This is a genomic window from Arthrobacter sp. SAFR-179 (assembly GCF_059414945.1).
In genome coordinates, this window is the sequence record NZ_JBPFDM010000003.1 from 372330 (window position 1) to 419758 (window position 47429).

Here is a 47429-nt window from a genome sequence, read left to right on the forward strand (position 1 = left end):
TCCCGGGTACGACGGCGACGTCCCCGGCTTCGGCGGCGGGCTCGGCCACTGCGTAGTCGATGGCGATCTTCGGCAGCGTTGGCCAGACGCGCCCGGTGACCTCGTCGCGCTGGGGGGTGTCCCACGCGCGGGCGATTTCCTGCAGGCCCTGGAACAGTTCGGGCTGGTTCGCCTCAAGGTGCTTGAGCATCAGCGCCACCGGCGCCACGAACATACCGGCGTTCCACACGTAGTTACCGCTGTCGACGTACTGCTGGGCCACTTCCTCGTCGGGCTTCTCGACGAACTCCACCACATCCTGGGCGCTGGGCGCGCCCTCGATGTGCAGGTCCTGCCCGGAACGGATGTAGCCGAACCCGGTGGACGGGTGCGTGGGCTTGATGCCAATGGTGACGATCTTGCCGGCAGCGGCAGTAAAGATGGCCTCACGGACGGCCTGCTGGAACAGATCGTCAGGGCTGATGACCTGGTCTGCGGCGAAGGAACCCATGATGGTGTCAGGATCGCGCTCGTGCAGGATGGCAGCGGCAAGGCCGATGGCCGCACCGGAGTCCTTGGGCTCCGACTCGAGGACCAGGTCCGAATCGTGCAGCTCGGGCAACTGCCGGCACACGGCATCGCGGTGCGCCTTGCCAGTGACGACCAGCATCCGGCTGCCTGCCAGCGGATGCAGCCGGTCGTAGGTGGCGCGCAGCAAGGTGCTGCCCGATCCCGTGAGATCGTGAAGGAACTTGGGAGCTGCGGCACGTGACAGGGGCCAGAGGCGGGTCCCCACTCCGCCTGCCGGAATCACCGCAATAAAGCGGTCAAGGGGTGAAGCCGGGCTTGTCACTTTGTCTGTACTCATCAGGGCTACTTTAGCGGAACGGCCGCAACCGGTCCCTTGCAGACCCACCGGACCCGCATTTTCCGGTACCGTCCCGGCCAAAAGCCGGAACAGATGTGGCGTTCGTCTCATTTCACCGGAAAATCCGCTCCAGTACTGGGCACCAAGAAACTCCTAAATTGAATAAGCTGTTAGCGGAGCCTAGATTTAGGCCTGAGCTACGAGTGCTCTCGCAGCAGGCGTTCCCCCCGCATGGATCTCATGCCAGCGCCGCTGTGTTGCAGGGAGGTTTATCAGTGCCGACAAAACCAGCTGGCACCTTGTACCGCGGCCGTGAAGGCATGTGGTCCTGGGTAGGACACCGCATTACCGGTGTAGTGATCTTTTTCTTCTTGTTGGTCCACGTCCTGGACACCTCCTTGGTGCGTGTGTCACCGGAGGCCTACACCGCTGTGATCGGCGCCTACAAGAACCCCCTGATGGCGCTGGGCGAGACCGGCCTTGTTGCCGCCATCGTGTTCCACGCCTTCAACGGCCTGCGGATCATTGCGGTCGACTTCTGGAAGAAGGGCGCCAAGTACCAGCGGCAGATGCTGTGGGCAGTCCTGGCCCTGTGGGTCGTGACCATGGTCGCTTTCTCCATCCGCCACCTGTCCCTCGCCCTCGGAGGTCACTAAGCCATGACTGCAACGATCGAGAGCCCCCGCAGCGGGCGGATCGCCCCCCAGTACCGCCGCAGCGGCGGCTCCCGGGGCAACTTCGAGATGATCGCCTGGCTGTTCATGCGCCTCTCCGGCGTGGTGCTGGTGGTCCTCATTTTCGGCCACCTGTTCGTGAACCTCATGGTGGGCGAAGGCATCCACGCCATCGACTTCGGTTTCGTCGCCGGCAAGTGGGCAGACCCCTTCTGGCAGTTCTGGGATCTCGCCATGCTCTGGCTGGCCATGCTGCATGGCACCAACGGCGTGCGGACCATCATCAATGACTACGCCGAGAAGACCTCCACCCGCCGGTGGCTGAAGACCGTCCTGTACGCGGCGGCCGTCGTCATCATCCTCCTGGGCACGCTGGTCATCTTCACCTTCAACCCGTGCCCTGTGGTGAACGGTGTTGCCCTTCCTGGTGGATTCTGCCCTGCCTAGCACTGGCACAACCCCGGGCCCGCGGGCTTTTCCGCGGGCCCTGTTTTGCGGAGCAGGCGAAGCCGCCCCGTTGTTTTATAGCGAATTTTGAGAGAAAGAGCATCTGGTATGCAGGTCCATAAGTACGACGTCGTCATCGTCGGTGCCGGTGGCGCTGGCATGCGCGCCGCGATCGAATCCGGTCAGCGTGCGCGCACAGCAGTACTGACCAAGCTCTACCCCACCCGCTCGCACACTGGTGCGGCACAGGGTGGCATGTGCGCAGCCCTTGCCAATGTCGAGGAAGACAACTGGGAATGGCACACGTTCGACACCGTCAAGGGCGGCGACTACCTGGTTGACCAGGACGCCGCCGAGGTCATGGCCAAGGAAGCCATCGACGCCGTGCTGGACCTGGAAAAGATGGGCCTGCCCTTCAACCGCACGCCCGAAGGCCGCATTGACCAGCGCCGTTTCGGCGGCCACACCCGCGACCACGGCAAGGCTCCGGTCCGCCGCGCATGCTACGCCGCGGACCGCACGGGACACATGATCCTGCAGACCCTGTACCAAAACTGCGTCAAGCACAACGTTGAGTTCTACAACGAGTACTACGTGCTGGACCTGCTGACGGTTGAAGAGGACGCTGTCCGCGCAGACGGCACGCCGTTCAAGCAGAAGCGCGTTGCCGGCGTGGTCTCCTACGACCTCGCGTCCGGCGAGTTGCACGTGTTCCAGGCCAAGTCCGTGGTGTTCGCCTCCGGCGGCGCCGGCAAGGTCTTCAAGACCACGTCCAATGCCCACACCCTCACCGGGGACGGCATGGGCATCGCCTTCCGCCGCGGGATCCCCCTGGAGGACATGGAGTTCTTCCAGTTCCACCCGACAGGCCTGGCCGGCCTGGGCATCCTGCTCTCCGAGGCCGCCCGCGGTGAAGGTGCCATCCTGCGCAACTCCGAGGGTGAGCGCTTCATGGAGCGCTACGCCCCCACCATCAAGGACCTGGCGCCCCGTGACATCGTGGCCCGCTCCATGGCCAACGAGGTCCGCGAAGGCCGCGGCTGCGGTCCGAACAAGGACTACGTCCTCCTGGACCTGACCCACCTTGAGCCGGCGCACATCGACGCGAAGCTGCCGGACATCACCGAGTTCGCCCGCACCTACCTGGGCGTGGAACCGTACACCGAGCCGGTGCCCGTGTTCCCCACAGCGCACTACGCCATGGGCGGCATCCCCACGAACATCACCACAGAGGTCCTCCAGGACAACGACACCGTAGTCCCCGGCCTCTACGCAGCCGGCGAAGTGGCCTGCGTATCCGTCCACGGTTCCAACCGCCTGGGCACCAACTCCCTGCTGGACATCAACGTTTTCGGCAAGCGGGCAGGTATCGCCGCAGCTGAATACGCCAAGACCGCCCAGTTCGTGGAGCTGCCGGAGAACCCGCTGGCCTACACCACCGAACTGCTGGACATTGCCCGCAACGGCACCGGCGATGAAAAGGTGGCGCAGATCCGCAAGGAACTGCAGGACACCATGGACGCCAACATGCAGGTGTTCCGCACGGCGGACACTTTGAACCAGGTGCTGCGGGACATCGCCTCCTTCGAGGAGCGGTACAAGCGCATCAACGTCCAGGACAAGGGCAAGCGCTTTAACCTGGATCTGCTCGAGGCCGTTGAACTCGGCTTCCTGCTGGAGCTGGCCAAGGTCATGACCGTGGCCGCCCTGCACCGCGAGGAATCCCGCGGCGGACACTTCCGCGAGGACTTCCCCGAGCGTGACGACGAGAAATTCATGAAGCACTCCATGGCGTACAAGGATGACCACGCCCCGGCTGACGGATCGGCAGAAGCAATTGCCGGCATCCGACTGGCCACCAAGCCGGTTGTCTTTACCCGCTACGAGCCGATGGTGAGGAAGTACTAGGATGAGCACCGAAATCGCTGAGCCAGCCTCAAAGGTCGAACTTCCTGCCGGCGTTGGCGGGGGCGGGGAAATCCCCACGTTTGACGTCCACATGCGGGTCCGCCGGTACAACCCGGAGGTTTCCGAGGAAGCCACCTGGGATGATTTCCACGTGACCATGTACGGCACGGACCGTGTCCTGGATGCCCTGCACAAGGTCAAGTGGGAGATGGACGGTACGCTGTCCTTCCGCCGCTCCTGCGCCCACGGCGTGTGCGGTTCCGACGCCATGCGCATCAACGGCCGCAACCGCCTTGCCTGCAAGACGCTGCTGAAGGACCTGGACACGTCCAAGCCCATCACGGTGGAGCCCATCAAGGGCCTGCCGGTGGAGAAGGACCTAATCGTGGACATGGAGCCGTTCTTCCAGTCGTACCGCGAGGTCATGCCGTTCCTTATCAACAAGGGCCACGAGCCCACCCGGGAACGCCTTCAGTCCGCCGAGGACCGTGAGCGTTTCGACGACACCACCAAGTGCATCCTGTGCGCCGCGTGCACGTCCTCCTGCCCGGTGTTCTGGACCGATGGGCAGTACTTCGGCCCCGCCGCAATCGTCAACGCGCACCGCTTCATCTTCGACTCGCGTGATGATGCCGGTGACATGCGCCTGGAGATCCTGAACGACAAGGAAGGCGTGTGGCGCTGCCGCACCACTTTCAACTGCTCGGAGGCCTGCCCCCGCGGCATCCAGGTCACGCAGGCCATCGCGGAGGTCAAGCAGGCCATCCTGGCCCGCAAGATCTAGGCACGTTCACCAACAGATATAACGGCCGACGGCGTCGCTCACCACGTGTGGTGGGGGCGCCGTCGGCCGTTTCAGCAGAAAGGGGTCCTCCTTGTCCCGCTCCGAAAAAGTGTCCTTCACCGGGTCCACCGGCGAGACGCTGTCCGGCATCATTGACGTCCCGGAGGGTCCCGTCAAAGGCTGGGGCGTCTTCTCGCACGGTTTCACACTGGGCAAGGACAGCCCCTCCGCGTCCCGCATGTGCAAGGCGCTGGCGGACAGCGGCATCGGCATGCTGCGTTTCGACAACCTGGGCCTGGGCGGCTCGGCAGGGGAATGGTCAGCGGGTTCATTCAGCCACAAGGTGGCCGACACAGTGAAGGCTGCAGAATTCATGGGCAGCCAGGGAAAGGGGATCTCCCTGCTGGTGGGCCACTCGTTCGGCGGCGCCGCGGTCCTTGCCGCCGCGCGGGAAATTCCTGAGCTGGACGCCGTTGCCACCGTCGGAGCGCCCTTCTCCCCCAAGCACGTTGCCCACGTCTTCGATGCGGCGCTGGACAGGATCCTGAGCGAGGGCAGCGCCGAAGTGGACCTGGGCGGCAAGCGGGTGGAGATCCGCCGGCACTTCGTGGAGGACCTGGAGAACGCGGACCTGACGGACTGCATCAAACAGCTGCACAAGCCGTTGATGGTGCTGCACTCCCCCACCGACAACACCGTGGGGATCGAAAATGCCAGCACCATCTTCCAGACGGCACGGCATCCGCGGAACTTCGTCTCCCTTGAGGGCAGCGACCACCTCCTGACCGGCAAGGGCCAGGCCGCCCGGGCAGCAAGGATCATCGCCGCCTGGGCCGACCAGTACCTCGACGCAGCACCCGCCTGAGCGGCTTCCTTGCTGCCTTCCGGATGGATGCCCCGCGCCTTAGCGGAGACACCGCGGCCGCCGGAAGGCTACTTGCCGATGGCCGCCTTGCTCTCGCTGATCCACTGCTCGGCTGCCTTCTCCGGCGTGAGGCGCTTGAACAGGACGTCTGTATTGATTCGGGCAGTAATCTCGGAAACAGCCGTTGATCCGGTGGGGCCAATGTACGTGGGGGCGAAGTCCATCTTGCCGATCTGGTCGATGTACTCCGCTTCCACCTTGCCCTGTGGTGTCAACAGGCCCTGAATGGCTGTCCGCATTTCAGCGTTTCCGGGAATGCCCCTGTCGCTCTGGATGATCTTGGCCGCTGACGGGTTGTTGACCAGGAAGTTCACCAGCTTTGCGGCGGCGTCAGTGTGCTTGCTGCGGGCAGAGATGGTGTAGAACTGCGAGGACTGAAGCCAGATTCCCGGAGTGGGCTTTTCGCCGGGAAGCTTGAGCAGCCTCAGGTCAGCGCCCGAGGCCTTGCTGAGGGCTGTCAGTGAATTGCTCCATGTGAGCATCATTCCGGCCTTCCCCATGCCCATGAGGGTCTGCTCGGTGCTGACGTTGAGCTTTTCGACAGTTTCCGAGGCACTCGGAGCAGCACCGGAACCGCTCAACTCCAGGGAGTAATCAAAGTAGTCCTGAACCGTTTGCTTGCCCAAACCCAGTTGGCCGTCCTGGGTGTAGAGGGATTCCCCGCGCTGGCGGGCAAAGGCGTCCAGGGAGTCGTGGGTGAGGACGGTTGCCGTTCCGTATGTACCCTTCGGGCTCTTGTTGGTGATGTCCGTGGCGATCCTGGCGAAGTCGTCCCAGCTCCAGGTGCTGTCATCCGGAAGGGGAACGCCGGCTGCGGCGAAGACGGCCGGGTTGACCACTATCGCCAGCGCGTTGGCTCCCGTGGAGACGCCGTACTGCTTGCCCTTGACCTGCCCGTTCTCCCGCGCCCCTTGGTCAATCCTGGACAGGTCAAGCGATCCCTCCACCTTCGACAGGTCCAGCAAGGCCCCGCGGTTGGCATACTCGGCTGGATAGGCGCCACCCATGGTGATGACGTCCGGGGCGTCGTTGGCGGCCATCTGGGTGGCGAGCTTATCGAAGTACCCGCTGATGTCGCCGTATTCCGGTTTCACTTTGATATTGGGGTTCGCTGCTTCGAATTCCGCGATCGCCTTGTTGGTCAGGTCCGCGCGGCCTGCGTTGCCCCACCAGGAAAAACGGATTTCGACCGGCCCATCCTCCGCCTTGTTGGAGGAGGGACTCGAGCAGGCGGCAGTAGTGGCCAGCAGGGCTGCGGCCGACAGGACAGCGATCGATTTACGAATACCTCGGATACCTTGACGCGTCATTGGGCAGGCTTCTTCCTCAGTCAGAAGGGGCGGGAAAACGGTTCCTGAAACGTATCAAAGGTGTATGTTGGGGTCAATAGTTTCGACTTTGAACTATTCTTCAAACGTCAACGCGGACACCAACAGGAGGGCGTGCGGAGTGCACAGCCAAAGCACCAGCGAAAGCGGGGTATCCCATGCAGGCATCGACCGCAAGGAACTCGTGCAGCGCCACAACATCCGGCAGCAGCACCTCGACCCGCGAAGCCCGGTCTCGGTGGGAAACGGAGAATTCGCTTACACCGTCGATCTCACAGGCCTCCAGACCCTTCCCGACGAATACCCTGTAGGCGCGCGCGGCGACCTGCCGCCGGGCACGCTGCTGGGCACCCAGGCCCAATGGGGATGGCACTCTGTGCCCGCTCCACACACGTACGACCTGGCCGGCTCGACAGTTCTCTACGATTCGCCCCGCGGCCCGGTGCCCTACGTGGACATGGTGGGCGACATCGTCAACGACCGCGAAACAGATACCTCCGCTGCTGAAACGTGGCTCCGCGCGAACGCCCACCGACTGGACCTGGGACGGATTGGCCTGCGCTGGATGGAGGACGGCTCAGAGCGTGCAATCACAAGAGGTGAGGTGACGGACACCGAACAAACCCTGGATCTGTGGACTGGGGTGGTGACCAGTCACTTCACAGTTGCAGGCCAGCCGGTAAAAGTCACAACTGCCTGCCACCCGGACCGGGACGAACTCGGCTTCCGTGTGGAGTCCCCCGCCCTTGGCTCCGGCCTGGTGGTCGGCGTCAGCTTTCCCTATGGCTCTGAGGCCTGGCACGACGCCGCCGATTGGAACAGCCCGGATGCCCACACAACGTCGCTCACTGAAGCGGTAACCGCAGAAGGCAGTGCCACCAGGATGTGGACCGCCGGCCGGAGGTTGGACAACTCCCGCTATCAGGTGATGATCACTGGGCAGGATTTCACGGTGATGCAGACGGAACAACACCGTCTGCGGATCGTGCCCGGCACTTCGGACGGGCCGTGGGGCGGAGTGTTGGACTTCTCCATTGCCTTCAGCTCCGGGGAGGACGGTGACTGCATTCCACGGGGAAACAACCGGCCGGCTGCCGGGGCACCCAAGGGCAGCAGTCCCGCCCCAGGAGGTTACGGCGTCGGGCTTTCACCGGCGGATAGTGTGGCTTCAGCGTCCGCGGCGTATTGGCAAAGATTCTGGTCTTCGGGCGGCGCTATTGAACTTGCTGCAACGGACGACCCCCGTGCCAGGGAGCTGGAACGCCGCATTGTGCTGTCCCAGTACCTCACGGCGGTCAACTGCTCGGGATCACTGCCGCCGCAGGAAACCGGACTGGTCTGCAATTCCTGGCGGGGCCGCTTCCACCTGGAGATGCACTGGTGGCACGCTGCCCACTTTGCGCACTGGAACCGGCCGGAACTCATCCTGCCGTCCCTCCGCTGGTATTCAACAGTGCTGGAAAGTTCCCGGCAGACGGCCAGGATGCAGGGGTTCGACGGCGTCCGCTGGCCGAAACAGGTAGGTCCGGATGGCAGGGAGAGCCCCAGCCCCATCGGAACCTTCCTGATTTGGCAGCAGCCGCATCCCATCCACTTGGCGGAACTGGTTTACCGCGCCAACCCCAGTCCGGCGGTACTCGAGGAATTCGCGGAGATCGTCTTCGAATCCGCTGCCTTTATGGCCAGTTTCGCCCACCCCACGGCGCGAGGGTTCGAACTGGGGCCGCCGCTCATTCCCGCACAGGAGAGCTATGGGCCGCTCCGTGCCACCGTCACCAATCCGACCTTCGAACTGGCCTACTGGCAGTGGGCTCTCCGGATTGCCGCGGCTTGGCGGGAGCGGCTGGGCCTGGAACCGGTCGAGTCATGGTTGGCGGTGGCCGATGGCCTGGTCCCTCCGCGCGTGATCAATGGCGTGTACGCAGCCATGGATGTGGAACCGTTCACCATCAGGACAGACCACCCCTCGATGCTCTGCGCACTTGGCGTCCTCCCACTGACGGACCTGATCGACGAAACCGTCATGCGGGCCACGCTCGCGGGTGTCCTTGCTGACTGGGACTGGGACAGTACCTGGGGCTGGGACTATCCGGTCATGGCCATGACGGCCGCCCGGCTGGGCGACCCTGAAACGGCTGTGGACGCACTCCTGCAGGAAACGCCCAAGAACACAGTCCTGGTCAACGGGCACAACCGGCAGACGGAGTCCCTGCCGCTGTACCTTCCCGGTAACGGCGGTCTTCTCGCCGCCGTCGCCCTGATGGCTGCCGGATGGGACAACGGCCCGGACCGGCATGCACCCGGCTTTCCATCCGGTTGGACAGTAGCGTGGGAGGGACTGGTGCAGGCTCCATAACTGCAAGGAGTGGAGGACCTCCTCCTGCGCCTCAGGTTTGCGGAGTTGTCCGCCGGGCCCCCAGGATCGTCTTTCGCGGCACGCCGTCCGCCTCCTGGTCTGCCTCACGGACTGCCGCCCAGCCGGCGGAGACAAGGTAGACCTGGCTGACCAGGTTGAACCAGATGAGCAGGCCGATGATGATCGCGAACGGCGCCAGGATGGGGTTGCGGCTGGCACCGCCAAGGAGTTCGGTGCTGAAGATCTGCAAAATTGTGGTCCCCACGGCGGACAGGACAGTGCCTTCGATCAGTGCCCGGCGGGACAGCTTGAGCCCGGCGGCCAGCCGGAACATGATCAGCGCCGTGACCCAGTTCAGGACCAGCGGAACAACGATCTTGACCGACGTCGTCAAGGGGCCGGCCACGGCATCTGTGAGGTGCAGGAAATCCGCTACCCACCCGGCCAGCGTCCCGAACACCAGTGAAGCTCCGGCGCTGATCACCAGGGCCACGCCCAGCAGCAGGAGGGTTCCGGCGTCGCGCAGCTTCATCAGGATGGGATTAACCACGGGCGGAGGCATCCGCAGCACGCCGCGCAGGCCGTCCCTGATGCCGTTGATCCAGCCCAGCGATGTGATGACGGTGACCACGGCGGCAATCACAGCGGTCCACCCAAGGCCGTCCGGGTTCAGGAGGTCTTTCGGGTCCACCAGTCCTTCGCCGCCGTTGACCTTCAGGAGTCCGGGGGCGCTTTGCGCCACCGTGGCAATAATGGTGTCAAGCAGGGCCGGCTGGCTCCTGAGAACAAGCCCGGCCACCGAAAAGCCGGTCGTCAGGAGGCCGGTGATGGAGAAGAACATCCGGAAGCCGATGCCGGCGCTCAGCAAGGGGCCGTGCTGGAGATTGTAGTGCTGGAACGCCCGCATGGGCCGCAGCGTGTTGAGCCTGGCCTGCAGCCATTGGACCGTGGCCATCAGGCTCGGCAACAGCCCGCTCCCGGATCTCCTGGCCTTGCCCCATTCCATCCGCTTCTGGATGACCGCCAGCTTCAGCTGGGCGCGCTCGGTGGGCAGCGGCGGCCGGTCAGCCGCCTTCGGTTGCGGAGTCCGCGGCAGCGTCCGTGAAGCGGGTGCCGGCGTGGTTGTCAGTTTCGGTCCCAAAGTCCAGCTCTTCCCGTAGCTGCCAGATGCCCTCGGCATCATGCTCATAGAGTCCCATGCTAACCACGGGGAAGGTTGCTCTGTAGTTCTTCAGCACCGTTTCGGCCTCATCCAGGCTTTCCGGTGCGACGTCATGGGCGATGGTGACGTGCGGATGGTACGCAAAGGGCAGTTCGCGGTGGAGAGGGCCCTGCTGGAGCCTGCGGTGCAGGTCCACGCACTCATTGAATCCGTCCTCCACATTAATGAAGACCACCGGAGAGACGGGCCGGAATGTTCCGGTCCCGGCGATGGTCACCATGAAGGGACTCTGGCAGCGCGCAACTTCACGGACGTGGCGGCGGGTCGCTTCCCAGTCCTGGGTGGGGGTGGTGGTGACCAGCGTGATGTGGGCCGGAACCACGTCCGCCAGGGGGTCGCCAAAGGACGCCCGCCAGCGCTGCAGTTCCCCGGCGATTTCGGCTGGGAAGCCAAGGATGACGCCGACGCTGATTTCTTCGCTTCCTGTCACGTCACGGTCCGTGGCCGCACTCCGGCCCGACTGGTCTTCGAAGCGGTCGGCCCGGGTCCGCTCCACCTGGCCGGCAGAACAGGCACCTCCCCTGGCGGTGACGTTTCCCGAAGACATGGCGCTAGCGGACCCCTGCGAGGCTGAGGGACGGCAGGAAGCCCATCCGCTGGTACACCTGGCCAAGGGTTGCCGAGGCAATCTCGCGGGCCCGTTCCGCGCCCAGGGCCAACAGCCGGTCAAGCTCGGCGGGATCGGCCATCAGTTCGTTGGTCCGGTTTCGGAGCGGGGTGATGAAGTCCACCACCACTTCGGCCAGGTCAACCTTGAGGTGGCCGTACATCTTGCCCTGGTACTCGGCTTCAAGCTCCGCCACCGACTTGCCCGTCAGGGAGGAGTAGATGGTCAGCAGGTTGGAAACCCCGGGCTTCTCCTCGGCGTCGAAGCGGATGTCCGTCCCGGCGTCGGTCACTGCAGACTTGATGCGCTTGGCCGCGATCTTGGGATCCTCCAGCAGCTGGATGGCACCATTGGGGGACTCCCCCGTCTTGGACATCTTGGCGCTGGGGTTCTGGAGGTCGTAGATCTTGGCGCTTTCCTTGACGATCGTTGCCTCAGGGACCGTGAACGTGTGGCCAAACCGGGTGTTGAACCGCTGCGCCAGGTTCCGCGTGAGTTCCAGGTGCTGCCGCTGGTCCTCGCCAACAGGCACCAGATCGCTTTGGTAGAGGAGGATGTCCGCGGCCATCAGCGTGGGATAGGCGAAAAGGCCCAGCGTGGCGGCGTCTGCGCCGGACTTCTGGGTCTTGTCCTTGAACTGGGTCATCCGGGAGGCCTCGCCAAACCCGGTGATGCAGTTCAGGGCCCAGGCGAGCTGCGCGTGCTCGGGGACATGGGACTGGACGAAGAAGATGCTTTTGTCCGGGTCGATGCCGGCCGCGATGTACTGGGCAGCCACAATGCGGGTCCGCTTGGCCAGTTCCGCGGGGTCGAAGTCCACCGTGATGGCATGCAGGTCCGGGATGAAGAAGACGGCGTCGTACTCCGCCTGCATGTCCACCCAGTTGCGCACGGCACCGATGTAGTTGCCCAGGTGCAGGGAGTCGGCAGTGGGCTTGGCGCCGGAAAGGATGCGCTTCTTGGCAGTGGGGGAAGTCTGGCTGGTCATGGAAAAACTTTCGGGCTTAGAGCTGGTAGTCCACTACCAGCGGGGCGTGATCGGAGAAGCGGGTGTCCCAGGAGGCTGCACGGTCCACCACAGCCGTAACGGCGGACGCCGCCAGTTCGGGAGTGGCCATGTGGTAGTCGATGCGCCAACCGGTGTCATTGTCGAATGCCTTGCCGCGCCAGGACCACCACGTGTACGGCCCGTCGATGTCGCCGGCAAGGGTCCGGTGGACGTCATGCCAGCCGATCTCCTCGCCAAAGAACCGGTCGAAGTAGGCACGTTCTTCCGGCAGGTGCCCGGCCTTCTTCAGGTTGCCCTTGGAGTTCCTGATGTCCCGGGGCGTGTGGGCAACATTCAGGTCTCCCACCACCAATGCATGGTCGCTGTGCTTGGTCAGCTCGGGCAGGCGGGTGCTCATGACGTCCAGGAAGCGGAATTTGTCATCCTGTTTTGGAGTCCCTACTTCACCGGAGTGCACGTAGGCACTGGCAACGGTGAGCTGCACGGGGTTCCCTGCGGAATCGCGGACGCGGAAATCGGCTTCGACCCAGCGTCCGGCGGTGGCGAAGTAGTCGTCCCCGATGCCGTTCCTGGTGTCCAGCGGCTCTTCCCGGGAGGCTATGGCGACGCCGGCACGGCCTTTCGCTTCGGCCTCGGCGTGCAGGATATGCCAGCCCTCCCCCAGCAGCTGCCGGACGATGGCATCAGGTGCGCGGACTTCCTGCAGGCAGAGGATGTCCACTTCGCGCGGCTCCAGCCATGCCGCCATGCCGTTCTTGTAGGCAGCCCGGAGGCCGTTTACGTTAACGGATGCGATGCGAAGGTGGTCCTTCTTCAATGCCGAGCTCACCCGCTCCACTCTAGTCGATGATGGTTCCGGTCACCGGCTCCCCGCTGCCGCCGGCGGACTTGATCATGTCCCTGGCATTCGTGGCTGTGATCTCGATGGTCTCAAGGGCGCGGTTGATGGTGTCCTGGTTGGCGGCGGCGCCCTTGGCGCGCTCCTCCTCCACCACACGGACCTGCACCTGGACGATCTTGAAGGAGTGGTCAAGCTTCAGGTCCCGCACCTCGTCGGCCTCGGAACGTTCGTAGACCACCTGGGTGCCGCCGTGGTCGGCGGACTGGCGCGCCGGTATCCGGCCCGTTGCGGTGTTGAAGGCGCTCTGGGCCTCGGACAGCTTGGCACCGGCCTTCTTGGCGGCACGCTGGATGCTGAAGACAACGAACGCAGCCAGCGCCAGCCAGAAGGCGGCAATGACGGCGACGACCCAGCCCACGACGTCGTTCTGGTTCGCTGCGAAGATGACGGCAACGATGAACGCCGTCACCAGGACCATCAGGCCCGGCCCGCTGATCCGGAACATCGAGAAACCGCCACGGGCGGGTTTGGAGGATGACGAAGAGCTGCCCAAAGTTCGCATGCAGCTATTGTCTCAAACAGCGCACTGTGCTCCCGCAGCCTTCCACCCCCGGCGAACAGGGCTACTTCAGGAACAGGCTTCGCAGGCGCAGGGTGGTCAGCAGCATGCCGGCGGCGGTCATCACCAGGTAGTAGCCAACATGCACCGGCGTGGCAGCCGTAAAACTGCCGACGCTGATCTGCCGCAGCAGTTCCACGCCGTGCCAGAGCGGCATGGCCTGGATGAACCACTGGATGGGCTGCGGGTAGACGCTGAGCGGGTAGAACGTGGCGCTGAAGAGGAACATGGGCAGCAGGATGAAGTTGATCCAGTCCATCTGCTGGAAGGTCTTGAGGAAACTGGTGATGCCCATGCCCAGGCTGGCGAACCCAAAGGCGATCAACACCGACGCAGGAATCATCAGCACCGCCCAGGCCGTGGTGATCAGTCCCATGACGCCCATCACCGCCGTGAAGCCGGTGGCGTAGAGCATTCCCCGCAGCAGGGCCAGGAAGATCTCGCCCAGCGCCACATCCAGCGGCCCCAGCGACGTGTACAGCATCCCCTGGTAGAGCTTGGCAAAGTTCATCTTGAAGAACACGTTCCAGGTGGAGTCATAGACCGCGCCGTTCATCGCGGAGACGGCCAGCAGCGCCGGCGCGATGTAGGCCGCATAGCTGATGGTGGTGCCGTCGGGCCCCTGGACATCGCCCACGAGGCCGCCCAGTCCCACCCCCATGGAAATAAGGAACAGTACCGGTTCGAAGAACCCGGACACCATCACCAGCCAGTTGCTGCTCCGGGTGGCCATCAGGCCGCGGGCAATCACCGCCCCGGCGTTGTGCGAATACAGGGGTCCGAAGGTGCGGCTGCGCGCCTGCTCCGTCACGCTCACTGGCCCATCCTCAGGGCAAACCGCCGCCGCGTCAGGACCCAGCCAATGACTGCCATCCCCGTCAGGACAGCGACGTGCAGGACCGTGAGGAGCGGCGGTTCCCCGTATCCGAAGCTGAGCACCCTTCCCAGTTCCGTGCCATGCCAGATGGGCGAGATCCACCCCACCCAGCGGACGGCCGGCGGCAGGTTGTCCAGCGGAAAGAACGTCCCGGAAAACAGGAAGAGCGGCATTACGATGAACCGCATCACCAGCGCGAACTGGCCCTTGTCCTCGGTGATCGCGGCGGAATAGGCCATCAGCGGCAGCCCGAAGGCCAGTCCCGTCAGGGTGGCCACCAGGATCCCGGCCCAGCCCCAGCCCGAGGGTGAGGCCCCAAACAGCGCCACGGCGGCAAAGTACAGGGCCGACTGCAGCACCAGGCGCAGCGTCACGGCCATGATGTGCCCGGCGGCGATCTGTCCCGGGGTGAGCGGCGAGGCGTGCGGCCCAAAGTACGTGCGGCGCCACTTGAATCCGGCCATCACCGGAAACGTGAACTCGTTGGCCGCAGTCATCACGGCGGCCGACACCAGCAGCGCAGGGGCGATGAAGACCAGGTAGGACACCCCGCCAATGGCCGCGTTGCCGGTGTCCACCAAGCTGGCCAGGCCAACTCCCATCGCGAACAGGTACGCCACCGGCTGGCCCACGCTGTACATGAGGATGGACCAGGTGTAGCCCTTCATCACCCGCAGCACCTGTTCGGCATAGTAGAAGGCGCCCCAGCGCCGGGCCTTCGCAGCCGCGACGGCAGGGCCGTGGGCACGGCGGCCCGCGCCCACCAACGATTCCTCAGTCAACGAGGCTCCTGCCGGTGAGCCGAAGGAACACGTCCTCCAGGGATGACCTGCGGACCAGCGATGTCAGCGGCCTCAGGCCGCGGGCCGATACCTGCTCAAGGGCTGACTCGCCGTCGTGCGCGTAGACAAGCACCCGGTCCGGCAGCACCTCAAGACGCTCCCCGATCCCTTCCAGCTGCGACCCTATAGTGGCGTTCCGTTCGGAACCGAAGCGCAGCTCCACCACCTCCCGGGTGGAATGCTCCCGGATCAGCTGCGCGGGTGAACCCTCAGCCATGATCCGGCCCTTGTCCACCACGATCAGCCGGTCACAGAGCTGCTCTGCCTCGTCCATGTAATGCGTGGTCAGGATCAGGGTGACGCCCTGCTCCTTGAGCCGGAACAGCCGGTCCCACAGGATGTGCCTGGCCTGCGGATCCAGGCCGGTGGTGGGCTCGTCCAGGAGCAGGATCCGCGGCTCGTTGATCAGGGAACGGGCGATGGTGAGCCGGCGCTTCATGCCGCCGGAGAGCGCGTCCACCTTGGACCTGGCCTTGTCCGTCAGCTGGGCGAACTCCAGCAGTTCGTCGGCCTTGGGCTTCAGGTAGCTCATGGGCAGGCCAAAGTAGCGGCCGTAGACCAGCAGGTTGTCGCGGACGCGCAGTTCCTCATCCAGGTTGTCCTGCTGCGGCACCACGCCCAGGTGGGCGCGCACCTCCGGCCCGTGCGTGTCCGGGTCCAGGCCCATGATGCTTAGCTGTCCAGCGGTCCGGCGGGTCACACCGCCGATCATCTTCATGGTGGTGGATTTGCCCGCTCCGTTGGGTCCCAGCAGTCCGAAGGACTCCCCCGCGGGCACGCTGAAGGAGATGCCGTCCACAGCGGCCGCGTCACCATAGGTCTTGACCAGGTTCGCGGCGGAGATGACGGTGCCGGACTGCGGGTCTCCGGTGAGCATTCCGGAGGAGGTCAGGGCGTGGTTGTGCACCTGTGCAGACTAGTGGAGGCGGGACGCATCCGGAAGTGTGCTTGCAGGTTCCTTTTTAAACGGACGACGGCGGTACGGCGCCTTCCATGCGAAAGGTGCCGTACCGCCGTCGGACGTTTAATGCCGGGACTAGCGTGCCTGGGCTGCGGCGCGTTCCGCAGCCTCCACCACGTTGGTCATCAGCAGCGCCACGGTCATGGGACCCACGCCGCCGGGGTTCGGCGAAATCCAGCCGGCGACGTCGGCCGCGGCGGGATCGATGTCGCCGTAGACGCGGCTCTTGCCCGTCTCCGGATCGGTCTCGCGGGTAACCCCGACATCCAGCAACGCCGCGCCCGGCTTCACGTCCGAGGCCTTGACGATGTGCTTCACGCCGGCGGCGCCCACAATGACGTCCGCCTGCCGCAGCAGCTCCGACAGGTTCTTCGTACCGGTGTGGGTCAGGGTCACGGTGGCATTCACGTCCCGCCGCGTGAGCAGCAGGCCGATTGAGCGGCCGATGGTGACGCCGCGCCCCACCACCACAACATGCTTGCCTGCCAGGCTGTAGCCGTTCCGCTCCAGGAGCTCGATGACCCCGCGGGGCGTGCACGGCAGGGGCGTGTCGATCTTGTTGTTGACGTTCAACACGAGCCTGCCGAGGTTGGTCGGGTGCAGGCCGTCGGCATCCTTGGCGGGATCGATGCGCTCCAGGATGGCGTCCTGGTCCAGGTGCTTGGGCAGCGGCAACTGCACGATGTAGCCGTGGCAGGCCGGATCCGCATTGAGTTCATCAATGAGGGCCTCCACCTGCTCCTGGGTGGCATCGGCCGGGAGCTCGCGCTGGATGGAGTTCATCCCGATCTGCTCAGACTGCTTGTGCTTCATGGAGACGTACAGCTGCGAGGCAGGGTCCGCGCCCACCAGTACGGTGGCGATGCCGGGAGTGACGCCCCTGGCCTTGAGTGCGGCCACGCGTTCGGTCAGCTCGGCCTTGATGGCGGCAGCGGTAGCCTTGCCGTCAAGGATCTGTGCGGTGGTGGTTTCAGTCATGGGATCACCACTGCTCGTGCTGGGGGTAGAGCGGGAAGTCGGCTGCCAGCTTGTCCACGCGTACCTGCAGGGCCTCGACGTCGGTGCTGTTGCCGGCCTTGAGGGCGGTGGCGATGATCTCGGCAACCTCGGTGAATTCGGCAGCGCCGAAACCGCGGGTGGCCAGGGCCGGGGTGCCGATGCGCAGGCCGGAGGTGACCATCGGCGGGCGGGGGTCGAACGGAACGGCGTTGCGGTTGACCGTGATGCCCACCGAGTGCAGGAGGTCCTCGGCCTGCTGGCCGTCCAGCTGCGAGTTCCGCAGGTCCACGAGCACCAGGTGGACGTCCGTGCCGCCCGTGAGGACGGAGACACCCGCTTCTGAAACGTCGGACTGGTTGAGGCGGTCGGCGATGATCCGGGCGCCTTCGAGGACGCGCTCCTGGCGTTCCTTGAATTCCTGGGTGCCGGCGATCTTGAAGGCCACAGCCTTCGCGGCGATGACGTGCATCAGCGGCCCGCCCTGCTGGCCCGGGAAGACGCTGGAGTTCAGCTTCTTGGCCCACTGTTCCTTGGCCAGGATCACGCCCGAGCGGGGACCGGCCAGGGTCTTGTGCACGGTGGAGGTGACGACGTCGGAGTGCGGCACCGGGCTCGGGTGCAGTCCGGCGGCCACCAGGCCGGCGAAGTGTGCCATGTCGGTCCAGAGCAGTGCTCCTACTTCATCGGCGATGGAGCGGAAGGCGGCGAAGTCCAGGTGGCGCGGGTAGGCGGACCAGCCGGCGATGATCACCTGCGGCTTCTCGGCGATGGCCTGCTCGCGGAGCTTGTCCATGTCGATGCGGAAGTTGTCTTCCTCGACCTGGTACGCGGCAACCTGGTACAGCTTGCCCGAGAAGTTCAGCTTCATGCCGTGGGTGAGGTGGCCGCCGTGGGCCAGGGACAGGCCCAGGATCTTGTCGCCCGGGGTGATCATGGCGGAAAGTGCGGCAGCGTTGGCCTGCGCGCCGGAGTGCGGCTGGACGTTGGCGTATTCGGCGCCGAACAGTCCCTTGACCCTGTCGATGGCCAGCTGCTCTGCAACGTCCACGTATTCGCAGCCGCCGTAGTAGCGGCGGCCGGGGTAGCCCTCGGCATACTTGTTGGTGAGGACGGAGCCCTGGGCCTCCATCACGGCGCGGGGTGCAAAGTTCTCGGAGGCGATCATTTCCAGCGTGCCTCGCTGGCGGCCGAGCTCCTGGTCCAGGACGGCGGCGATTTCGGGGTCAAGCTCGGCCAGCGGCTGATTGCTGACGGCTGTTGTTGAGGTGGCTGTAGTAGTCACGAAGAACTCCTGGCTAGGGATACGGGCACTGCTTAGGTCAGGCTACCGGCTCACGCAACTTCACACCCCCATGTGACGGGACGTGAAAGAGCGGCCATGGCGCTGCTGTGCTGACGCGGGTGCAGCCCCAATTCCGGCAAGACATGACCCTCGGCCCAGGCGTACGATCCGTGGTCTTCGTGATTGCCGCTCCCTGGTGGTTAGCCACCCAACGCCAGTTGCGACCACCCCAGCCTACCAAAACCGGCACCCGCAGCGCGGGTAGGCTATTACGCGTGAATGAAGAGCAGCTGAACCAAGCGTACGTTGTAACCCTGTCCTGCCCGGACCGTCCCGGAATCGTCCACGCGGTGGCCGGAGCACTGCTGGTGGCAGGGTGCAACATCATGGATTCGCAGCAGTACGGCAGCCCTTCAACCGGGAACTTCTTCATGCGCGTTGAGGTGACGACTGCAGCGGCCAAGTCCGAACTGCGTGCCGCGCTGGAGCCGGTGGCCGAGGCCTTCTCCATGCAGTGGAACCTTAATACTGTGGGCGACAAGGTCCGCACCCTGGTGATGGCCAGCACCTCGGCCCACTGCCTCAACGACCTGCTGTTCCAGCAGCGCTCAGGCACCCTCCCCATCGAGATCCCCGCCATCGTGTCCAACCACCAGGACCTCGCCGGGCTGGCCGAGTTCTACGGCATCCCGTTCCACTACATCCCCGTGACCAGGGACACCAAGGTCCAGGCGGAGGACAAGCTCCGGGCGATCATCGCCGAGCACGATATCGAACTGACGGTCCTGGCCCGGTACATGCAGATCCTCTCCGACGAGCTCTGCACCGACCTGACCGGCAAGGCCATCAACATCCACCACTCGTTTTTGCCGTCCTTCAAGGGCGCCAAGCCGTACCACCAGGCCCACGCCCGTGGCGTCAAGCTGATCGGTGCCACGGCACACTACGTGACGGCCGCCTTGGATGAGGGCCCCATCATCGAGCAGGAAGTCATCCGGGTGGACCACGCCCGCACCCCTGAGCAGTTCGTGCAGATGGGCCGCGATGTCGAGGGCCGTACCCTGGTCCAGGCCGTGCAGTGGCACGCCGAGCACCGGGTGCTCCTGGACGGCAACCGGACGGTGGTCTTCAACTAAGTAGCAGCAGATGCCGTTTCGGGACCCCAAAACGGCATCTGCTGCTACTCAGTTGGGGGCAGGGGTGGCTTAGGGTGAACCCATGGCTCCTCTGTACCCTTTCGCCGGAAACTCCCCGGCTGTCCATGACTCGGCATTCGTCGCCCCATCGGCGTCGATCATCGGCAACGCCGCCCTGGGCCCGGACTCCAGCGCCTTCTACGGCGTCTCCGTCCGCGCCGACACCGCGGCCATCACCGTGGGTGCCGGCAGCAACCTGCAGGACAACGTGGTGCTGCACGCCGACCCCGGCTTCCCCTGCACGGTGGGCGAACGGGTCAGCGTGGGGCACGCCGCCGTCGTGCACGGCTGCACTGTGGAGGACGACTGCCTGATCGGGATGGGCGCCACCGTCCTCAACGGCGCGGTGATCGGCGCCGGCTCGCTGGTGGCGGCCGGCGCCGTCGTGCTCGAGGGAACGGTGGTTCCGCCCCGGTCACTGGTGGCGGGCGTGCCCGCCAAGGTGCGCCGCGAACTCACGGATGAAGAGTTCGACGGCGTCCGCGCCAATGCCACGCGGTACGTGGAGCTCGCGGCGAAGCACCGCGAGCTGCACTCCCACAGTTAGTCCAGGCTGATCGGGCCGAACTCGTCCAGCAGGTCGCCCGGTCCGGGGTTGCCCGGCGCGGCTGACCCGCCCAGGTGCTTCACGACGCCCCATACGGCGTTCAGCCCCGTGGTGACCGCCCCCTCGGCCCAGCCGGCGGTGAAGGAGACGTCATCGCCGGCCAGGAAGATGCCGCGCTGGGACTCCGGCAGGTTGTCCTGCTTGAAGTGCGTGAACAGCCGCTGCTGGTAGCGGTAGTGCCCGGGCAGGTTGGCCTTGAAGGCGCCCATGAAGTTGGGGTCCGCCTCCCAGGACACGGTGATGGGCTGCCCCACGATGTGGCCGGCGATGTCCACACCCGGGTAGATCTGCTCCAGCGAGTGCAGCATCAGTTCCACGCGTTCGTCCGCGTCCAGCGCCAGCCACTTCAGCGCGTCGTCGTTCCAGGTGTAGGAGAGCAGGATGACGGCGGGCTGGTCGGGGCCGTTGTCCAGCAGGTAGGTGGCCCGGTTCAACCTGTCGGTCAGCGTCATGGACAGGACCTCGTTGCCGGTGTCCGGGTCGGTGTCCTTCCAGAACGGCCGGTCCACCATGACGAACGTCTTGGAAGACTGCATGTAGTGCGATTTCTCCATCGCGGTCCACAGCTCGGCCTGGAACAACGCCTCCTCCGTGTGGATCCGGGTGGACAGCAGCCAGGACTGGCAGGTGGTCACCACGGCCGGGTAGCTGGCCTCGCGGCCCCAGCGTTCGCGGATCCGCAGGTTCCCGTCGGGGTCGCGGCTGATCCTTCCGACGGCTCCGCGGGGCGAGCCGGAGTGCAGCGACGCAAGGGAGGTGCCGGCTGGCCAGTGCACCATGTCCGACGGCGCGTGCTGCCACAGTGCCTCGGGGAGCCGCTGCGCTCCGCCCCGGATGAACCGGTGCTGGTCGTCCGCGTCGGTGTAGACCACTCGCAGGATTTCCAGGATGGAATTGGGGAAGTCGGTGTCCCAGCCGCCGGTGCCGAACCCCACCTGGCCAAAGGCCTCCCGGTGGGCGAACCCTGCCTTCTTAAAGGACTCGCTCGCGGCGATGAAGCCGTAGAAGGTCTGCTCGTCCATGAGCGGGAGCAGTTCGTTCCAGAGGTCCTTGATGCGGGCCATGTCCCGGGCACGGATGGCCTCCTGCATTTCCACGAACTTGGCACCGTCATTGACCGCCGCCTTCCAGGCATCGGCCACCTCCCGGAAGAACGGCGGCAGGTCCCCCGGCTTCTCCGCGTAGTGCTTCCTGCCGGCCAGTTCGATCACGGTGCTGGAGGTAGCCTCGGCGAGCGGGTTGGGGAAGTCCTGGGTCTCCAGGCCCAGCAGGTCCACATAGTGGTAGAAGGCCTTGCCCGATACCGGGAAGCGCATGCCGCCCAGGTCCGCCACCACCCCGGGAGCCGCGGGGAAGGCTGCGGTACGGAGCCGCCCGCCGATTTGGTCCGCTTCATAGACCACGGGCCGCAGCCCGAGCTTCATCAGTTCATAGGCGGTCACCAGGCCGGAGACACCGGCGCCGATAACAGCCACTTCCGTACCGTGCAGTTCCGGCGGGACGGAGCCCAGGCCGTCCGGGTGGGCCAGGTAGTGGTCATAGCTGAACGGAAAGTCGGGGTTCAGCATGGTGATGGGGCCCGGGTGCCGGTCGAGGACCTGTCCGGCGGCATCCGTGGGAGCCGCGGACGTGCTGGAGGGGTCGAAGGCCGGCAGTTCGGTAGCGGTGGTCATGATAGTTCTGCTTTCACAGGTTCCTGGCTCGGGGCCTTTGCGGTCAGTTCACGGTAGTCGGACTCGCTGAGAGCCGCTACCTTCGAGTTCCGGCGTCCATAGCCGAAGTAGATGGCGATTCCCACGAGCATCCAGGCGCCGAAGACAACCCAGGTATCGGCGCCAAGGTTGGCCATCAGGTAGGCGCACATCAGCGTGCCCAGCACGGGAGTCACGGGGTACAGCGGCACCCGGAAGCTGCGCTTCAGGTCCGGGCGGTTGCGCCGGAGGTAGATGACGGCGACATTGACCAGCGCGAAGGCAAACAGGGTTCCGATGCTGGTGGCATCGGCGAGGGCGCCGAGCGGGACCAGCCCCGCAGTCAGTGCGACGGCGGTGCCAACAATCAGGGTTCCGGCGGCCGGGGTGCCGGTCCGGGCGGAGACGCGTCCGAAAACCTTGGGCACCAGGCCATCCCGGGACATCGAGAGCAGGATGCGGGTCTGGCCGTACAGGACCGTGAGCACGATGCTGGCGATGGCAAGGACGGCGCCGACGGAGAAGACCAGGGCGATCCATGGCTGGTGGGTGGTCTCCTCCAGGATCTGGACCAGGGCGGCTTCGGTGCCGTCGAACCAGCCCCAGGGCCGGGCGCCGATGGCGGCGACCGCCACGAGGACATAGATGCTGGTGACAATCACCATGGACAGCAGGATGGCGCGGGGAAGATCGCGCTTGGGGTTCTTTGCCTCTTCACCGGCAGTGGATGCCGCGTCGAAGCCAATATAGGAGAAGAACACCCGCGAGGCTGCTGCGGACACACCCGCGGCGCCCATGGGCAGGAGCGGTTCAAAGTTGCCGGCGTTGAAGGCGGTAAAGGCAACGGCGCAGAAGAAGAGCAGGATGCCGACCTTGATGATGACGATGGCCGTGTTGATCCAGGCGCTTTCACGGGCGCCGCGGACCAGCAGGACCGTGGCCAGCACCACGATGGCCATCGCTGGAAGGTTCACCAGTCCGCCGTCTCCGGGAGGCTGCGACATGGCATCGGGGAGCACCTGACCGAACACCGCCAGCGTCTCGTTAACATACTGGCCGGCGCCCACGGCAACCGCAGCGACCGAGACGGCGTATTCCAGGACAAGGCACCACCCGCAGATCCACGCCATGCCCTCACCCATGGTCGCGTAGGAATAGGAGTAGCTCGAGCCAGCGACGGGGACCAGGCCGGCCATTTCGGCGTATGACACAGCGGAGAGCAGCGCAGCCAGGCCGGCAATAACGAACGAGACCCAGATGGCCGGGCCGGCGAGCGGAACCGACTCCCCAAGGATCACCAGGATGCCGGTTCCCAGCGTGGCACCGACGCTGATCATGGTCAGGTGGAGGACGCCGAAGCTGCGCACCAGTCCTGTCCCTCCCTGGCCGCTCCCCGCCTCGCTGACCATCTGGCCGATCGGTTTACGGCGCAGCAGCTGAGCCCGGAGGCCGGGCCGCCCGACGCTGGGCGCAATGGTTTTTTCGGTGGTCACAGGCACAGTCACCGTTGACGTCCCTTCAGAGTAGTTGTCGGTTTCCCCTCCCCAAGGTTGGCATGTGAGCCAACTCTCAGCCCGGTGCAAAATGACTTATAGTGGTCCACCATGAGACTTAATGCACAGGGCTGCCATGCGGTTGCGCAGCGCAAAAGCCGCAGCCGGGCCGATATATCAAACCATGCCGGCTGAGTCCGCCGAGTCCGGACGGCTGAGCTTCGTCACGCTCCAGCAGTTCCTCGACCAGCTGCCGCCGGTGTTGAAGATGCTTCACGACGGCGGCAGTGGCGGGCGCCTGCTCCGGTGGGTTGAGCCCAGCGAACTGGAGGACCCCACGCCCTACCTTCCGGAAGGCGAGTTCCTGCTCACCGCCGGCCTTCCCTTCCTTGGCGACGGCGGATCAGCCGCGAGCGTTGACGCTTATGTCCGGCGGCTGGTCGGCGCCAAGGTCGCGGCCCTGGGTTTCGGGATCCGGCCCTACTTCGACGCTGTCCCGGCTGTGGTCCTCGATGCGTGCCGCCGGCACAACCTCACCTTGTTCGAAGTGCCGGAGTCGCTCCCCTTCGCGGCGATCGGCCTGCAGTTCTCCCAGCTCCTGGAGACCGACAACGCCAGGGTCTTCCGACAGCTGGCAGAGACCAACAGGCAACTCATGCGCGCCGTCCTCTCCCCCAAACCGGAACACGAACTGCTGGCCGCGCTGGTCCAGCGCGTGCCCGTTTGGGCCGTGATGGTGGGAGCCGACGGCCGGGTGCGGGCGCGCGGCACCAGTCCCGGCGGCAGCACCGCCGTCGAACTTTCCCTGCTGGAACCCATGCTGGAACGGCTGTTGTCCGGCCGCGGCCCCCGAGTGGAAATGGACGGCTTTGACCAGCCCGGCTCCAGGCTGGTGGTGGGCCACCCGCTGCGGAGCACCAGGGACGCCAACCTCGGCGCCCTGATCCTGGGCTCCGACGTTCCGCTGACCCCCGCACAGAACAACATGGTGCAGTCCGCCGTGGGACTGCTGGAACTGCTGGTCCGGCAGCGCACCAGCGGATCCCTGGCTCCAAGCCAGCTGGCCACCGCCGTCCTGCTGCATCCCGAAAGCCTCTCCGGCGGTGACACCAAGCACCTCAACGGCCTCAAGGACCTGCTCGCCCAAAGCCTGTCCTCCACCCGGTCCGCGCCCATCCGCATCGTCCAGGGCGTCAAGGTGGAGGCGCCGGAGTGGCCGGCGGGAGAGAGTCCCGTCAGGGAACTGCTGCAGTGGCGGCGGATGTTCGATACGAAGTTGGTGGAGATCACGAACTACGGGTTTGCGGCAGTGACCCGGCTCAAGGTGGACGATGCGCTGCTTGCCGACGTCGAGAAGCTCGGGTGGCGTCTGGTGATTGGTGAACCCACCGAGCTGGCCAGCCTTCCCGCCGCGTACCAGCGCGCCTCATCCCTGCGGAGCCGGGTCCAGAGAAGCGGACAAAGCATCCGGGCAGATCAGGTCTCCTGGTCGGTCACCGGCCTGCTTGGCCAGGAGGCCGGGACCCTGCTGGCCGAACGGCTCCTGCATCCGGTCCTGGCGCTTGAACCGGACCGGCGCGATCCGCTTTTGGCCGTCCTCCGTGGCTGGCTGGGCGAAAACGGCAGCTGGGACGGTTCGGCCAAGCTGCTGGGTCTCCACCGCAACAGCGTACGGCGGCAGATCGGGGTCCTCGCCGAGCTGCTCCAGATGGACCTGAACCAGGCACAGGTGCGGGCGGAGTTATGGATTGCGCTGCAGTACACCGATGGGCTGACCGGCGGCGCGGGCTAACCAGGCGGGACGGCGGACAGCGGCGGCTAGGGGGTGCTATCTCCGGGCCGGCCTGTTTCCGGCGCCATGCCGGCCTCCCATTCCCGGTACAGGTCCGGCCGGCGCTCCCGCAGGTACGGCACGTCGTCCCTGGCTGCGCGGACGGCGTCCGGTCCCACCTGGGCGAACAGCAGTTCCGGAGCGTCGCCTGCTTCGGCGAGGAGTCCGCCGTCGGGCCCTGCCACCACACTGCCGCCGCCGAAAGTGTAGGCGTCCTCGGAACCACAGTGGTTGGCATATGCCACGTTCAGCTGGCTTTCGAGTGCCCGGGCGCGGATGAGTACCTGGGGTACGGCCTCGTAACCGGCGGACAGTGCCGTGGGGACCAGGAGCAGTTCCGCGCCGCGGCCGGCTGCTGCCCGGGCGGCCTCGGGGAACTCGATGTCGTAGCAGATCAGCAGCGAGGTGCGGACACCGTTGAAGTCCACGACGGCGGGAGGTTGCGCGGCTGCCACGAACGCCTTGCGTTCCTCGTCGCCGAAGAGGTGGACCTTGGCGTACCTGAGGAGTTCGGTCCCGGCGGCATCCACCAGGGTTGCTGAAATGTGCCAGCTTTGGGTACCGGCGGCTTCGGCGGGCAGGCTGTAGACAAGTGCAATGCGGTTCCGGCGCGCAATCTGGGCCAGCCGTTCACGAATGGCGGGAAGGCTTGCATGGTCCAGCTCGTCCCGCACCCGCAGCGGGGCGTAGCCCACGGGGAACAGCTCCGGTGTCAGGAGCAGATCCGCGCCCGCATCCGCAGCCCGGATGGCCGCGTCCTCAATGGTCCGAAGATTGGCCTCCACGTCCAGGACCACAGCGTTCGCCTGCAGGACGGACAGCAGCATCGTTACCACCTTCTGTTTCCCTGTCCATGGAAAAGATGGAAGGGCCGACTGATCTTATGTTCCAGCGTAGCCAGCCGTGTGGAAAGGACCCTGGGTCGTTTGGACCCGGCAGGGACGGACCCGGGGCAGAATGCACGGAAACCCCGGAACGCCTGTTTGACCAACGGTTCGCCGCACATCCGCGGCGCCTTGCGTTAACTTCTTGACTACAACAGCAGCGATAGGGCAATCTTCTTAGCATGTCCGCAACCACGCGCTCAACGAGGAGCAAGCCCAAGAACCCCGGTTCGCAATCCGCCCTGCGGCAGCTGAACCAGCAGCGGATCATTGAGGCACTCATGGGCGGCCCGTCCACACAGGCGGAGCTCGCCCGGCAGACAGGACTCTCCACGGCCACTGTCTCGAACATCGTCAAAATCATGCTGGACTCCGGCCTGGCGTCCACCGAACCCATTACCAGCTCCGGCCGCCGGGCACTGAACGTTCGGCTCAACAGCAACGGTGCGGTAGCAGTGGGAATCGACTTCGGGCGGCGGCACCTGCGGGTGGTACTGGCCTCGCTCAGCTACCACGTCATCGCCGAAGAATCGGTCCTCCTCCCCTTGGGCCACCAGGCGGAGGAAGGCATCCAGGCGGCGGTGGACCTGCTGGAGAAACTCCTCCGGGAAAGCGGGGTGGAACGCACCTCGGTGGTGGGCGCCGGCGTCGGCATTCCAGGCCCCATCGACCGGCGGACCGGGACGGTGGCCCAAGGCGCGATCCTTCCCGAATGGGTAGGGATCAACATCCTTCAGCATCTTGAGGAAACCTTGAGAATCCCCGTCTTTGTTGACAACGACGCCAATCTTGGGGCTTGGTCCGAGGTGACGTGGGGGCAGCATTCGGGGGTCAGCAACCTGCTGTTCCTGAAGATCGGATCCGGCATCGGCGCCGGCCTGATCCTCAACGGTTCGCCCTACTACGGCAACGTGGGGATCACCGGCGAAATCGGCCATGCCACCATCCACGAGCAGGGCCTGGTGTGCCGTTGCGGCAACCGCGGATGCCTTGAAACCATAGCGTCCACCACCACCATGATTGAGCTCCTCAGCCGGGGCGAGGACCCTCCCCTGACGCCCGCGGACATTGTCCGCAAGGCCTTGAACAGGGACTCTGCCACCCTCCGGGTGGTGGACGATGCAGGATTGGCGGTAGGCCGCGCGCTGGGCAACGTGGCCAACCTGATCAATCCCGAGGTGATAGTGGTGGGTGGGCCGCTGGCAGGCCTTGGGGACATTCTGCTGGACCCCATCCGGAGGGGCCTCATCCGCCACGCAGTGCCGGTTATCGGCGAGACCACCACCCTCACCATGTCCTCCCTGGGAGACCGGGCTGAGGCCCTCGGGGCAGCCGCCCTGGTCTTCCAGCATGCCGGGATCAGAAAGTCCTAGACCACATCGTTACCCGGCAATTGCGTTAAAGACTTGACGACAACAGCTGTGATCCAGTTTACTTTTGGTTCAGACGGCCCTGCGCTTTGCCGGCCGGACAAAGAAGTCATTGCATTGGAGGGTTAGGGCAACATGACGTCCCAGACCACGCAGACGGACCCGATCATCCTTGAGATGCGGTCCATCACCAAAGAATTCCCGGGCGTTAAAGCGTTGGATAACGTAAGCCTCCGGGTCAAGGCCGGTGAGATCCACGCCATTTGCGGCGAGAACGGCGCCGGCAAGTCCACGCTGATGAAAGTCCTCTCCGGCGTTTACCCGTACGGCAGCTACGACGGGGACATCGTCTACCAGGGTCAGGTCCAGCAGTTCAGGGATATCCGGGCCAGCGAACACGCCGGCATCGTGATCATCCACCAGGAACTGGCGCTGATCCCGGAGCTGTCCATCATGGAGAACATCTTCCTGGGCAACGAACCCACCAAGCGGGGCGTGATCGACTGGGCCGAAGCCAGGCTGCGGTCACTGGACCTTCTTGCGAGGGTGGGCCTCCGGGATGATCCGGACACGCCCATCAAGGAAATCGGCGTAGGCAAGCAGCAGCTCGTGGAAATCGCCAAGGCGCTGAACAAGTCCGTGAAGATCCTGATCCTGGACGAGCCCACTGCCGCCCTCAACGAGTCCGACTCCCAGCACCTGCTGGATTTGATGCTCGGGCTGAAGGCCAAGGGCATCACGTCCATCATCATTTCCCACAAGCTCAACGAGATCGAGCAGATCGCCGACTCCATCACCATCATCCGTGACGGTAAATCCATCGAGACCCTTGACGTTAAGGCCGATGGCGTGGACGAGGACCGGATCATCAAGGGCATGGTGGGGCGGACCCTCGAGTCCCGCTTCCCGGACCACACGCCCAAGATCGGCGAAGTGTTCTTCGAGGTCAAGGACTGGACGGTGGGCCACCCCTCGATCCAGGACCGCCTCGTGTGCAAGGGTTCGAACTTCTTTGTCCGCCGTGGCGAGATCGTGGGATTTGCCGGCCTCATGGGCGCAGGGCGAACCGAGCTGGCCCGCTCGGTGTTCGGACGCTCTTACGGCAGATTCATCAGCGGCCACATCTACAAGGACGGCCGCGAGGTCACGCTCAAGAATGTCCGCCATGCCATCGACGCCGGGTTGGGTTATGTCACGGAGGACCGCAAATCGCTGGGCCTGAACCTCCTGGACGACATCAAAACCACCACGGTGGCAGCCAACCTGCGGAAGATCAGCCACAACTATGTAGTGGACGCCAACCAGGAGTTCACGGTGGCCGAGGAGTACCGCAAGTCCCTCCGCACCAAAACACCCTCCGTGGAAGAAGGCGTCGCCAAGCTCTCCGGCGGCAACCAGCAAAAGGTGGTCCTGGCCAAGTGGATGTTCACCGATCCGGACCTGCTGATCCTGGACGAGCCCACGCGTGGCATTGACGTCGGCGCCAAGTACGAGATCTACGGCATCATCCAGCAGCTGGCCAACCAGGGCAAGGGAGTCATCGTCATCTCCTCGGAGCTCCCCGAGCTCCTGGGCCTGTCCGACCGTATCTACACGATCTTCGAAGGCGCCATCACCGGCGTCCTGAACAAGGACGAGGCCACTCAGGAAAGCCTGATGAAGCTGATGACCTCCGCCACCCGAAAAGCCGCCTGACCCTCTGGCCTATTCCAGAACCTTCCGGACACAAGGACTGAAACCATGAACGCCCTCAAGAAGCTTTTTGGCGGCAATACCCGCCAATTCGGCATGATCTTCGCCCTGGTGGCGCTGATCATCTTCTTCCAGATTGCCACCCAAGGCCGGACTCTAACCTCCGGCAACGTCATCAACCTCTTCAACGGCAACTCTTACATCCTGATCCTGGCAATCGGCATGGTGCTGGTGATCATCGCAGGACACATCGACCTTTCCGTCGGCTCCGTCGCCGCCTTCGTGGGCGTCACCGTGGCCCTGGCCATCCGCGACTGGGGTATCCCCTGGTACGCCGGGGTCCTCCTTGGCCTACTCCTGGGCGCCCTGATCGGCGCCTGGCAAGGCTGGTGGACCGCGTACGTCGGAATCCCGGCATTCATCGTGACCCTGGCAGGCATGCTCCTCTTCCGCGGCTTCAACCAGTTCGTCGGCAAGTCCAACACCATCCCCGTCCCCTCGGACTTCCAGTACCTGGGCTCCGGCTACCTGCCCGAGGTCGGCCCAAACATCGGCTACAACAACCTGACCCTGCTGCTCGGCCTTGCCGCCGCTGCGTTCGTGGTCGTCAGCGAGCTGCGCTCCCGCGCCAGGGCCAAGGCACTCGGTGCCGAAGTTCCCGAAATGTGGGTCACCGTCCTGAAGCTGGTCCTCATCTGCGCCGCCATCCTCTACGCCACGTACCTGTTCGCCACAGGCCGTCCGGGCACCTCCTTCCCCATCCCCGGCCTCATCCTGGCCGTCCTTGTCCTGATCTACGGCTTCATCTCCTCCCGCACCGTCATCGGCCGCCACGTCTACGCAGTCGGTGGCAACCGGCACGCAGCAGAGCTCTCCGGCGTCCAGTCCAAGAAGGTCAACTTCCTGGTCATGATGAACATGTCCATCCTCGCGGGCCTGGCCGGCATGATCTTCGTCGGCCGGTCCACCGCCTCAGGCCCGTTCGACGGCGTCGGCTGGGAACTGGACGCCATCGCCGCAGTCTTCATCGGCGGCGCGGCAGTCACCGGCGGCGTAGGCACCGTCATCGGGTCCATCATCGGTGGCCTCGTGATGGCCGTCCTGAACAACGGCCTCCAGCTCCTCGGCGTCGGCGCAGACCTCACCCAAATCATCAAGGGCCTGGTGCTCCTGATCGCCGTCGCCTTCGACGTCTATAACAAGAGCCAGGGCAAGACGTCCATCATCGGCATGCTGACCAGGAACTTCAACCGCCCCTCCGGCGGCGGCCCGAGCAACCCGCTCCAGCCCGACGAAACCACCTCCACCAAGGAAGCGATCGCCAGGGAAGCCTGAGCTCCCGCGACCTGACCGAGTTATACACAACAAAGAAAGAGAACCAACAATGCGAATGTTTGGTAAAGCAGGAAAGGCCGCAGCGGTTGCTGCCATCGCAGCACTGGCGCTGACGGGCTGCGGCCGCTCGGAGTCCCCTTCGGGCGGAGCCAGCGGCGGCGCAGGCGGATTCCCGCAGGACTCGTCCATCGGCGTGGCACTTCCGCAGAAGACCAGTGAGAACTGGGTTCTGGCCGAGAAGCTCTTCAACGACGGCCTCAGCGGTGCGGGCTTCAAGGCTGACGTCCAGTTCGCCAACGGCGGCGTGTCGGAGCAGCAGAACCAGATCAGCGCCATGGTCACCAAGGGTGCCAAGGTCATCATCGTGGGTGCCATCGACGGTTCCCAGCTGGGAACCCAGCTGAAGCAGGCCAAGGACAGCGGCGCCACCATCATCGCCTATGACCGCCTGCTGCTGAACACTGAGAACGTGGACTACTACGTGGCCTACGACAACTTCAAGGTTGGTGTCCTGCAGGGCCAGGCCCTGCTGGAGGGTATGAAGGCCAAGAAGCCAAGCGGTCCCTACAACATCGAGCTCTTCGCCGGCTCCCCCGATGACGCCAACGCAAAGGTCTTCTTCGACGGCGCCATGAGCGTCCTGAAGCCCAAGATCGACGACGGCACGCTGAAGGTCCTGTCCGGCCAGACCAACTTTGAGCAGGCTGTGACCCAGGGCTGGAAGGCAGAGAACGCCCAGCGCCGTGCCGACACGCTGCTCACGGGCAGCTACGGCAGCGCAAGCCTGGACGGCGTCCTCTCCCCCAACGACACCCTGGCCCGCGCCGTCCTGACCTCGGTCAAGGCAGCCGGAAAGCCGACCCCCGTCATCACCGGCCAGGACTCGGAAGTTGAGTCCGTCAAGTCCATCCTCGCGGGCGAGCAGTACTCCACCATCAACAAGGACACCCGCAAGCTCGTTGAGCACGCCATCACCATGGTCAAGGACCTCCAGGCCGGCAAGAAGCCTGAGGTCAACGACGACAAGTCCTACAACAACAAGGTCAAGACTGTTCCGGCCTACCTGCTGGAGCCGGTCATCGTGACCGCCGCCAACGTGAAGACGGCCTACAAGGACGATCCCGTACTCGGCCCGATCACCAAGTAACACCCTTCAATAACAGCCGGTTTTTCCGGCAACCGGAATGCCCGGTCCCATCGTGGGGCCGGGCATTCCTGCGTCTTGGCTCAGCCGCAAGCACTTCACAGTGCAGGCACAGGTTGGGCCGGACTCCTGCACAGGATGCCCGGCGAGGGTTGACGCGAAGCCGGCCCTCCGCGCCGGCACCTGAGTCATAGGAGTAACGTGAGCGTCCTTGCCCGAAGCGTAGGCAATGCCTTCAGAAACAAGGTCCGCACCGCAGCAGTTGTCGCGGTGCTGGCCGTCGCCATAGGCCTTGCCCTGGCCATGCTGGTGGCCAACCAGGCGGTCGGGGCGAAAGTCCAGGAGCTCAATGCCTCCGTCGGCACCGTCCTGACCGTCAACCCCGCCGGCGGGCAGGGCTTCGAAGGTGGCGGTGAGCCCCTCACCACCGACCAGGCAACCACGGCCGCCGGCGTGCCCAACGTCAGTGCCGTCGTCGGGACCTCCTCACTACGCCTGCGGAACGCCGCCGAAGCCGCCGCACAGGCCGCTGCGCAGACTGGACAGACCGGCCAAACCGGACCCGGAGGCCAAGCGGGGCAGGGCGGCCCCGGCGGCCAGGCCGCCGCCACGCTGACCACCAGCCTGACGGCGGCCGTGGAGGCAGGCACCCTTGGCAACCGCAACCAGCAGGCCAACGGAACCACGGGCGCTACCGGAACCACCCAGCAGCCCGTACGGTCCCTGCCCATTACGGCCACCGGCATCGGCGCCGGGGTGGACACCACGGGCAAGGCACTGAACATCACCCAGGGCTCCGGACTCGGCGACTACACGGCGGCCTCCACGGCCGCGCTGCTGGGCACCACCCTGGCGGAGAAGAACAACCTCACCGTCGGATCCACCTTCACCATCAATGATCAGACCTACACGGTCTCCGGCCTGTTCGACGCCGGCACCACCTTCGGCAACAACGCCGTCTTTGTAACCCTCCCCAGCGCCCAGGCCCTCGCCGGCACGTCCGGAGAACTGTCCAGCATGATCGTCACGGTCAATTCCATGGACAACGTCGCCACCACCAAGACGGCTCTGCGAACAGCCCTTGGCGCGGACAAGGCTGACGTAACCCAGGGCCAGAACCTGCAGACTGCGGTCAGCTCCCTGGACAGCGTCAAGAACATCTCCTTCATCGCGTTCGTCGCCGCCCTGGGCACCGCCGGGCTCATCATCCTGCTCATCATGGTGATGCTGGTCCGCGAGCGCCGCCGCGAAATCGGCGTGCTGAAGGCGATCGGCGCGCCCAACCGCACCATCGGCCTGCAGTTCGTCCTCGAAGCCCTGGTCCTGGCAGCCCTGGGCAGCGCCGTGGGCGCCGCCATCGCATCGTTCGCCAGCGGCGGCATCGCCTCCGCCCTGATCAGCAGCAACACCACCACTACCACTGCCACCACAGGCCGCGGCTTCCCGGGCGGCGCCGGCGGCGGCGCCGCCTTCCCGGGCGGTCAGGGTGGACCCTTTGGCGGCGCTTCCCAGCTGTTGAACTCGGTCACCGCCACCGCCTCACCGGGAGTTATTGCCGGTGGCATCGCCGCCGTGTTCGGCGTCGCCATTATCGGTGCCCTGGTTCCCGCGCTGCTCACGGCACGCATCCGTCCCATCGAAGTCCTGCGAGGAGAATAGCCATGATTGAAGTCCAGAACCTGGTCCGCACCTTCAACTCCGGCGACCGCACCATCAAACCGGTCAACGACGTCAGCTTCGTCCTTGAACAGGGCACCCTGGCCTCGATCGTGGGCAAGAGCGGCAGCGGCAAGAGCACGCTGTTGTCCCTCCTTGGCGCACTGGACAAACCCACCAACGGAGACGTCGTCGTCAATGGTGTCAGCCTGGCCGGCATGCCCGATGCAAAGCTGACCGAGTACCGCCGCCGGGACATCGGCTTCGTGTTCCAGCAGTTCAACCTGATTCCCAACCTGTCCGCCGTGGACAACGTCATGCTCCCCATGGAATTCGCCGGAGTGCGCAAGGCGGCCAGGGCGCAGCGCGCCGGGGAGCTGCTGGAGCAGGTCCAGCTGGATCCCTCCAAGCACGGGCGGCGCATTAACCGGCTCTCCGGCGGGGAGCAGCAGCGTGTGGCCATCGCCCGGGCGCTGGCCAACGAGCCCAAGCTGATCCTCGCCGATGAGCCCACGGGCAACCTCGACGAGCAGACCGGTGACCACATCATCGAGCTCCTCAGCTCGCTAAGCCGCGACCATGCCACCACCATCCTGGTGGTCACCCACGACCGGGCCCTGGCCAACAAGACGGACCGCCGGTTCCGCCTGCAGCAGGGCAAGCTGACGGAGGAGCCGGTCCGGGGCAGGGCGGTGGCGGCCAACGTTTGACATCAGTCCATGGGGGCCGAAGATGAGGACATCCCGTCCCATCTTTGGCCCTTTTTTGGTCACTTGTGTGTCCCGCTGGAGGTTCCCCGTGCCTCCCCCGCCGCTGTGACAGGATTGCAGCTATGACTGCTCCCATCGCCACGCCATGGCTTTCCAGCCAACCCGACCAGGATCCTCGTTCTGCTACCGGTGCCCGCCTGCGTTGGGGAATCATCGCGACGGGCAGCATCGCCCGCGCCGTGTCGCAGGATCTCGCGCTGCTTGAAGACGCCGAACTGTATGCGGTCAGCTCCCGGACACAGGACACTGCCGACGCTTTTGCAGTGGCCTATGACTTTGCAAAGGCCTACGGGGACGACGGCGGTGTTCCCGGCTACCAGCGGCTGCTCGCCGATGACGCCGTGGACGTCGTCTACGTCGCCACGCCGCACGCACAGCACCACGAGATTGTCCTTGCCGCCCTTAACGCCGGCAAGCATGTGCTCTGCGAGAAGGCTTTCACCATCAACGCCCGTGAAGCATCGGAGCTCATCAACCTCGCCCGCAGCCGCGGGCTCTTCCTCATGGAGGCGGTGTGGAGCCGGTTCCTGCCCTCAATGCAGCGGGCGTTCCAAATCGCAGCTTCAGGTGAACTGGGAGACATCCACTGGATCACCGCGGACCTGGGATTCCCGGCGCCGTACTCCCCCACAGCAAGGCTCTGGGCCCGGAAGGACGGCGGTGGTGCCTTGCTGGATTTGTCCGTCTACCCGCTCCTGTGGGCGCTGGGCACCCTTGGCTTTCCCCAGACCGTCAGCGCCACCGGCTTTGTCAACGATGACGGGGTGGACGCCCAGAATGCCCTGACCCTCGGTTACGGCCACGGGGCCCAGGTGCAGCTCACCTCCTCGCTCCTGGCCCACGGCCCGCGCACGGCAACCGTCGCGGGGAGCCTGGGCTTCCTGCAGAGCGTCGGTTCCATCAACAACCCCCGTGAGCTCATCATCACCAAAGGTTGGGAAGACCGCCGGACGGAAACCCTCGAGGTGGTAGGCAAGGGCTACGCATACGAACTGCGCGAAGTCATGCGGTGTGTCCAGCAGGGGTTAACCGAAAGTCCGGTGATGCCGCTTGAGGATACGCTGAACACCATGCGCCTGTTCGACGGCGTTCGTGCCCAGCTGGGCGTGAGCTACCCCAACGACGGCCATTAGTGGCGCACGCCGCAAGGAAGTACGACGGCGGCAAGCCCGGCTTTCGCAGGACAGTCACGCATGTGACTTCCTGCTTTCGCCCGTGACACCTTGCGCGGCTTTTCCCGCCATTTGTAAAATCCCTTTAGTGAAGTCTGGACTTGCAGCGACATCCGGTCATAGGCTTTAGGCAACATCGATTGCACTGATCACTGGGGGGTGGTACGCATGGCTCGAACAAGTTCGCCATGGCGTGCCCTGCGCCCGGTCATCCTTGCCGGAGCAGCCGCAGTTTCCTGGCTGACGCTTTCGTCAACGGGAGCATCGGCCGACTCCGGTCCTGATACCTCGTCGCTACTCGGCAGCGCCACCAGCTCAGTTTCATCGCTGGTCCGGGATGTTGCGGATACAGTTTCGCCGGCTGCCGCAAGTTCTCCGGCCGGACCTGTTGCAGAACCCGGCTTATTGCAGCCTGTAGTAACCCCGGTTTCCGGGCTGGCAGACAACCTGATTGCCGCCGTTCCCGTGATAGACCAGGTGATTCCGGCGGGAACTGTTTCCGCGGTCTCCGCCCCTGTTGTTGAGCTTGCCGATAGCGTGACGGCCGGGGTGGCGGAGGTTGTTGTAGCCCCTGCAGCCGAGGCCGTTCCGGTCCTTGAGCCTGTGCTCCAACCGGTATCCGACCTCCTGACCGGTGCTGCCCCGCTGCCCCTCCCGCTTCCGGATCCGCCCGTTGAAGCCGTCCCCGCTGATCTTCCTGCAGGCGTAATCCCTGATTCCGCAGCAGGCCAGAGCGCAGCCGTGGAAGCACTTCCGGATGTTCCCCAGACGGCCACGGAACCGAATGTTCCCGCGGAGCCGTCAGCAGCAGTGCAGGTTACGGGCAGCAAGCCGGGGTCGGAAGCGTCAGGTGCTGCAGTCCTGGCGGGCACTTCCGGCCTGCGGGCTGCAGTGTCTGTACCCTCTGACCCGGCTTATGAGCAGCCCCTTCCGGTTGACCCGGCCCCGCTGCCTGCCCAGGTTCCTGCCCCGGCATCGGGTGCGGGGAGTGGTGGGTCGTCCGGCGGCCCGTCCGGTGCCGTGGCATGGCTTAGCCCTTTCGGCTTTGGTTTTGAACGTCCGGGCGCTGTTCCCGCCATTGGGGCGTCTGAACACGCTCCCGCGCCGGTGTCATTCGACCCCGGTTCTTCCCCTGACTAGTTGAGGCACGGTGCCCAATATTGGGCAGCACGTGGCTTTACGGGCAGCTGACCTGCGCCCGAACAACCTCAACTTTTCAGGAGTATCCATCATGAACTGCACTCTTCGCAGGGGGCTGCTGAGCACCCTCTTTGCCGGCGGCCTTCTGGCTTTCGGTTGCGCTGCTGCGAACGCAGCGGACACCACCAGCGGGACGGACCTTTCCGCCTCCGCCCTCATCTCGGCGGCGGCACCCGCTGAGTCGACGTCGTTGGGCCTGCTGGGTGACCCAACGCCGGCCGGTTCAACGGGTGTCGCCGCCGCAGTGGACGTCAACCTCGGCCTGGGAAGCACCGGCACGGGGGCAACGGACGCCACCACGGCAGACCTCGCCGTTGACGCAGCCGTAGACCTCGGCCTCGGCGGCATCACCACCGACCCCGCCACCACCGAAACCACCGACCTGGCAGCCGCAGCCGACATCAACCTCGGACTCGGCGGCATCACCACCGATCCCGCCACCACCGAAACCACCGACCTGGCAGCCGCAGTGGACGTCAACCTCGGCCTGGGAGGCACCGGCACGGGGACCACGGACGCCGCCACGGCAGACCTCACCGCCGACGCGGCCGTAAACCTGGGCCTCGGCAACGTCACTACCGACCCCGCCACCACCGGCACCACCGACCTGGCAGCCGCAGTGGACGTCAACCTCGGCCTCGGCAGCACCGGCACGGGAGCAACCGGTGCCACCACGGCAGACCTCGCCGTTGACGCAGCCGTAGACCTCGGCCTCGGCAGCCTCACCACCGACCCCGCCACCACCGGCAACACCGACGTGGCAGCCGCAGTGGACGTCAACCTCGGCCTTGGAGGCACGAGTACGGGCACGGGGACCACGGACGGCACCACGGCAGATCTCGCCGTTGACGCAGCCGTGGACCTCGGCCTCGGCGACACCTCGACCGGTGATACCACTGGGCTTGGCACCACGGTTGATGCAGCCCTCGACCTCGCCATTGGCGGTGTCACCAACGGTGATACGGCAAGTGGAGTCGACGCAGTGGTTGACCTTGGAGCTGGTCTGGGTACCGGAACTGCAGGCACCGGCGGATTGGATGCTGTTGTGGACCTGGGTATCGGACTCGGTAGTGACAGCAGCACCGGCACCCCGGGCACGAACGCACCCGGCACCACTGACCCGGGAACCGCCAATCCGGGAGACGGCACCAGCGGGGACACCGGCACGCTTGATCCGGGAACGAGTGCCCCAGGTACCGGTACCCCGGGTTCAGGTGACCCTGCCGGCAACGGCGGCGCCACTACCGGCGATGATTTCGCAAACGGCAACGACGGCACCGCAGGCAGCGGCAACTTCACGGCGGCCCCGGCAGGTTCCACCGCGGTAAGCGGAGCCATCGCCACGGTTACGGCGCCCCGCAGCACTCCGGCCAGCGGAAGCAACGCCCTTGCCAACACCAGTTCTGCCCACACCGGACTGGCCAAAACCGGCTGGGACGGATCGCTGGTTCCCCTGGCCCTGCTGCTCCTGGCAGGCGGACTCCTGATGCTCCGCAAGCGCAAGGTCTCCTAGAACATCAAGGCAATAGCGGAAACCGCCCGTATACGCGCCTGAAGCGGCAGCATTCAGCGGGCTGACGAAAGGAGGACCCGACACAAGAAACCAAGCAAACAGTACAAACATGTCTTCAGCACACATGTCCTTGTAGCCGATGGTCCGGCGGCGAAGGTGGTTGAAATCGCCGCCGGGCCGTCGGCGTGCGCCAGGCGAAAGGCTAGTTCAATCGTTGGTTTAACCGGTCCCCCCGTATAATTTGAGGTACGACAGTGCCGCAGAGCACCGGGAGGAACGGTCATGGTGGCGGAATCGCCTAGCTCCATCAAGAATGAAGTTGTCGGCGGTCGCTACCGTTTGGGCGAAGTTGTAGGCCGCGGTGGAATGTCATCGGTGTACTGCGCCCGCGATGAAAAACTGGGCCGTGACGTGGCGTTGAAACTCTTCGCCCCGCAGGCACCGGATGCGGAAGAGCTCAAGCGGCAGGAAGCCGAAATCCAGCTCCTTGCCACCCTGAACCATCCGGGCCTCGTGACGCTCTTCGATGCCGGAATCGATGACCGTATTCCGGACGAGCCCCGCCCCTTCCTGACCATGGAACTCGTCGAGGGCCAGGACCTGCGCAGCCGCATCCGGCACAGCAGGGTGCCGCTGGAGGAGCTGTCCGTCATCGGCGCCGGCGTCGCCGACGCACTGGCATATGTGCACGGCCTGGGCATCATCCACCGCGACATCAAACCGGGGAACATCCTCCTGGTCCAGATCCGCCCGGGCGAGCCGCTGCGGCCCAAGCTCACGGACTTCGGCATCGCCAGGATCGTGGATTCCACCCGCCTCACGGCCACCGGCACCATGGTGGGCACTGCTGCCTATCTCAGTCCCGAGCAGGCCCTCGGCAAACCCCTGTCTTCAGCCACGGACATCTACTCCCTGGGTCTGGTGCTGCTGGAGTGCATCAAGGGCACCGTGGAGTATCCCGGCAGTGCGGTGGAATCCGCCGTTGCCCGGCTGCACCGCGCCCCGGAGATCCCCGACGACGTTCCCGCGGAATGGGCCGACCTCATCCGTTCCATGACTGCCATCGAGCCACTGGAACGGCCGGCGGCCGCTGACATCGAGACGGCGCTGCGCCAGGCCCTGGTGTCGCCGGCCTCAACGCCCGGAGAGCTGGCACCGGAAACCACACGTGTGCTGCCGGCCATGCCCTTTCACCCGCCCTCCATCACTGCTGAAGAATCGGTGGAAGAGGTACGCGAGGCCGCAGCAGCCGCGGAGGCTGAAGAGCCTGCACCCGGCGGCCAGCCAGCCGCCCCGCCATCTGGTTCCGGAGCGGCAACTTCCGGAGCCGTCCCGTCCGCCGGCAAGGCTCCCCGCAAATCCCGCCTGTCCCGGTCCCAACGGATCTGGCTGGCCGTCGTGCTCGGTCTCCTGGTGGTTGCTGCCGCCGCCGCTGCGGTGATGATGAGCCTCTCCGCCCCGCCAGCCGACGTCGTCCCCTACCCCACGGTGTCCGGCGTGCTGGGCGACCATCTGCAGGAACTCCAGAAGAGTGTTGAGCCGTGACCTTGCGGTATGCCATGCGCGGCCGGATGTTCCTGGCCTGCTCGGCGGCCCTCCTGGCGGCGGGTTTGCTCAGCGCGTGCGCCGGACCAGGGAGCGGGCTTAAGCGCGAGGCCGCTGCACAACTCCAGGCGCGGGTGCTGGAAGTGACCCAGGCGTCGTCCCAAAATGATCCGACGTCGGCGCTGACGGCGCTGGAGGGTCTTGAAGCGGACCTCTCGGCGCTTCAGGCAAAGGGCCAGGTGTCCGAGGAGCGGCGCCGGAGCATCACCACCGTGGCCACTGCTGTCCGTGCAGACCTCAAGGAAGCCATCGACGCGCAGCAGGCGGCAGCCAAGGCCGCCGAAGATGCCCGGACCGCCGCCGGCCAGGCAGCTCAAAGTCCCTCCCCCAGCGCCGAGGTGCCCGCACCCCAGCCAGCCCCCGCGCCGGCGCCCGCGCCGGCCCAAGGCAATGCGGGTGGAAACGGTGCCGACGCCGGCAAGAACAACAACGGCGACAAGGGCAAGGGCAAGGACTAGCCCCAGCACAGAGCGCATAAAAAAGAGGCGGTGCTCCGGAGTAATCCGGAGCACCGCCTCTTTTTCGCAGCTGCCGCAGCAGCGGCCGGCCTTACGCCAGGCTGGCGATGACCTCGTTAAGGGTTGCGGAAGGACGCATCACGGCCGAAGCCTTGGCGTCCTCCGGGCGGTAGTAGCCGCCGATGTCCACGGGTGAGCCCTGGACCTTGGCCAGCTCGCCCACGATCGTTTCCTCCTTGGCGGAAAGCTCATTGGCGACGGAACTGAATGCGGCGGCCAGGTCGGCGTCGTCCGTCTGCTTGGCCAGCTCCTCCGCCCAGTAGCGGGCCAGGAAGTAGTGGCTGCCACGGTTGTCCAGCTCGCCCACGCGGCGGCTCGGGGACTTGTTGTCCAGCAGGAACGTGCCGGTGGCGCGGTCCAGGGTGTCGGCCAGGACCTGTGCGCGGGCGTTGCCCGTGGTGGTGGCCAGGTGTTCGAAGCTGACGGCCAGCGCCAGGAACTCACCCAGGCTGTCCCAGCGGAGGTGGTTTTCCTTGAGCAGCTGCTGGACGTGCTTCGGGGCGGAACCGCCGGCACCGGTCTCGAAGAGTCCACCGCCGTTCATCAGCGGAACAACCGAGAGCATCTTGGCGCTGGTGCCCAGTTCCAGGATGGGGAACAGGTCCGTGAGGTAGTCGCGGAGCACGTTGCCGGTGACGGAGATGGTGTCCTCGCCCTTGCGGATGCGCTCGAGAGTGAAGGCGATGGCCTTGACCGGGGACATGATCTGGATGTCCAGGCCCTCGGTGTCGTGGTCCTTCAGGTACTCGTTGACCTTGGCGATGAGGTTGGCGTCGTGGGCGCGTTCCTCGTCCAGCCAGAACACGGCCGGGGTCTGGGAGGCGCGGGCGCGGGTGACGGCCAGCTTGACCCAGTCGCGGATGGGGGCGTCCTTGGTCTGGCAGGCGCGCCAGATGTCGCCTTCGGCCACCTCGTGCTCGATCAGGACGTTGCCTGCGCCGTCCACGATCTGGACCTTGCCGGCTTCCTGGATCTCGAAGGTCTTGTCGTGGCTGCCGTACTCCTCGGCTGCCTGCGCCATGAGGCCAACGTTCGGCACGGTGCCCATGGTGGTGGGGTCGTAGGCACCGTTGGCGCGGCAGTCATCGATAACCACCTGGTAGATGCCGGCGTAGGAGCTGTCCGGCAGGACCGCCAGGGTGTCCGCTTCCTTGCCGTCCGGGCCCCACATGTGGCCGGAGCTGCGGATCATGGCAGGCATGGAGGCGTCCACGATGACGTCGCTGGGGACGTTCAGGGTGGTGATGCCCTTGTCCGAGTCCACCATGGCCAGGGCGGGACCGTCGTCCAGGCCCTTCTTGATGAGGTTCTGGACGCCGTCGCGGACGTCCTCGGGCAGGTCCTCGAGGCTGCTGAGGATGGCGGCAAGGCCGTTGTTAGGGCTGATGCCCGCGGCCGAGAGCTGCTTGCCGTAGGTGTCGAAGAGTTCGGCGAAGTAGGCCTTGACCACGTGGCCGAAGATGATGGGGTCCGACACCTTCATCATGGTGGCCTTCAGGTGCGCGGAGAACAGCACGCCTTCTTCCTTGGCGCGGGCAACCTGGGCCTTCAGGAATTCGTCCAGGGCGGCGGCGCGCATCACGGTGCCGTCGATGACCTCGCCGGCCAGGACGCGGAAGGCCTTCTTCAGGACCTTCACGGAGCCGTCTTCGCGGACCAGCTGGATGGCGATGGTGCCCTCGGACTCGATGATGACGGACTTCTCGTTGGAGCGGAAGTCGTCCTGGCCCATGGTGGCCACGTTGGTCTTGGAGTCAGCGGTCCAGGCACCCATGGAGTGCGGGTTCTGGCGCGCGTAGTTCTTGACGGACAGCGGCGCACGCCGGTCCGAGTTGCCTTCGCGCAGGACCGGGTTCACGGCCGAGCCCTTGATCTTGTCATAGCGCGAGCGGACGGCGGTTTCCTCATCAGAGGAAGGGTTGTCCGGGTAATCCGGCAGCGCGTAGCCCTGGCCCTGGAGTTCGGCGATGGCCGCCTTCAGCTGCGGGATGGAAGCACTGATGTTGGGCAGCTTGATGATGTTGGCTTCAGGCGTCTTCGCCAGCTCACCGAGTTCAGCAAGGGCGTCGCCGATCTGCTGCTCGGGGGTCAGGTAATCACCGAACTGGGCAATGATGCGGCCGGCGAGCGAAATGTCGCGGGTCTCCACCTCCACACCTGCTGTCGAAGCGAACGCCTCGATGATTGGCAGGAACGAATAGGTAGCCAGCATCGGCGCTTCGTCGGTGTGGGTGTAGATAATCTTGGACATGCGCGGGCGTCTCCCTGTGGGTCGGCTTGGTTGTGAAAAATTCGGTCTATTTCACCATGTACAACTTACCCGAGGAGGCCGGTTTGAACCGTACCGGAGTCCCAGCGTTACCCCTGCGATGGGCAGGATTACAGCGATGGAGAACGTACGACGGCGGCAGGAACCTGCGTGCACTGCTCACCAGGGCGTCCGTCCGGGTTGGCCGCTTCCAGCAGCGGGGCGGCCATACATGATACGTCACTACTATTTACAAAACTGTCATGAAGGGGATAAATTCGCAGGGTCACACTCGGCTTTTCCAGGCCTTTTCCCCGTTCAGACAGGACAACAATGACAAGCACCAGGTCTCTGGCTACCGCCCTCCTGAGCCTCTCCGCCGCCACCGTTCTGGCTCTCACCGGCGCAGGTGCTGCCACGGCTGCACCTGGAGCGTCGGACGACACCAAGAACCCGTCCGTCACCAGTGCTGTCCTCAACGCCGCCGGCGCCGCTGACTACTGGACGCCGGAGCGGATGCAGAGCGCCCTCCCCGGCGACACCCTGGCCGGCAAGGCACTGGAACGCGGCAACCGCTCCAGCGCCGCCATCGTGGAGAAAGGCAAGCCGTCCTCCACCAAGGGCACCAAGGGCACGACCACAACCGCCACGGCCCAGAGCGAGCAGCCGGTCAGCCACATCGGCAAAGTCTTCTTCACCCTGGGCGGGGCAAACTACGTGTGCTCCGGCAACGCCGTCTCCTCCACCAACGGCAGCACAGTGGCCACCGCAGGACACTGCGTGAATGAAGGCCCCGGCGCGTACGCCACCAACTTCATCTTTGCGCCCGCCTATGAGAACGGCGCAACACCCTACGGCAAGTGGTCCGCGCGGGCCCTATACGCGCCGAGCCAGTGGGTCTCGGCCGGTGACATGACCTACGACACCGGCTTTGCCGTGGTCAACCGGAACGCACAAAACCAAACCCTGACGTCGGTCGTGGGTGGGTCCGGCGTGGCCTTCAACCAGGCCCGCGGCTTGACCTACAAGTCCTACGGCTACCCGGCGGCTGCACCTTTCAACGGCGAGACCCTGAAGAGCTGCACCGGCAAGGCAAGCAACGATCCCAACAACCCGCAGTTCAACACCCAGGGCATCCCCTGCGACATGACGGGCGGCTCCTCAGGCGGCCCGTGGTTCATCCAGACGAGCTCCTCCACCGGGGCTGCCGGCATCCAGAACTCCATCAACAGCTACGGCTACAACCGTTCCGCCGTGATGTACGGCCCGTACTGGGGCTCCGTCATCCAGTCCACCTACGCCAGTGCAGCAAAATCCTAAGGAACCTCACCGCGACGAGGACCCTGTCAGCCACGTGGACCTGAGCCAGACCCACGAGGAAGTCCTCGAGTACTGGACCAAGCAGCGGATGGCAGAGGCAAAGCCCCGGGAGATTCAACTTCCGGAGCCCGGCCCGCCTCCAGGTGACCAGGACTAACGGCACAACGACGACGGCGCCCGCTCCCTTTCGAAGGGGGCGGGCGCCGTCGTCGGTTCTACTTCATCGATTGCTCCGCAACTGTCGATATCCGGCGTGAAAACGACAGCTACGTGGGCCCACACCGGCAGGGTTCCCTGGCCGAGCTTGCGAGGCTAGGGAGCTGGTGGGGAGCAATTGATGGGTGGGTGGGGCTTAGTGGAAGAAGTGCCGCGCTCCGGTGAAGTACATGGTGATGCCGGCCGCGTTGGCTGCCGCGATCACTTCTTCGTCGCGGACGGATCCGCCGGGCTGGACCACGGCGCGCACGCCGGCGTCGATCAGGATCTGCAGGCCGTCGGCAAACGGGAAGAACGCGTCAGAGGCGGCCACGGCGCCGCGGGCCCGCTGCGGTGCGCCGGCACCGCTGGCGTTGGAGGCACCGCCGGCACCTTCGACGTCGGACTCCACCGTGACGCCCAGCGTGTTGGCCCGCTCCACGGCCAGCCGGCACGAATCCAGGCGGTTGACCTGGCCCATGCCGATACCCACCGCCGCGCCGTTCTCCGCGAGGAGGATGGCGTTGGACTTGGCGGCCCGGCAGGCGGTCCAGGCGAAGGCGAGGTCCGCGAGGGTCTTCTCGTCAGCGGCTTCGCCGGCGGCGAGGGTCCAGTTGGCGGGGTTGTCGCCGTCGGCGTCCACCTTGTCAGCAACCTGGACCAGCATGCCGCCGGAAACCTGGCGGAACTCCGTGGGGTAGCGGCCGTAGCCCTCGGGCAGGGCGAGCAGACGGATGTTCTTCTTCTTGGACAGGATCTCCACGGCTTCCGGTTCAAAGCCGGGAGCGATGACAACCTCGGTGAAGATGTCCTTGACGGTGTTGGCCATGCCGGCAGTGACGGTGCGGTTCGCGGCGATGACGCCACCGAACGCGGAGACCGGATCGCAGGCGTGCGCCTTGGCGTGGGCATCGGCGATGGGGTCCGCGGCATCCTTGGAGCCCACCGCCACACCGCAGGGGTTGGCGTGCTTGATGATGGCGACGGCGGGTTCGTTGAAGTCGTAGGCGGCGCGCAGGGCGGCGTCCGCGTCCACGAAGTTGTTGTAGCTCATGGCCTTGCCGTGCAACTGGTCCGCCTGCGCGATGCCCACCGGGGCGGCCTTGTCCACATACAGCGCAGCCTGCTGGTGCGGGTTCTCGCCGTAGCGCAGCACCTCGGAGCGTTCCAGGGACAGGCCGGCGTACGCAGGCCAGTCGATGACGCCGTCGCCGTCCTCATCCAGGAACTGGCTGGCAGTCCAGGTGGCCACGGCATTGTCGTAGGCAGCGGTGTGCGCGAAGGCCCTGGCGGCAAGGCGCCGGCGGGTCTTCAGGTCGAAGCCGCCGGCGGCGGCAGCTTCCACTACCTGGCCGTAGAAGGACGGGTCCACCACGATAGCGACGGCGGCGTGGTTCTTGGCGGCCGACCGCACCATAGCGGGGCCTCCGATGTCGATCTGCTCCACGACGTCGTCCTGCGCGGCACCGGACTTGACGGTCTCCACGAACGGGTAGAGGTTCACCACCACCAGGTCGAAGGCCTCGATGTCCATACTGGCGAGGGTTTCCATATGGGCCGGGACGCGCCGGTCCGCCAGGATGCCGCCGTGCACGCGCGGGTGCAGTGTCTTGACGCGGCCGTCCAGCATCTCGGGTGAACCGGTGACCTCTTCCACCTCCTGCACGGGGATGCCCGCGGCGGCGATCTTCTTGGCCGTGGACCCGGTGGAGACGAGCTTCACGCCCGCTGCGTGCAGGCCCTGGGCGAGCTCCTCCAGACCGGTTTTGTCGTAAACCGAGATCAGGGCCCGGCGGATGGGTACACGGTCTATGGATACGCGCTCATGCTGCGTGAAGCTCACAAATGTCTCCGTCTTATCTCGCGGTACAGGGCCGCGGTTGGTGGGGATAGGGCCAGTTTATCGCGAAGGGCGCGGTTGCCCGGCGCGGCCGCCGGAGTGTGAACGGGGTGGGGCCGGGCTAGAGTTTTGGACAGGAGGCGGCGATGAATACTTACACCACTGTGCCCAGCGGCGAACAGGTGGTCCAGGAACTGCCCTGGCGATGGAAAGTCCAGGGCAGGATCTTCCTGATCGGGGGCCTCGGCTTCATGTTCGATGCCTGGGATGTGACCCTGAACGGCATCCTGATTCCACTGCTGTCCAAGCACTGGTCGCTCTCCGCAGGGGACGCCGCCTGGGTGGGCACTGCCAACCTGATCGGCATGGCGCTGGGCGCCTTCATCTGGGGAACCATCGCGGACACCGTGGGACGCAAGAAGGCCTTCACGGCCACCCTCCTGCTGTTCTCCGTGTTCACCGTGTTCGGAGCGTTCGCCCCCGACTTCGCCTGGTTCTGCATTTTCCGGTTCATGGCAGGGTTCGGCCTGGGCGGCTGCATTCCTGTGGACTACGCCCTGGTGGGTGAGTTCACGCCCCGGAAACAGCGCGGCAAAGTGCTGACGGCCATGGATGGCTGGTGGCCCATCGGCGCTGCCCTGGCAGGGTTTGTCTCCGCCGGGCTGGTGGCCCTTTACGGTGACTGGCGCCTAACCATGCTGGTGATGGTTCTGCCCGCCCTGCTGGTCTTCTGGGTCCGGCGCAGCGTGCCCGAGTCCCCGCTGTTCCTCATCCGTAAGGGCCGGCGCGAAGAAGCGGCGCGAATTATTGACGGCCTGGTGGAGGCCACCGGGGCAGAACCCCGTGCCTACAGCCTGCCCGATGCCAGGGACGTCCCGCGGCTCTCCGCCGGCAGCGCGTGGACGCAGCTGCGGTCGGTCTGGCAGTTCAACTGGAAAATCACCGCTGCCGCCTGGTCCCTGTTCTTCAGCATCCTGCTGGTGTACTACCTGTCCCTGACGTGGATGCCCCGCATCCTCATCGGCGCAGGGTTCGCAGAGTACAAGGCGTTCGTCACCACAGCCTCCATGGCCGCCGTCGGATTCCTCGGCGTGATGGTGGCGGCACTCCTGGTGGAGCGCGTTGGGCGGAAGTGGATCCTGGCCGTCACCGGTCCGCTGTCCGCGCTGACCCTGGTGATCGTGGCGTTCGTGGTGGACATCCCCACGGCCGCGGTGTTCTGGCTGCTGGTGTTCGGGTTCGTGGTGCAGGTGGCCATCCCCGTGCTCTACGCCTATGTCTCCGAGCTGTATCCCACCGAGCTGCGCGGCACCGGGTTTGGCTGGGCGTCCACGTTCTCCCGCCTCGGCGCCGGCTTTGGCCCGCTGATCTTCGCGAACTACTTCTGGCCCGAGCTCGGGCTGGCCACGTCGTTTGCGCTGGCGGGAGCCCTGGTGCTGGCGTCTGTCCTGTGGATGGCGTTCTTCTCCCCCGAAACCCGCCAGCGCCGCCTCGACTGACCCTCCCCTCCCAACTAGGTAGCGCTAAGTGTCGTTTTGAAGGGTCAAAACGACTGTGAGGATTGGAGTGGCTGGTCTGGGACTGGCTGGCAGAGTTGGTACTGGCCGTTCCGCGCTGTGGT

40 protein-coding genes and 1 riboswitch (1 of these 41 only partly in view) are annotated in these 47429 nt (G+C 65.3%); of the genes, 23 read left to right on the forward strand and 17 right to left on the reverse strand.

The window, feature by feature from the left end; translation table 11 throughout:
- Positions 1 to 847 carry the 5' portion of a mannose-1-phosphate guanylyltransferase gene (locus ACR65K_RS08560; RefSeq protein WP_440152263.1) on the reverse strand. The gene continues 287 nt to the left of window position 1, outside the view, so only the first 847 of its 1134 coding nucleotides appear in the window; the start codon lies at positions 845 to 847; its stop codon lies off the left edge, out of view.
- A gap of 275 nt (positions 848 to 1122) precedes the next feature.
- Between ACR65K_RS08560 and sdhC the strand changes: the two genes are divergently transcribed.
- From sdhC to ACR65K_RS08585, 5 genes are all read left to right on the forward strand, one after another.
- Positions 1123 to 1503: a succinate dehydrogenase, cytochrome b556 subunit gene (gene sdhC, locus ACR65K_RS08565; RefSeq protein WP_081620212.1), complete on the forward strand. Its 381-nt coding sequence runs from the start codon at positions 1123 to 1125 to the stop codon at positions 1501 to 1503.
- Positions 1504 to 1506: 3 nt separating this feature from the next.
- On the forward strand, positions 1507 to 1968 hold the full coding sequence (locus tag ACR65K_RS08570) for a succinate dehydrogenase hydrophobic membrane anchor subunit (protein WP_142030605.1): 462 nt from the start codon (positions 1507 to 1509) through the stop codon (positions 1966 to 1968).
- A 108-nt stretch (positions 1969 to 2076) separates the two neighbouring features.
- On the forward strand, positions 2077 to 3876 hold the full coding sequence (gene sdhA / locus ACR65K_RS08575; protein WP_056332427.1) for a succinate dehydrogenase flavoprotein subunit: 1800 nt from the start codon (positions 2077 to 2079) through the stop codon (positions 3874 to 3876).
- A gap of 1 nt (position 3877) precedes the next feature.
- Positions 3878 to 4660: a succinate dehydrogenase iron-sulfur subunit gene (locus ACR65K_RS08580; RefSeq protein WP_440152265.1), complete on the forward strand. Its 783-nt coding sequence runs from the start codon at positions 3878 to 3880 to the stop codon at positions 4658 to 4660.
- Positions 4661 to 4751: 91 nt separating this feature from the next.
- On the forward strand, positions 4752 to 5525 hold the full coding sequence (locus ACR65K_RS08585; protein ID WP_440152266.1) for an alpha/beta hydrolase family protein: 774 nt from the start codon (positions 4752 to 4754) through the stop codon (positions 5523 to 5525).
- A 68-nt stretch (positions 5526 to 5593) separates the two neighbouring features.
- Here ACR65K_RS08585 and ACR65K_RS08590 read toward each other — a convergent pair whose 3' ends face one another.
- The gene (locus ACR65K_RS08590; RefSeq protein ID WP_440152267.1) at positions 5594 to 6895 is read right to left on the reverse strand and encodes an ABC transporter substrate-binding protein; all 1302 of its coding nucleotides are present in this window, start codon (positions 6893 to 6895) and stop codon (positions 5594 to 5596) included.
- Between the two features lie 139 nt (positions 6896 to 7034).
- On the opposite strand from ACR65K_RS08590, the gene ACR65K_RS08595 reads away from it, so the two are divergent.
- Positions 7035 to 9269: a hypothetical protein gene (locus ACR65K_RS08595; RefSeq protein ID WP_440152318.1), complete on the forward strand. Its 2235-nt coding sequence runs from the start codon at positions 7035 to 7037 to the stop codon at positions 9267 to 9269.
- Between the two features lie 31 nt (positions 9270 to 9300).
- Here ACR65K_RS08595 and ACR65K_RS08600 read toward each other — a convergent pair whose 3' ends face one another.
- The 10 genes from ACR65K_RS08600 to glyA form a co-directional block, all read right to left on the reverse strand.
- On the reverse strand, positions 9301 to 10275 hold the full coding sequence (locus ACR65K_RS08600) for a YihY/virulence factor BrkB family protein (RefSeq protein WP_440152319.1): 975 nt from the start codon (positions 10273 to 10275) through the stop codon (positions 9301 to 9303).
- Between the two features lie 58 nt (positions 10276 to 10333).
- Positions 10334 to 11038, reverse strand: coding sequence for a 2'-5' RNA ligase family protein (locus ACR65K_RS08605; protein WP_056332441.1), 705 nt, complete (start codon positions 11036 to 11038; stop codon positions 10334 to 10336).
- A gap of 4 nt (positions 11039 to 11042) precedes the next feature.
- A complete protein-coding gene (gene trpS, locus ACR65K_RS08610) occupies positions 11043 to 12086 on the reverse strand; it encodes a tryptophan--tRNA ligase (protein ID WP_056332444.1) in 1044 nt (347 codons plus the stop codon).
- A gap of 16 nt (positions 12087 to 12102) precedes the next feature.
- Positions 12103 to 12936, reverse strand: coding sequence for an exodeoxyribonuclease III (locus ACR65K_RS08615; protein ID WP_440152269.1), 834 nt, complete (start codon positions 12934 to 12936; stop codon positions 12103 to 12105).
- A 10-nt stretch (positions 12937 to 12946) separates the two neighbouring features.
- Positions 12947 to 13510: a hypothetical protein gene (locus ACR65K_RS08620; RefSeq protein ID WP_056332446.1), complete on the reverse strand. Its 564-nt coding sequence runs from the start codon at positions 13508 to 13510 to the stop codon at positions 12947 to 12949.
- Between the two features lie 61 nt (positions 13511 to 13571).
- The gene (locus tag ACR65K_RS08625) at positions 13572 to 14384 is read right to left on the reverse strand and encodes an ABC transporter permease (RefSeq protein WP_440152270.1); all 813 of its coding nucleotides are present in this window, start codon (positions 14382 to 14384) and stop codon (positions 13572 to 13574) included.
- Positions 14381 to 15226, reverse strand: a complete 846-nt coding sequence (locus tag ACR65K_RS08630) for an ABC transporter permease (RefSeq protein ID WP_440152272.1) — start codon at positions 15224 to 15226, stop codon at positions 14381 to 14383. Before ACR65K_RS08630 ends, ACR65K_RS08625 begins: the two co-directional genes overlap by 4 nt.
- Positions 15219 to 16163 carry an ABC transporter ATP-binding protein gene (locus tag ACR65K_RS08635; protein WP_440152320.1) on the reverse strand — a complete coding sequence of 315 codons (945 nt, stop codon included), beginning with the start codon at positions 16161 to 16163 and terminating at the stop codon, positions 15219 to 15221. The genes ACR65K_RS08630 and ACR65K_RS08635 overlap by 8 nt, the downstream gene beginning before the upstream one ends.
- A gap of 159 nt (positions 16164 to 16322) precedes the next feature.
- Positions 16323 to 17225: a bifunctional methylenetetrahydrofolate dehydrogenase/methenyltetrahydrofolate cyclohydrolase gene (locus ACR65K_RS08640; RefSeq protein WP_440152274.1), complete on the reverse strand. Its 903-nt coding sequence runs from the start codon at positions 17223 to 17225 to the stop codon at positions 16323 to 16325.
- Between the two features lie 4 nt (positions 17226 to 17229).
- A complete protein-coding gene (glyA, locus tag ACR65K_RS08645; RefSeq protein WP_056332461.1) occupies positions 17230 to 18528 on the reverse strand; it encodes a serine hydroxymethyltransferase in 1299 nt (432 codons plus the stop codon).
- 146 nt (positions 18529 to 18674) lie between these two features.
- Positions 18675 to 18760, reverse strand: a riboswitch (ZMP/ZTP riboswitch).
- Between the two features lie 43 nt (positions 18761 to 18803).
- Here glyA and purU point away from each other — a divergent pair.
- Both purU and ACR65K_RS08655 read left to right on the forward strand, forming a co-directional pair.
- Entirely contained in the window at positions 18804 to 19664 is an 861-nt protein-coding gene (gene purU / locus ACR65K_RS08650; protein ID WP_440152276.1) for a formyltetrahydrofolate deformylase, read from the forward strand.
- 82 nt (positions 19665 to 19746) lie between these two features.
- Positions 19747 to 20271: a gamma carbonic anhydrase family protein gene (locus ACR65K_RS08655; RefSeq protein ID WP_440152278.1), complete on the forward strand. Its 525-nt coding sequence runs from the start codon at positions 19747 to 19749 to the stop codon at positions 20269 to 20271.
- Here ACR65K_RS08655 and ACR65K_RS08660 read toward each other — a convergent pair.
- Both ACR65K_RS08660 and ACR65K_RS08665 read right to left on the reverse strand, forming a co-directional pair.
- Entirely contained in the window at positions 20268 to 22004 is a 1737-nt protein-coding gene (locus ACR65K_RS08660) for a flavin monoamine oxidase family protein (protein ID WP_440152279.1), read from the reverse strand. The genes ACR65K_RS08655 and ACR65K_RS08660 overlap by 4 nt on opposite strands.
- Positions 22001 to 23431, reverse strand: coding sequence for an amino acid permease (locus tag ACR65K_RS08665; protein WP_440152322.1), 1431 nt, complete (start codon positions 23429 to 23431; stop codon positions 22001 to 22003). The genes ACR65K_RS08660 and ACR65K_RS08665 overlap by 4 nt, the downstream gene beginning before the upstream one ends.
- Before the next feature lie 268 nt (positions 23432 to 23699).
- On the opposite strand from ACR65K_RS08665, the gene ACR65K_RS08670 reads away from it, so the two are divergent.
- Positions 23700 to 25307 carry a PucR family transcriptional regulator gene (locus ACR65K_RS08670; protein WP_440152280.1) on the forward strand — a complete coding sequence of 536 codons (1608 nt, stop codon included), beginning with the start codon at positions 23700 to 23702 and terminating at the stop codon, positions 25305 to 25307.
- Positions 25308 to 25333: 26 nt separating this feature from the next.
- Here ACR65K_RS08670 and ACR65K_RS08675 read toward each other — a convergent pair whose 3' ends face one another.
- The gene (locus tag ACR65K_RS08675) at positions 25334 to 26173 is read right to left on the reverse strand and encodes a carbon-nitrogen hydrolase family protein (RefSeq protein ID WP_440152282.1); all 840 of its coding nucleotides are present in this window, start codon (positions 26171 to 26173) and stop codon (positions 25334 to 25336) included.
- A 239-nt stretch (positions 26174 to 26412) separates the two neighbouring features.
- On the opposite strand from ACR65K_RS08675, the gene ACR65K_RS08680 reads away from it, so the two are divergent.
- The 11 genes from ACR65K_RS08680 to ACR65K_RS08730 all read left to right on the forward strand — a co-directional run bounded on the left by ACR65K_RS08680 (position 26413) and on the right by ACR65K_RS08730 (position 40145).
- Positions 26413 to 27603: an ROK family transcriptional regulator gene (locus ACR65K_RS08680; RefSeq protein WP_142030587.1), complete on the forward strand. Its 1191-nt coding sequence runs from the start codon at positions 26413 to 26415 to the stop codon at positions 27601 to 27603.
- A gap of 132 nt (positions 27604 to 27735) precedes the next feature.
- Positions 27736 to 29295 carry a multiple monosaccharide ABC transporter ATP-binding protein gene (gene mmsA / locus ACR65K_RS08685; protein ID WP_440152284.1) on the forward strand — a complete coding sequence of 520 codons (1560 nt, stop codon included), beginning with the start codon at positions 27736 to 27738 and terminating at the stop codon, positions 29293 to 29295.
- A gap of 45 nt (positions 29296 to 29340) precedes the next feature.
- Positions 29341 to 30627 carry a multiple monosaccharide ABC transporter permease gene (mmsB, locus tag ACR65K_RS08690; RefSeq protein WP_142120556.1) on the forward strand — a complete coding sequence of 429 codons (1287 nt, stop codon included), beginning with the start codon at positions 29341 to 29343 and terminating at the stop codon, positions 30625 to 30627.
- 49 nt (positions 30628 to 30676) lie between these two features.
- Positions 30677 to 31774 carry a substrate-binding domain-containing protein gene (locus tag ACR65K_RS08695; protein WP_440152286.1) on the forward strand — a complete coding sequence of 366 codons (1098 nt, stop codon included), beginning with the start codon at positions 30677 to 30679 and terminating at the stop codon, positions 31772 to 31774.
- A 198-nt stretch (positions 31775 to 31972) separates the two neighbouring features.
- A complete protein-coding gene (locus ACR65K_RS08700) occupies positions 31973 to 33430 on the forward strand; it encodes an ABC transporter permease (protein ID WP_440152287.1) in 1458 nt (485 codons plus the stop codon).
- Between the two features lie 2 nt (positions 33431 to 33432).
- Positions 33433 to 34137, forward strand: a complete 705-nt coding sequence (locus ACR65K_RS08705) for an ABC transporter ATP-binding protein (protein WP_440152289.1) — start codon at positions 33433 to 33435, stop codon at positions 34135 to 34137.
- Positions 34138 to 34259: 122 nt separating this feature from the next.
- Positions 34260 to 35330: a Gfo/Idh/MocA family protein gene (locus ACR65K_RS08710; protein WP_440152291.1), complete on the forward strand. Its 1071-nt coding sequence runs from the start codon at positions 34260 to 34262 to the stop codon at positions 35328 to 35330.
- A gap of 444 nt (positions 35331 to 35774) precedes the next feature.
- Positions 35775 to 36509, forward strand: a complete 735-nt coding sequence (locus ACR65K_RS08715) for a hypothetical protein (RefSeq protein WP_440152292.1) — start codon at positions 35775 to 35777, stop codon at positions 36507 to 36509.
- Positions 36510 to 36600: 91 nt separating this feature from the next.
- Positions 36601 to 38082, forward strand: coding sequence for a hypothetical protein (locus ACR65K_RS08720; RefSeq protein WP_440152293.1), 1482 nt, complete (start codon positions 36601 to 36603; stop codon positions 38080 to 38082).
- Between the two features lie 282 nt (positions 38083 to 38364).
- Positions 38365 to 39627, forward strand: a complete 1263-nt coding sequence (locus tag ACR65K_RS08725) for a serine/threonine-protein kinase (protein WP_440152295.1) — start codon at positions 38365 to 38367, stop codon at positions 39625 to 39627.
- Positions 39624 to 40145 carry a hypothetical protein gene (locus ACR65K_RS08730; protein ID WP_440152296.1) on the forward strand — a complete coding sequence of 174 codons (522 nt, stop codon included), beginning with the start codon at positions 39624 to 39626 and terminating at the stop codon, positions 40143 to 40145. The genes ACR65K_RS08725 and ACR65K_RS08730 overlap by 4 nt, the downstream gene beginning before the upstream one ends.
- A 91-nt stretch (positions 40146 to 40236) precedes the next feature.
- Here ACR65K_RS08730 and ACR65K_RS08735 read toward each other — a convergent pair whose 3' ends face one another.
- On the reverse strand, positions 40237 to 42456 hold the full coding sequence (locus ACR65K_RS08735) for an NADP-dependent isocitrate dehydrogenase (protein WP_440152298.1): 2220 nt from the start codon (positions 42454 to 42456) through the stop codon (positions 40237 to 40239).
- Between the two features lie 330 nt (positions 42457 to 42786).
- On the opposite strand from ACR65K_RS08735, the gene ACR65K_RS08740 reads away from it, so the two are divergent.
- Positions 42787 to 43773 (forward strand): trypsin-like serine peptidase, encoded by a 987-nt coding sequence (locus tag ACR65K_RS08740; RefSeq protein ID WP_440152299.1) that lies wholly within the window; start codon positions 42787 to 42789, stop codon positions 43771 to 43773.
- A complete protein-coding gene (locus ACR65K_RS08745) occupies positions 43757 to 43930 on the forward strand; it encodes a hypothetical protein (RefSeq protein WP_440152301.1) in 174 nt (57 codons plus the stop codon). The genes ACR65K_RS08740 and ACR65K_RS08745 overlap by 17 nt, the downstream gene beginning before the upstream one ends.
- Before the next feature lie 195 nt (positions 43931 to 44125).
- Here ACR65K_RS08745 and purH read toward each other — a convergent pair whose 3' ends face one another.
- Entirely contained in the window at positions 44126 to 45811 is a 1686-nt protein-coding gene (purH, locus tag ACR65K_RS08750; RefSeq protein WP_440152303.1) for a bifunctional phosphoribosylaminoimidazolecarboxamide formyltransferase/IMP cyclohydrolase, read from the reverse strand.
- A gap of 143 nt (positions 45812 to 45954) precedes the next feature.
- Between purH and ACR65K_RS08755 the strand changes: the two genes are divergently transcribed.
- Complete coding sequence (locus ACR65K_RS08755; protein WP_440152304.1) at positions 45955 to 47307, forward strand: MFS transporter; 1353 nt, start codon at positions 45955 to 45957, stop codon at positions 47305 to 47307.
- The last annotated feature ends 122 nt before the right edge of the window (positions 47308 to 47429 follow it).

Bases quoted from the DNA above. Each gene is read 5' to 3' on its own strand.
- ACR65K_RS08660 (WP_440152279.1), bottom strand. From the start codon at position 22,004: ATGACCACCGCTACCGAACTGCCGGCCTTCGACCCCTCCAGCACGTCC.
- ACR65K_RS08740 (WP_440152299.1), top strand. From the start codon at position 42,787: ATGACAAGCACCAGGTCTCTGGCTACCGCCCTCCTGAGCCTCTCCGCC.
- ACR65K_RS08710 (WP_440152291.1), top strand. From the start codon at position 34,260: ATGACTGCTCCCATCGCCACGCCATGGCTTTCCAGCCAACCCGACCAG.
- ACR65K_RS08755 (WP_440152304.1), top strand. From the start codon at position 45,955: ATGAATACTTACACCACTGTGCCCAGCGGCGAACAGGTGGTCCAGGAA.
- ACR65K_RS08635 (WP_440152320.1), bottom strand. From the start codon at position 16,163: ATGCTCACCGGAGACCCGCAGTCCGGCACCGTCATCTCCGCCGCGAAC.
- ACR65K_RS08640 (WP_440152274.1), bottom strand. From the start codon at position 17,225: ATGACTGAAACCACCACCGCACAGATCCTTGACGGCAAGGCTACCGCT.
- ACR65K_RS08590 (WP_440152267.1), bottom strand. From the start codon at position 6,895: ATGACGCGTCAAGGTATCCGAGGTATTCGTAAATCGATCGCTGTCCTG.
- ACR65K_RS08735 (WP_440152298.1), bottom strand. From the start codon at position 42,456: ATGTCCAAGATTATCTACACCCACACCGACGAAGCGCCGATGCTGGCT.
- ACR65K_RS08600 (WP_440152319.1), bottom strand. From the start codon at position 10,275: ATGGAATGGGGCAAGGCCAGGAGATCCGGGAGCGGGCTGTTGCCGAGC.
- ACR65K_RS08695 (WP_440152286.1), top strand. From the start codon at position 30,677: ATGCGAATGTTTGGTAAAGCAGGAAAGGCCGCAGCGGTTGCTGCCATC.
- mmsB (WP_142120556.1), top strand. From the start codon at position 29,341: ATGAACGCCCTCAAGAAGCTTTTTGGCGGCAATACCCGCCAATTCGGC.
- ACR65K_RS08725 (WP_440152295.1), top strand. From the start codon at position 38,365: ATGGTGGCGGAATCGCCTAGCTCCATCAAGAATGAAGTTGTCGGCGGT.
- ACR65K_RS08720 (WP_440152293.1), top strand. From the start codon at position 36,601: ATGAACTGCACTCTTCGCAGGGGGCTGCTGAGCACCCTCTTTGCCGGC.
- ACR65K_RS08605 (WP_056332441.1), bottom strand. From the start codon at position 11,038: ATGTCTTCGGGAAACGTCACCGCCAGGGGAGGTGCCTGTTCTGCCGGC.
- ACR65K_RS08620 (WP_056332446.1), bottom strand. From the start codon at position 13,510: ATGCGAACTTTGGGCAGCTCTTCGTCATCCTCCAAACCCGCCCGTGGC.
- ACR65K_RS08705 (WP_440152289.1), top strand. From the start codon at position 33,433: ATGATTGAAGTCCAGAACCTGGTCCGCACCTTCAACTCCGGCGACCGC.
- ACR65K_RS08670 (WP_440152280.1), top strand. From the start codon at position 23,700: ATGCCGGCTGAGTCCGCCGAGTCCGGACGGCTGAGCTTCGTCACGCTC.
- ACR65K_RS08675 (WP_440152282.1), bottom strand. From the start codon at position 26,173: ATGCTGCTGTCCGTCCTGCAGGCGAACGCTGTGGTCCTGGACGTGGAG.
- ACR65K_RS08665 (WP_440152322.1), bottom strand. From the start codon at position 23,431: ATGGTCAGCGAGGCGGGGAGCGGCCAGGGAGGGACAGGACTGGTGCGC.
- ACR65K_RS08570 (WP_142030605.1), top strand. From the start codon at position 1,507: ATGACTGCAACGATCGAGAGCCCCCGCAGCGGGCGGATCGCCCCCCAG.
- sdhA (WP_056332427.1), top strand. From the start codon at position 2,077: ATGCAGGTCCATAAGTACGACGTCGTCATCGTCGGTGCCGGTGGCGCT.
- mmsA (WP_440152284.1), top strand. From the start codon at position 27,736: ATGACGTCCCAGACCACGCAGACGGACCCGATCATCCTTGAGATGCGG.
- ACR65K_RS08580 (WP_440152265.1), top strand. From the start codon at position 3,878: ATGAGCACCGAAATCGCTGAGCCAGCCTCAAAGGTCGAACTTCCTGCC.
- trpS (WP_056332444.1), bottom strand. From the start codon at position 12,086: ATGACCAGCCAGACTTCCCCCACTGCCAAGAAGCGCATCCTTTCCGGC.
- ACR65K_RS08655 (WP_440152278.1), top strand. From the start codon at position 19,747: ATGGCTCCTCTGTACCCTTTCGCCGGAAACTCCCCGGCTGTCCATGAC.
- ACR65K_RS08680 (WP_142030587.1), top strand. From the start codon at position 26,413: ATGTCCGCAACCACGCGCTCAACGAGGAGCAAGCCCAAGAACCCCGGT.